Source organism: Pseudomonas sp. 30_B (assembly GCF_017491605.1).
In the GTDB taxonomy this organism is placed as follows: Bacteria; Pseudomonadota; Gammaproteobacteria; order Pseudomonadales; family Pseudomonadaceae; genus Pseudomonas.
The window spans coordinates 1-57,671 of sequence record NZ_JAFGYY010000009.1 but is presented as its reverse complement, the minus strand read 5'-3'; the positions used below and the strand labels follow the sequence as shown (position 1 = coordinate 57,671).

Sequence of the window (57,671 nt, the reverse complement as noted above, 5' to 3'; positions counted from 1 at the left end):
TGAGCTGGATCATTTCGCCGATCTGGCCAGCCTGCAGTCGGCATCGACCTACGATGTGCTGCTCCTCGACATGCCTGGCGCCCAGGCCGGACAGATGCTCCGCAGCCTGCGCCAGGATCCGCGCTATCGCTTCGTCCTGATCTATTGCTGCCAGGATCTTGACCCCTGGTGCGTTGCGCTGAGCGATGGTGCGCCGCCCGCCGACACCGGCGCCATCACGCCGCTCTGGCGCCTGTGGCGCGAGCGTTTCAGCCTGTTCAACCAGGGACAGGCGCCCGCGCGCTTCGAGGAGCGCGTGCTGGCCTGGCTCTGGCTGCGCTCGCGCGGCGACGTGCACGCCGTGCGCGATACCTCCGTACCCCAGCATTACCGCTACCCGATCCTCGAAGCCCTGAGCGACAGCGAGGAGGTCAATCCCTTCTCCTGGCTGCAGCTGATGGGCCAGCAGGGCTGGCTGGAGGAAGGCGAACTGCTGGACCGCCTGCGCCTGTGCACCAGTTGTGGTTCGGGCCGCCTGAACTACGTGGACGTGTGCCCGGAATGCCACGCCCTGGATATCGGCCGCCAGCCGTCGCTGCATTGCTTCACCTGCGGTCACGTCGGCCCTCAGGAGCACTTCCTCAAGGACGGCTTGCTGATGTGCCCGAACTGCCTGACCCGTCTGCGCCACATCGGCAGCGACTACGACCGCCCGCTGGAGAACTACCGCTGCCGCAGCTGCCAGGCGTTCTTCGTCGACGCCGCCGTGGACGCGCGCTGCCTGGATTGCGGGCAGCACCATGAGCCGGACAAGTTGCGGGTGCGCGAGGTGCGTCATTTCCGCATTGCCGAAGCCGGGCGTCTGCGCTGCCGCGAGGGCTTCGCCGCCACCTCGGCGAACATGGAGCGATTCGGCAGCCTCAGCCTGTTGCCGCGGCAGGCCTTCCTGGAGCTGCTCACCTGGCAATTGCAACTGACCGCGCGCCACCGCAACCCGCCGTTCTCGCTGCTCGGGCTGCGCTTCGTCAACCTGCTGGAAACCCTCGCGGAACTGGGCGAGATGCGTGGCCACGCCCTGGTGGACGGATTGGTGGAGCGCCTGCAGGAAGCCGTGCGCGAGACCGACCGCTGCTCACGCATGAGCGAAGAAGTGCTCTGGGTGCTCATGCCTCAAACCGACGCCGCCGGCCTGGAGGTCGTGCGCCAGCGCCTGGCCAAGGGTGCCGAGCGCCTGACCCTGGAGAGAGCGACGCGCATCGAGGTGCGCCTGGCGGGCTTCACCGCGCCGGACGACCAGCTGGAGCAGGAAGACGCTGCCTTGCTGCTGGCCCGACTGGGGGGACAACTGGGCTGAAGCATGGAAGCGTTCATCGAACAATGGTTGTTGCTGCTCGGGGAGTTCGCCCGTAGCGACGGGTTCTTCCAGGCCGCCTTCATGTTGCTGCCGGCCCTCCTGTTGCTGGAAGTGCCGCTCAACCTGATGGTGCTGATCGGCGTGCTGCGCTGGTTCATGCGCAAGCCGTTCGAGCTGCCCAAGGACAACGGCTTCCGCCCTCGGGTGTCGTGCATCATCACCTGCTACAGCGAAGGACTCGACGTCCAGAAGACCCTGCTGAGCCTGTGCGAGCAGACCTATCCGGGCTACATCGAGATGATCCCGGTGGTCGACGGCGCGGCGGTCAACAAGCCGACCATGCAGGCGGTACGGGACTTCCGCGTCGACCCGACGCTGCACCCGCGACGCCTGCTGCGGCCGATCGCCAAGTGGCAGCGCGGCGGCCGGGTGTCGTCGCTCAACGCTGGCCTGGCGCACTGCACGGGCGAGGTGATCATGGCGCTGGACGGCGACACTTCGTTCGACAACGACATGGTCAGCCGCATGGTCCGCCATTTCGCCGACCCGGATGTGCCGGCGGTGGCGGGCAGCCTGCGGGTGCGCAATGCCTGGGCGTCGCTGACCACGGCGATGCAGGCGCTGGAGTACCAGCTGTCGATCCACATGGCCAAGATCGGCCTGAGCGAATGGAACCTGGTGAACAACGTGTCCGGTGCCTTCGGCGCGTTCCGCCGCAGCTTCCTCGACAAGATCGGCGGCTGGGACACCCACACGGCCGAAGACCTGGACATCACCCTGCGGATCAAGAACTACTTCGGCCGCCGGCCCCTGCGCATCCCGTTCGAGCCCGGCGCCATCGGCCATACCGACGCGCCGGTGAAGTTCCTGCAGTTCCTCCAGCAGCGGCTGCGCTGGGATGGCGACCTGTACTTCCTGTACATCCGCAAGCATCGCCACAGCTTCAACCCGCGCCTGCTGGGCTGGCCGAACTTCCTGATGACGCTGGTCACCGGCTTCTTCTTCCAGCTGGTGCTGCCGTTCATCATCTTCGGCTACTGCGTGATCGGCCCCCTGGTCGTGCCCCTGCCGCGCTTCCTGGCGCTGGCGTCGCTGATCTACCTGGTCTACCTGGGCATGACCCTGCTCCTGTACCTGGCCATGCTGGTGCTGGTTTCCGAGCGTCCGCGCCAGGACCTGAAACTGTTCCCGGTGGTCTTCGTCTTCCCCCTGTTCATGCTGGTCATGCGCCTGTGGAGCGCCGTGGCCATGCTCAACGAGGCCCTGCGCCGCGGCCATGAAGAAACCAGCATGGCGCCCTGGTGGGTGCTGCGTAAGGCAAAGAGGTTCTGATTTGATGATGCGATCCCTGCTACTGGGTTCCCTGCTGCTGGCTGCCGGCCTGTCCCGGGCCGACGTGCTGCCGTTGTCGCGGGTGCTCGACAGCGCCGACGACAGTGCCGTGCTGCAAGCCAATGCCGCCGACCTGCGGGCCCTGGACGCGCTCAAGGAGCAGCGCGAGGCCGAGGCGGGCTGGCAGTGGTACGGCGCGGGCAGCGCCGGGCACTACCGCGAGCTGGTGACCGAAGACGTGATCGACACCTACTACGGCCGCAGCCTCGCGCTGGGCCTGCGCCACCCCTTGCTGGGCAGCCTGCGGCGGCAGATGCAGGCGGTGTCCGCGGTCGAGCTAGACCAGCAGCGGCAGCGCTCCCGCCGCCTGCTGCAGAAGGCCGAGCAGCGGCTGGCGCTGCGCAGCGCCTATGCCGACTGGTGGCGCGCGGAAGAGGAAAATCGCTGGTGCCAGGCCCTGTTGCCCGACGCGGCGAGCGCCCGCGAGCGCCTGGCCCTGCGTCAGCGCCAGGGCTGGCTGTTGCCGTCCCAGGCGCAACTGCTCGACGGCCGCTGGCAGTCCCTGCAGCGTCGTTGTGCCTCCAACTCGCGGATGATGGATGACACCCGCGCCAGCCTGGCCGAACTCTCCGGCCTGGATATCACCCCCAGTCAGCAGGCCCAGGCGGAAGCGCTGGCGGAACAGGTGCAGCCCCTGACCAGCTGGCGCCAGGCACTGGAAGGCCATCCGCGCCTGCAGGAGCGCAAGGATGAATTGCGCCAGGCCGAGCAGAACCGCAAGTCGCCCTGGTACGACAGCATCGATTCCAGCTTCAGCGTCGGGCAGAGCTTCGAGGACCGCAGCGGAGCCACCAGTACCGGTAATGGGCTGGTCGCCAGCCTCAACTTCTCCACGCCCTTCGACCTGATGTCCTACGGCCAGGCCCGTGGGCGGGAAGGGGAGGCACGCCATCAGGCCGCCCTGGCCCGGTTGGGCGCCGAGCGCCAGCAGTTGCTGCAAGCCCTGGGCAAGGCCCTGCAGGACCAGCGGCGGGCGGTGGAGGACCTGGAGCGCGAGCGCGAGCAACTGGCCGTCTCGTCGGTGGCCCTGCGCGAGCAGCGCCTGCGTGCGGATCGTTCGGCCGAAGGCTCGCTGGCCGAGGTGCAGGCGGTGGAGCTGGAGCGCTACGACAACGGCATGCGCCTGATTGCCGCGTGGCATGCCGCCTGGTTGCGCGAAGCCGCCCTGCGCATGTTCGTCGACGATGACCAGGCCCTGAGCCCGCTGCTCGGCGTGCAGACGCTCGGCTGGCAGCCGCCGGCAGGCGCCCAGGCGAAGACCGGAGGCAACGCCCCGAGCAAGGCTAACCCGTCGCGGGACGCGGCCTGGAACCAGGGCGTGTACCTGTGGAAGAGCCAGGCCCTGTTGCAGCCCGATACCCGCCGTGCCGAGCTGAAGGCGCTGCGCGGCGCCGGTATGCAGCGCCTGTATGTCGGGCTCGACGCGCGTCAGGTGGCGGATATCCCGGCCCTGCGCAAGCAGCTCGACGGCACCCTTGCCGATGCCCGTGCCCAGGGCATGCAGGTCGTCCTGCTGCTGGGCGACCCGGCGTGGCTGTCGGCCGATGGGCGCAAGGACCTGCTGGCGCTGCTCGGCCAGCTTCGCGATGTGCGATTCGACGCCGTGCACCTGGACCTGGAGGTCGAGCAGCTCGGCTGGCCGGTACCCGACAGCCGTCTGCAGGACTGGCTGGATACCACGGGCGCCGTCGCTCAGCTCAATTACTGGCCGCTGGAACTGTCCAGCCACCCGCGCTGGTTCGCCGAGTCCCATGGTGGCCCGTGCGTGCCCTGTGCCTTGCCCGGACGCGGCGTGAAACAGGTCAGCCTGATGATCTACACCCGTAACCCCGAACGCAGCGCGGACCTTGCGGCGTCCATCGCCCGGCGTTGGCCGGCGCTGCGATTCCGGCTGGCGCAGAGCGTCGAGCCGCAACTGTCGGCCGAGGAGTCCTGGGCCGGGGCGTCGGGCGTCCAGCTGCAGCAGCAGGTGGAGCGCTGGCGCACGCGCCTGCAGGCGGCCGGAGTCTCCGGCATCGATTGGCAAGATTGGTCCCATTACCCGCATTGAGCATCCCATGAAGATTCGATTCTCCAGCCCCAAGGAACAACAGCCCACCCAGGACCAGGGCCTCAAGGTGCTTTACGCGCCGGGCAAACGCATGGCGTTCAAGCTGCGCTGGTATCTGATCCTGTTCGTGGTGACCAGCCCGCTGCTGTTCCTGGTGGGGCGCGAAATGCTCGGCCTCTGGCTGATCGAGGCCCCCGCGCAGCTGCACCTGCCGTCCAGCGAATTGCGCGCACGGGAGGCGGGGCAGGTGGCGAAGATACTGGTTCGCCCCGGCGACAAGGTGCAGGCCGGCCAGTTGCTGATGCAGATGGACAACCCCGAATGGCGCTCGCGCCTGGCCCTGCTGGCCGACCCTGCCAAGGCGACACCTGCGGCACCGGGGCGTCGGACCCTCAGCGAACGCGAGCGCGAGCCGCTGGTACGCCTGCTCAATAGCGCTGACAGCCGCCTGCAGCAACTGCGCGGCCTGCTCGCCGCCGGCGCGGCGACCCGGGGCGAAGTGCAACAGGCCCAGGACGAGCGTGACCGCCGCCAGCGCGACCTGGTGGAGTTCGACCGGCGCGAGTCGCAGCCGGGGGACGACACCCTGGATCGCCAGCGCCGGCTGGAAAGTGACTGGCTGCAGGCGCGCCTGCAAGGGCTGGAGCTCAAGGCCAGCGACTCCGGGGTCATCAGCGAAGTCATGGTGGGCGAGGGCGAGAACGTCGGTCCCGGCACTTTGCTGATGCGCCTGCAGCGCCTGGGCGACGCCGAAATCTGGATCTACCTCGATCCGCGCTTCGCCGAATACGCGTCGCCCGGCCAGCCGTTCCGCGTGCGCCTGCCTGACGGCAAATGGCTGCAGGCGGAGGTGGTGCGCATGGTGGAGGATGCGGCCCCGGTGCCGGTGGAACTGCGCGAGGCCTTCAGCGCCCCCAACCGCAACCTGCGCCTGCTGGCACGGGTCAAGGGCGATGAGTGGCCGGCCTTCTGGCGCGTCGACCGCCTGGGCCTGAAGGCACGCTTCCCGCACCGCTGGAGCTGGCTCAACCGCTGGGCGGTCCAGGAGTAAAACCGGCCGGGCGTCGGCTTCTCTGCTCCCTCCGGCGACGCATGCCGGCCCGCAACGGGTCGGCAGTGCGAGCCTGCGGCGACGTCGCGAAAGACTTGAGGCAACAATCCGGGGGAGCTATTCCTGATAGCGGTAATGTCAGGGAGGCGTGCCATGAAAGGATTCTTCTTGTTGGTGTTAGGCGGTGCCGCAGTCGTTGGACTGCCCGTACTGGCCGTGCTCGCGCTGCTGACGGACTACCGCATCGCTCGCCAGATGAAGATCGATCTGACCCAGGACTTCCAGGACACCCTCGATGCATTCCGGATTGGCACCTATGAGGTGTTGGTCGAGCGAACATCTCATGGTCATGCCAATAGGGTTTCCGAGGTCTACCGGATTTTCTTCGACAACAAGGGACAGTACTACCTCTATCAGTACGTATCAGGTCATCGCGGGATTCTGAAACCATTGAGCCGCGAGCGCGCACTTCTCGCTGCCGGAACCCAGGGGTCGTTCAAGGTTTGAGACGGCTCCTGACTCGTTGATCCCGCTGCCTTTCCATATCTGCACGGCGCCGCACATTCCCTGTGCAAACGTCCGCCCTTGGCCGAAAGCGAACCTCAACCGCGATTTGTCAGCCATGCCCGCCAGCCGCCGAAGTGGCTGATGTCTTCGGCGCCGTCAAGGCCCCACGCATCGCAGATGAAGCCGGTCTCCCAACTGCCATCTTCCAGTTGCACCTTGCCCAGCCCCAACGGCGCCGGGATGCCGGTGAGGAAGGAGCCCAGTGCGGCGCTGGGCAGTTCCCAGACTTCCACCTCGATGGCCACGCCACCGTCGGCCACGCGCAACATGCCAGGACGCAGCGGCGGGCCGCCGGCCAGGGCGTAGAGCTGGTAGGCCGGCGCGCTGCGGGTGGCGCGCAGCAGGCGGGCGCCGCGCTGGCGCAGTTGCCCGTTCAGCGCCAGGCCGTCGAGGTGCGCGCCGCACACCACCAGGCGCGCGCGGTCGTTGCGTGCAGGGTTGGCCGAGGGCGCCGACGCGATGGCATTGCCGCCGCTGAGCGGCAGGTTGTGCCGGCGCTGCAGGGCGTCGGCCACGCCGAGCAGGTACTGGTCGGTGAAGACGCGGCCGAACAGGGTCACGCCCCAGGGCAGGCCGTTGTCCATGATCGCGCTGGGCACGGCCACGGCGGCGTAGTCCAGCAGGTTCATGAAGTTGGTGTAGTAGCCCAGCTCGGAGTTGCGCTTCACCGGCTCGGCGTGCAGCTCGTCCAGCGTCACCGGGCGGCCGATGGTGGGCGTCAGCACGCAGTCGAGATCGGCGAGGATCGCGTCGCACCGTGCCTTGAGTTCCTGCAGCCGGTACTGCGCGCGGAACGCCTGTACGGCGGTGGCGCCCGGCGCTTTCGCCAGCACGTCGCGGATCACCGGCAGCACGGCCTGCGGATCGCGTTCGATCAGCGCACCCGCCACGCTGTAGCGCTCGGCCACCCAGGGGCCTTCGTAGAGCAGACGCGCGGCTTCGAGGAAGGGCGCGAAGTCGATTTCCCGCGCCTCGCCGCCCAGCGCTCTGAGCTGGTCGATTGCGTCGGTGAACAGCACCGGGCCTTCATGGCAGCCGAAGAACTCCAGCTGCCCGGCGCGGGGCACGCCGAAGCGGAAGGGCCTGGGCGCACCGAAGGCGCTGGCGTCGTTCCAGGCCGGGTTGGCGCGGCTGTAGCCGTCCTGCGGGTCGAGGCGGGCGGTGAGGGCGAGCAGCTCGCTGGCCTCGGCGGCGCTGGCGGTGAAGTAGGTGATGCAGTCCAGGGTACGGCAGGCCGGCACCAGGCCGGTATTGGACAGCAGCCCCTTGCTCGGCTTGAGCCCCAGCAGGCCGTTGAGCGCCGCCGGCACGCGTCCGGAGCCGGCGGTGTCGGTGCCCAGGGCGAAGCTCGCCACGCCCAGCGCCACGGCCAGCGAGGAACCGGCGCTGGAGCCGCCCGACGGGTACTCCGGCAGCACGCTGTTGCGGCATTCGCCGTAGGGCGAGCGGGTGCCGTTGAGGCCGGTGGCGAACTGGTCGAGGTTGGTCTTGCCCAGGGGGATGGCGCCCAGGTCGATCAGCTGTTGCACCAGCGTCGCGGATGTCTCCGGCGTGTAGGCGTAGGCCGGGCAGGCGGCGGTGGTGGGGATGCCGGCGAGGTCGATGTTGTCCTTGATGGCGAAGGGGATGCCGAAGAGCGGGAATTTATCCGGCGACTGGTCGTCCAGCGCGGCGAGGTAGGGCTCCAGCTCGTCCAGCGTCAGCAGGTGGATGAACAGGTGGTAGTCGGGGTTCAGCGCGGCGGCCTTGTTGCGCAACTCGGCGATCAGCTGGCGCGGGGTGGTGCGGCCTTCGCGGTAGGCGGCGCGCAGGGTGGCGAGGCGGAGGTCGAAGGTGGTGGGCATGGTTGGGATTCCTTGGGGCCTGTCAGTTATTCGCTCGGATTGCCCTCACCCCGGCCCTCCCCCGGAGGGAGAGGGGGATGAGCAGGCCGGCGCGGTATCTGTTTCCAAGCACGACTCACACAGTGGTGCGTGTCGTGGTTTCAGGTTGAGGCCGGTGCCTGGCCCCGCTCCGAACGGTCCCTCTCCCACTTTAGGAGCGGGGCGCGCAGCCAGGGTTAGGGTGAGGGGGCCTGCGCAACGGCGGTTATGTCGGTTCAGGCTTCTTCCATCACCACCACCCGTTGCCCTGCACGCACCGGCGAGCCGGGCTGCACGCGGACCTCGCGCACCACGCCGTCGCGCGGGGCGGTGAGGGGGATTTCCATCTTCATCGACTCGAGGATCACCAGGATGTCGCCGGCCTTCACGCTGGCGCCGGCTTCCACCTGTACCTGCCAGAGGTTGCCGGCGATGTGGCTCTCGACGGCGTGCTGGCCGGCGCCGAGCGGGGCCTCCTCGCCGCTCTCGACGGCGGCTTCGTCGCTCTCGAAGTGCGCCTGGCCGGAGACGATCCAGCGTTCGCGCTCGGCATCGAAAGCGGCGCGCTGGTGGCTACGGAAGGCGGCGATGCTCTCGGCTTCCTCGGCGAGGAACTGCTGGTAGTCGGCCAGGCGCAGTTCGCTGTGCTCGATGCGCAGCGGGTAGCGGCCGAGCGGGAAGTCGCGGCGGATGCGCAGCAGCTCTTCGGCCGACACCGGGTAGAACCGCACCTGGTCGAAGAAGCGCAGCAGCCAGGGCTTGCCGTCGAACGCTGCGACTTCGCGGTAGCGGTTCCACATCTGCAGGGTGCGGCCGACGAACTGGTAGCCGCCGGGGCCTTCCATGCCGTAGACGCACATGTAAGCGCCGCCGATGCCCACGGAGTTTTCCGCGGTCCAGGTGCGCGCCGGGTTGTACTTGGTGGTCACCAGGCGGTGGCGCGGGTCCAGCGGCGTGGCCACCGGCGCGCCGAGGTAGACGTCGCCCAGGCCCATCACCAGGTAGCTGGCTTCGAACACGGTGCGGTACACCGCCTCCAGGTCCGGCAGCTCGTTGATGCGACGGATGAACTCCAGGTTGCTCGGGCACCAGGGCGCATCCTTGCGCACGGTGGTCATGTACTTCTCGATGGCCAACTGACAGGCCGGGTCGTCCCAGGACAGTGGCAGGTGCACGATGCGCGACGGCACCTTGAGGTCCCGCGCGGCGCAGACGGCATCCCACAGGCCGCCGACGGTCTCCAGCAGGCTTTGCAGCGGCAGGGTTTCCGGCTGGTAGTGCACCTGCAGCGAGCGGATGCCGGGGGTGAGGTCGATCACGCCGGCCAGGGCTTTCGCTTCCAGTGCCTGCATCAGGGCGTGGGCGCGGAAGCGCAAGACCAGGTCCAGCTCGGGCTGGCCGATTTCCAGCAGCAGGTGGGTGTCGCCGGAGAGGCGGGCGACCAGGCGCGTGTCGTCCTGGCCGAGGTCGAGGACGATGGGGGAGGTGAGGCCAGCGGAGGAGTGAGGCTGTGCGACTGTAGGAGCGAGCTTACTCGCGAACGGAGTTTCCCTTGGCACTCCGGTGACATGCGGTTCGCGAGCAAGCTCGCTCCTACAAAGAGCGGCTGTTTCGCGGGCTTCGGAGAGGGATACAGGCAGGAACCGCACCTTGTCCCCCGCCTTGAGCTGCCCGAGCTGCCAGAGATCGGCCTCGATCACCGTCACCGGGCATACGAAGCCACCCAGGCTCGGGCCGTCCGGGCCGAGGATCACCGGCATGTCGCCGGTGAAGTCCACCGCGCCGATGGCGTAGGGGTTGTCGTGGATGTTCGACGGGTGCAGGCCGGCCTCACCGCCGCTCTCGCGCACCCATTCCGGCTTCGGGCCGATCAGGCGCACGCCGGTGCGGCTGGAGTTGAAGTGCACTTCCCAGTCCGTGGTGAAGAAGGTGTCGATGTAGGCCGGGGTAAAGTATTCCGGCGCACCGTGGGGGCCGTTGATCACCCGGATCTGCCGCACGGCCGGCAGGTCGGTGCGCAGTTCGGGTGGCAGGCTTTCGCCGTGGCGGTTGTCGGTGAGTTCCGCCAGGTGCAGCACGTCGCCGGCCCGTAGGGCGCGGCCGCCGTGGCCGCCGAACTGGCCGAGGGTGAACGTGCTCTTGCTGCCGAGATAGTCCGGCACCTGTAGGCCGCCGCGCAGGCACAGGTAGCTGCGTGCACCGGCGCCGCCTACCGTGCCGAGGCTGAGGGTGGAACCGGCAGGAACGAACAACGAGGTGTCCATCGGCTGCTCGACGCCATCCAGGCTGATCGACAGCACTGCGCCGGTGACCGCCACCACCGCGTCGGTGTTGAAGCGCAGGGTCGGGCCGCCCATGGTGATTTCCAGCGCGGCGGCGCCTTCGGGGTTGCCCAGCAGGACGTTGCCCAGGCGCAGCGCGCGGTCATCCATCGGGCCGGACGGCGGAACGCCCACGGCCCAGTAGCCGAGGCGGCCGGGGTAGTCCTGCACGCTGGTCTGAGTGCCGGCGCTGAGCACTTCGAAGGTCTGCGCGCGATAGCGCAGGCCTTCCAGGCAGCGGGTCCAGGGCGCGCCGCTGGCGAAAGGCGCATCCGCGAGGATCTGCCGCAGGTAGTCGCGGTTGCATTCCACGCCATAGAGCTGGCTGTCAGCGAGCGCACGGTCGAGGCCGGCGCTGGCCTGTTCGCGGGTCGGCGCCCAGGCGATGAGCTTGGCGATCATCGGGTCGAAGAACGGCGGAATCTCGCAGCCGGCTTCGACCCAGGTGTCGATGCGCAGCGCCTTGCCGTCCGCCGGCGGGAACTGCACGGCAGTGAGCAGGCCGGGGCAGGGCTGGAAGTCGCGGCCGGGGTCTTCGGCGTAGAGGCGCGCCTGGATGGCGTGGCCGCTGGGTTGCAGTGTGGCGACTAGTTCGGCCAGGGGCGGCAGGTCGCCGGCGGCCAGTTCGATCATCCAGCGCACCAGGTCGACGCCCCAGACCTGTTCGGTGACGCCGTGCTCCACCTGCAGGCGGGTGTTCACTTCGAGGAAGTAGAAGCGCTGCGCTTCGCTGTCGTAGACGAATTCCACGGTGCCTGCGCTGCGGTAGCTGACCGCTTTCGCCAACTGGATCGCCGCCGCGCACAGGGCCTCGGCCATGCCGGCGGGCAGGTTGGGCGCCGGGGTTTCCTCCAGCACCTTCTGGTTGCGCCGCTGTACCGAGCAGTCGCGCACGCCGAGGGCGATCACCTCGCCCTGGCCGTCGCCGAACACCTGCACTTCCAGGTGGCGGGCGCGCTGGATGTACTTCTCGATGAACACGCCGGAGTCGCTGAAGTTGTTCTGCCCCAGGCGCTTCACCGCGTCGAACGCGTCGCGCAGTTCGTCCGCCGAGCGGCACACGCGCATGCCGATGCCGCCGCCACCGGCGGTGCTTTTCAGCATCACCGGGTAGCCGACCTGCTCGCCGGCCCGCAGGGCGGCGTCGAGGTCTTCCAGCAGGTCGGTGCCTTCGAGCATCGGCACGCCCTGTTCGCGGGCCAGCGCGCGGGCGGTGTGCTTGAGGCCGAACAGGCGCAGCTGCTCCGGCGTCGGGCCGACGAAGGCGATGCCGGCGGCTTCGCAGGCTTCGGCGAAGGCGGCATTCTCGGAGAGAAAGCCGTAGCCGGGGTGGATCGCCTGGGCGCCGCTGTCGCGGGCCGCCGCGAGGATTTTCTCCACCACCAGGTAGGTGCTGGACGCCGGGCCCTCACCGAGGCTGATGGCCTGGTCGGCTTGCTGGAGGTGCAGGCTGGCGGCGTCGGCTTCGGAGTAGACGGCCACGCCCTCTACGTGCAGCTCACGCAGGGTGCGCAGGATGCGGCAGGCGATGGCGCCGCGGTTGGCGATCAGGAGCTTGTCGAACATGAGGAAGTCCCCATGGGGTGGCGGGCCGTCCCGCCGTCATTCGGTGTGCGCCACGGTCGTCCGTGGCGTGACGTGCTCTTCGTAGGAGCGAGCTTGCTCGCGAACCCGGCCTAGCTCCGGTGCTCGGACGAGGTCTGTTCGCGAGCAAGCTCGCTCCTACAGGTTCTCAGCGTCGGGCTGCACTGGGCACTTCGGCTCTGGCTGAGGATGAAGAGCCAGTGCCGCAACGCTTGCAGCTTTCCGCTTGCCGCTTGTGGCTGCTTCATTCCCATACCAAAAGCTCCGCCGGGGTCGGGTTCCAGCCGTTGCAGGGGTTGTTGAGCTGCGGGCAGTTGGAGATCAGCACGATGACGTCCATGTGCGCGAGCAGCTCGACGTACTTGCCGGCGCCGGAGATGCCGTCCTCGAAGGTCAGGCCGCCGTCGGCGGTGACCGGCACGTTCATGAAGAAGTTGATGTTGTGGCTGATGTCCGCCTTGGTCAGGCGGCCGTCATGCAGGCTGGCGCGCAGGAAGTTGTCGCGGCAGCTGTGCATGTAGCGCTTGTCCAGGGCGTAGCGCACGGTGTTGCTCTCCTGGGCGCAGGCGCCGCCGAGGGTGTCGTGGCGGCCGCAGGTGTCGGCGGTGATGGTCAGCATCGGTTTGCCGAGGTTGGACCAGAGCACGCTGCCGGCGCTGAGGTAGACCTGCCCCTGCTTGCGCAGGGTGCGCTGCACGTCGTAGCGCTCGCGCGGGTTGGCGGCGCTGAAGAACAGCGTGTCCACCGCCTGGTTGCCTTCCAGGTCGAGGATGCGCAGGGTCTGCCCGGCTTTCAGTTCGGTGAGGCTGGGTTCGCCGGCCGGAATGAAGGTGCGCGAGACGGCGGCTTCGGGGTGTTTGTCGCTGGGGACGATGGGCATGCTCGCGCTCCTTACAGGTACTGGCGTTCGGTGTTGTGGAAGCCCCGGCCGTTCTCCGCGCGCGAGGTGCGGCAGAGCACGCTGATGCCGTCCGACGCGACCTGCTGCCAGGTCAGGCCGATGGGCTTGGGCGCGTAGTGCGGGTTCGGGTCCAGCGGGTGCTGCAGGGCGGTGAGCACGACGAGGGTGTCCATCGGCGCGTAGAGCTCGACATGGTCGCCGGCTTTCGAGTTGCCCTGGGCGAAGCGGAAGCAGCCGTCGGCGTCGACGTCCACGCGGCTGAACAGGTTCAGGCACATCAGCAGGTCCTGCAGGCGCATGTCCCACTTGCCCATTTCCACCAGCAGGTTGTCCACGCCGTTGCGGTGGAAACCGTTGCGCAGTTCCTGGTAGCGGCCCGCGCCGTATTTCTCCTGCACCTCGGCGGCGTTCAGCACGCCGCCGAAGCTGTCGTGCCAGCCGCAGCTGTCGGCGGTGATGGCGGCCAGCACGCGGCCCATGTCCGAATACAGGCAGTGGCCGGCGGTGAGCTTGGCGGTGTGCTGGCACTTGAGGCTGTCGGGCAGGTTCAGCCGCTCGCTTTTCTCGGCGGCATTGAACAGCAGCAGGCTGACGTTGCCGCCGCCTTCGATGTCGGTCAGGCGCAGCAGCTGGCCGCGCTTGAGGACGAAGGAGGTGTGGCCGCCGCCGGGGACGGTTTCTTCGTAAAGGGTGGTGCGCAGGTCGTTCATGTCGGGTTCCTCAGTAGGCCGGCGTGAGCAGCGGCGCGGCCGTTTCCAGGCGCGCGGCGAGCGGTTCGGGCAGGGCGGCGCGGGCGGCCTTGCGGTCGGCGTTGAGCGGGATGTCGTAGGTGATGCGGGCGCCATAGGCGCTGGGCGCCTGCGGGTCGTGGCGGACCTTGTCGAAGACCAGCAGGCGGGTCCCCAGGCTGAAGCCTTCGGCGAGGTCGTGGGTGACCATGAATACGGTGAGCCGGGTTTCCTGCCACAGCTCCAGCAGCAGGGCGTGCATGTCCTTGCGGATGCCCGGGTCCAGCGCGCCGAAGGGTTCGTCGAGCAGCAGCACGCGGGGCTTCATCACCAGCGCCTGGGCGATCGCCAGGCGTTGCTGCATGCCGCCGGAGAGAGCGCTCGGGTACTGCTGCAGCGCATGGCCGAGGCCGACGCGCTGTAGCAGTTCGGCGGCCTGTTCGCGGGCTTCGCGCTTGGCGCTGCCGAACAGCCGGCCGAGCAGCGGCGAGCGCGGCAGTTCCATGCCGAGGACGACGTTGTCGAGTACGGACAGGTGCGGGAACACCGAGTAGCGCTGGAACACCACGCCACGACTCGGATCGGGCTCGGCGGCCAGCGGCCGGCCTTCGAGCAGCAGCTCGCCGCGGCTGGGGCGCTCCTGGCCGAGCAGCAGGCGCAGGAAGGTGGACTTGCCGCAGCCGGAGGCGCCGACCAGGGTGCAGAATTCGCCTTCGTTCACCTCGAGGTTCAGGCGTTCGAGCACCACGTTGCCGTCGTATTCCTGCCAGACGTTCTTTACCTGGATGAAGCTCATGCCTTGGCTCCTTCATACCAGGGGAAGGCACGCCGGGTGAGGGCGCGCAGGGCCCAGTCCATCAGCCAGGCCAGCGCGGTGATCCACACCACGTAGGGCAGGATCACGTCCATGGCCAGGTAGCGGCGCACCAGGAAGATGCGGTAGCCCAGGCCGTCGGTGGAGGCGATGGCCTCGGCGGCGATGAGGAACAGCCAGGCCGAGCCGAGCATCAGGCGCAGGGAGATCAGCAGGCGCGGCAGCAGTTGCGGCAGCACCACGCGCAGGATCAGCGTCCAGGTGCTGGCGCCCAGGGTCTGCGCCTTGATCAGCAGCTCGCGGGGGATTTCCCGGGCGCGCTGTTCGATGTCGCGGGCGATGCAGGGGGCGACGCCGATGACGATCAGCACCACCTTGGACAGCTCGCCGAGGCCGAAGACGATGAACAGCACCGGCAGGATCGCCAGCGGCGGGATCATCGACAGCACGGTGAGCAAGGGCGAGAGCGGCGCGCCGAACAGCGGCACGCTGCCGGCCGCGATGCCCAGCACCAGGCCGAGCAGGGCGGCGATGGACAGGCCCACGCCCAGGCGCTGCAGGCTGGCGCCGGTGTCCTGCCAGAACAGCACTTCGCCGGTGCGCTTGTCTTCGCTGAAGGCCAGGCGGTTCACCGCGTCGGCCATCTGCACGGCGCTGGGCAGCAGCTTGTCGTTGGGGTTCTCCGCCAGCCGCGACGCCGACCCGGTGAGGTAGGCAAACAACAGCAGGGCGAAGGGCAGCAGCACCAGGAACAGGCGGCCGCTGCGGTCGGGGGTTCGGTTGATCAGGCGCATGGGGTGTACCTGTTTATCGTGGGCCTTGAGGGCCGCTAACTTCGTCACGTGAGTCCGTGCCGATGCTTCCCCTCACCCCAACCCTCTCCCTGGGGGAGAGGGGGCTGTCCGTGCCGGCTGAGGCCATGCTTGCAACCTGCACCGAACGGTTCCCTCTCCCTCAGGAGCGGGGCGCGCAGCCAGGGCTAGGGTGAGGGGCTCTGGCGGGAGCCGGCTGGTCAGAGCTTCCCTTCCGCCGCCATCTGCACGTAGGTCGGGTCGAAGCGCAGCTTGAGGTTCTGCGCATCGCCGGTGGCGATGCCCTTGGCGAAGCTCATGCCGACGGCTTCGGCGCTTTTCGCACCCTCGCCGAGCAGGCCATGGGCGAAGGAGAAAGCCGCGACCTTGTCCATGGTCGCCGGCAGTTTCGGGCTGGTGGCGAAGGCCAGCGCCTCTTGCGGGGTGGCAAAGAGCTTGGTGGTGGCGAGCTGGCTCTGGTAGCCGGCGAGGTCGGTGCCCGAGGCCTTGGCCATGTGCTCCAGCGCGGCGCGGGTTTCGGCGCTGTCGCCCTGCATCAGAGCCACGGTTTCGAACCAGGCGCCGGTGAGGGCTTTGCCCAGGGCGGGGTTGTCTTTGAGTACCGCGCTGTTGACCACCATCATGTCCATGATCTCGCCGGGAACCTGGCTGGAGTTGAACACCTCGGTGGTGCCCGGCTTGGCGCGGGCCTCGGAGAGCATCGGGTTCCAGGTGGTCACCGCCTGCACCTCGTCGGTGTTGAAGGCGGCGGCGATGTCGGCGTCGGAGGTGTTCACCGTCTTCACGTCCTTCTCGGTCAGGCGGGCGTTTTCCAGCGCGCGGGCGAGCAGGTAATGGGAGACCGAGAGTTCCACCAGGTTGACGTTCATGCCCTTGAGGTCGGCCAGGGTCTTGCCTTCGCCCTTGAGGACGATGCCGTCGTTGCCGTTGGAGAAGTCGCTGACGATCAGCGCGGTGGAGTCCACGCCGCCGGCGGCGGGGATGGTCAGGGCGTCCATGTTGGTCATGGTGCAGCCGTCGAACTGCCCGGCGGTGTACTGGTTGATCGACTCGATGTAGTCGTTGAGCTGGGTGACCTTGATCTCGATGCCGTACTTCTTCGCCCACTTGTCGACGATGCCGTGGCTGGCCGCGTACTCCCAGGGCATCCAGCCGGCGTAGATGGTCCAGCAGAGGTTGAAGCTGTTCTTCGCGGCGGCGGAGGCGCCGAGGCTGAAGGCGACGAGACCGGTGGCGAGCAGGGCGGTCAGAAGGGGCTTGCGCATGGACAATCTCCAGGTCGGTTGTCGGGCGGGCAGGAGTCGGGCGGCACTGATGGCGCTCGCATCTCCCGGGCTTTTGTCCCGCCGTGTAACCTCGCTGGAGGTCGATGACTCTCGGACCAGTCACTCGCCGCGCGAGCCGGAACCCTAGTCATCCATTGTCAGATTGTGGTGCCGTTGTCCGGTGGTCCGGATGACTCCTGCACGCATCGGTAAAAGCGAATGCCGTGCCAACTCCGGAGAGCCGCCATTTTCCGCGCCGTGGCAACGAACTCAGGTGGTTCATGGGCCTTTTTTGCCCGATCTGCGCTCAAAAATGAGGCGGGACGCTGCTTTCTGGTGCGTATCTGTTGTGGAGCCCGGTTGTTGCCTCCGGGCGCGGCCTTCGATCTTCTGTGATGCGCAGGCTTCGGATGAGCGGTGTTGACAGATAATATTATGAGCATAATATCTAGCTTCAGATGACGGCTGTAATTCAATTGGGCCGGACATTCCCCATGGCCCACGGGCCCTGACCAGCCTTGCATGCGGGCGCTTCGCCCCACTGGAGAAGAACCATGAATGCCAAATCCGAACTGGGCCGCGCACTGATCACCGGTGCTTCTTCCGGCATCGGCGCCACCTACGCCCAGCGCCTCGCCGCCCAGGGCTACGACCTGCTGCTGGTGGCCCGTGACCAGCAACGCCTGGACGCCCTGGCCGCACGCCTGGGCGAGCAGTACGGCGTCTCGGTGCAGGTACTGAAGGCCGACCTGACCCGCAGGGAAGACCGCGCCCGCGTCGAGGCCCGCCTGGGTGAGGACGAGAGCATCAGCCTGCTGCTGAACAACGCCGGCGTGGCGCTCAACGGCACCCTGCTGGACACCGACCTGGACCGCCTGGAAAGCATGATCGAACTGAACGTCACCGCCACCGCGCGCCTGGCCGGCGCTGCCGCCAAGGCATTCGCCGGGCGCGGACGCGGCACCATCATCAACGTCGCGTCGGTGCTGGCCCTGGCGCCGGAGTTGTTCAACGGCAGCTACAGCGCCACCAAGGCGTTCGTGCTGAACCTGACCCTGTCCATGCAGCAGGAACTGGCGCCGTTGGGCCTGCGTATCCAGGCCGTGCTGCCGGGCGCCACCCGCACCGAAATCTGGGACCGCGCCGGCACCGACATCTCCGCGCTGCCGGCGGAAATGCTGATGGACGTGAACCACATGGTGGATGCCGCACTGGCGGGCCTGGCCCAGGGCGAAGTGGTGACCCTGCCGGCGCTGCCGGATGCCGGCGAGTTCGAAGCCTTCACCGCCGCGCGGCTGAAGATGGCGCCGAACCTGTCGCGCAACGCCCCGGCGGAGCGCTACGGCATTGCGGTTGACTGAATGATTCGTTGAGTGGCGAAAAGCGCTTGCCCCGGCCTGGTGCCGGGGCTTTTTTATGGGCGCTGCGTATTGGCCGGTAATCAACCGTAGGAGCGGACCTTGTCCGCGAAGTCCTGTGCGGCGGCTTGTGAAGCGTCAGGTGAATGCCGATGGATTGCGCAAACAGGTGGGACGCCGGCCCTGCCGGCGGATCGCGGGCGTGGCCCGCTCCTACAGGTGTCTGCCGCTGCGGTCGCGCGGCTCACTCCGCCGCCCCGATCTCCCGCTTGAGATGCCGGCGGGTGCTGTCCAGGATACGGTCGGACAGCTCCGGATCGGCCACGCTCCTCGACAGCACCAGCGCACCGACCAGGGTGGCGAGCAGGGCGACGCTTTCGTCGTCGGCATGCTCGCTCGGCAGCGCCTTCTCGATGGCATCGATGCGCGCCTGGACGATGGCGTCGGTGGTGGAGCTGGCATGGCCGCGCGCGCCCAGCTCGGCCGAGATGGTCGGCAGCGGGCAGCCCTTGCCCGGTGCGGCGCGGTGCCTGGCGGAGAGGTATTGGTCGATGAAGCCGGGCAGCGGGTCCTGCTTCTCGAACTGCTGGTCAACGACCGGGCGCAGTTGCTCGGCGGCCTGCTGCAGGGCGATCTCCACCAGCTCGTCCTTGGACTTGAAGTGCGCGTAGAAACCGCCGTGGGTCAGACCCAGTGCCTTCATCAGCGTCTGCAGGCCGGTGGCGTCGACGCCTTCGCTGCGGAAACGCTGCGCCGCCTCGTTGATGATGCGTTCGCGGGTCTGGGCCTTGTGGTCTTCGGAGTAACGCATGACCGATGTCTCCTGCGGATCATGGAATGCTGGGTGTCATTCTAACGCAGGGCGGGCGAGGGGAGGTGATTCGGGACAGGCCCGGGCGTGGTTTGACAGAGGATCGCGGACGAAGTCCGCGATGTTTTTCCCAGCGTCGGGATGTCTCTGGCACCGTAGGGCGTACAACCGTTCGCGGTTGTACGCCGATACACCAGGCTTCATCGGCGGCTCCGGGGTTGATCCGGGGTGCGTTGGGACCAAGGTCAATCGGCGTATAACGCGGAGCGTTATACGCCCTACGTTCGTGGTGATCAGCGAACGGCTTCGAGCAAGGTTGCCACGCCTTGCCCGCCGCCGATGCACTGGGTCGCCACCGCATAGCGCCCACCGCTTTCCTTCAGCAGCGCCGCTGCCTTGCCGGTGATCCGCGCGCCGGTAGCGCCCAGCGGATGTCCGATGGCCATGGCGCCGCCGTGCAGGTTGACCCGGTCGATGTCCAGTTCCAGCCCGCGCAGGCAGGCCAGGGCCTGGCTGGCGAAGGCCTCGTTGATTTCCACCAGATCGATGTCGGCCATGCGCAGGCCGGCGCGGTCGAGCAGTTTGCGGGTGGCGTAGAGCGGGCCCATGCCCATGATTTCCGGCGGGCAACCGACCACGGAAACCGCCTTGATCCGCGCCAGGATATTCAAGCCGTGTTCACGGGCGAACGCCTCGCTGCACACCAGCACTGCCGCTGCACCGTCGGTGAGTGGCGAGGCGGTGCCGGCGGTGACGCTGCCGCCGAAGGCCGGCTTGAGCTGTGCCAGGGCTTCGAGGCTGGTACCGGGACGGATGCAACCATCTTCGCCGACCACGCCGTTGGGCGTGTCGATCCGCACGATCTCCGCGGCCAGCTTCCCCTGTTCGCGGGCACGCGCGGCCTTGGCGTGGGAGTCCACCGCCATGGCCTCCTGATCATCGCGGGAGATGCCGAAGCGTTCGGCGACGATCTCGGCGGTCTGCCCCATGGGCATGTAGGCCTGCGGGAACTCCTCCAGCAGGCGCGGGTTGGGCGAGACGTTGAAACCGCCCATGGGCACGCGGGTCATGGACTCCACGCCCGCGCAGATGAATGCATCGCCCGCGCCGAGCTGGATCTGCCCGGCGGCGAAGTGGATGGCGGTCATGGACGAGCCGCAGAAGCGGTTCACCGTTGCGCCCGCCACCGTCTCCGGCAGCCCGGCGAGGAAGCCGGTGATGCGCGCCAGGTTCATGCCCTGTTCGGCCTCGGGATAGGCGCAGCCCATGATCAGGTCCTCGATCAGCCGGGCATCCAGGCCGCTGCGCGCGACCAGGCCCTTCACCGTCTGCGCGGCGAGGTCATCCGGGCGCACGTCGATCAACGCGCCCTTCTTGGCGAAGTGGAAGGGGGAGCGGGCATAACCCGCAATGACGACGGAAGTCATGGTCGATCTCCTGCAACGAATGGCCTGTCAGCGCCCGAGGATCAGGCAGGTGGTGGAACCGGTGGCGTAGAGGCGGCCGTCCACGTCGTAGAGGCGGCCCTCGGCCAGGGCGGTGGAGCGGCCCAGATGGATCAGCGTGCCTTCGGCGCGGATCGGCCCGGTGTCACGGGTCAGCGCGCGGATGTAGCTGATGCGCAGGTCGGTGGTGGTGTAGCCCAGGCCCGGTTCGAGCATGGTGTGCACCGCGCACCCCATGGCCGAATCCAGCAAAGTCGCCGCGTAGCCGCCGTGCACGGTGCCCAGCGGGTTGTAGTGGCGCAGGTCCGGGGTGCCCTGGAAGATGAAGCGGCCCTGGCCCCATTCCAGCGGGACGAAGCCGATCAGGGCATTGATCGGCGGGGCGGGCAGTTCGCCAGCGCCAATACCGTCGAAGAATTCCTGGGGCGTCTTGCCACGCAACTCCTGCAGCGAAACCACGCCGGGCTCGGCCAGGCACTGGCGCCTCTGCGTGGCCGCCGCTTCCCAGGCGGCAATCTTCTGTTCACGGGTGAGTGTCAGTTCGGTCATCGCAAGGCTCCGGCAATCAAATATTACGATCGTCATACTAGCATTGAATGACGATCAGCATATAAGTGACGGAAGCGCCATCCAGCAGGGCTGAAGCGACAGAGCGAGAAGCGGAAGGAGAGGGGAGGCAGGAGAGGGCGACTGGCGGAGCGGACTCCGCCAGTCGAAGGGGCTTACTCGGCGGTAGCGGTGACGCTGGCCGCGCGAGCCTGGCTGCGCTGGGCCTTGTACTGCAGGGCGACGGCGGGCACCGGCGAAGCCTTGCCGGTTTCCACCCAGCGGCGGATGCGGCCGGCGTCGGCCACATGGGTGTGCTTGCCGAAGGCGTCCAGCAGCGCCAGCGCGACCGGGCGGCCGTTCATCACGGTGACCATCACCAGGCAGTGGCCGGCGTCATTGGTGAAGCCGGTCTTGGTCAGGCGGATGTCCCACTTGCCGCCGCGCACCAGCGGGTTCGTGTTGAAGAAGCTCAGCGAGTAGCCGGGCTTGCTGAAGCGCGCGTCGCTGGTCGCGGTGGTGCTCATCTGGCGAATCTGCGGGTAGGTGTAGGCGGCCTTGGCCAGGCGGATCAGGTCCTCGGCGTTGGAGGTGTTGTGGATCGACAGGCCGGTGGGTTCCACATAGTGGGTATGGTTCATGCCCAGGGACTTGGCCTTGGCGTTCATCGCCGCGACGAAGGCCTTGGAGCCGCCCGGATAGCTGTGCGCAAGGCTGGCGGCGGCGCGGTTCTCGGAGGACATCAGGGCCAGCAGCAGCATCTTCTCGCGGCTGATCTGGCTGCCCAGGTGCACGCGGGAGAACACGCCCTTCATTTCTGCGGTCTCGGAGATGTCGACGGTGACTATCTCGTTCATCGGCAGCTTGGCGTCCAGCGTCACCATGGCGGTCATCAGCTTGGTCACCGAGGCGATGGGCACGACCAGGTTGGGGTTGCTGGAATAGATGACCTTGTCGGTCTGCAGGTCGACCACCAGCGCGCTGCCGGAGGCCAGGACCAGTTGATTGGGCTGTGTCGCCTTGGCGGGCGAGGCGGCGAGAGAGTTCGATGTACAGACAACAGCGGCGCAGGCAAGAAGCAGGCTCAGTATCGAACGGCGACTAGTCATGAATGTGATTCGCAGGCGTGAGTGGGAAATTCTCTACATCCCTGTAGGTAATTTCGCGGGATTTTAATTCATGCCCCGGTCCAGCGCACCTGGCGGCGTGAAGAAGCGGCTGTATCACTTTGCGACGGCTTGAGACAGCGGATTCGACAATCGGTCAGGTACGCGGGCGGTGCAGTGCCAGCGCAGGGGCGGGCAAGGTTCCAGCTGTTGCGAAATGCAACCGGCCAAGGATAGGCCCCGGTAGTTGAAAAACGTGTCAAACCCTCGCCAGCTATGGGCTTTCCATCTGATGGCACGTTTTGTGACTGGCTATCCTCCCATGTACGGATTGGCTGTACGGCATCGATGACGATGTTCCGGGGTTGCGTTTACCTTTACGTTAACGTAAACATGGTCCGCAGCCCGCGACCGGCCAGTCGGACCGGCCGGCGGCCTGCACGCAAGCCCGGCCACAGACGCCGACGTCGCTGCCGCAGTCGAACGTTCGGCGTTGATCCCAGAACAAGCACAACAAGGGAAAGCCATGAACCACCTGAGTTACACCCGCGGCCGCCAGGACAAGCCCCTGCTGGCCATGACCGTCGGCGCTGCCTTCGACGCCACGGTCGAGCGATTCCCGCAGCGCGAGGCCCTAGTCGTTCGCCACCAGAACCTGCGCTACACCTGGGCCGAACTGGCCGAGGTGGTCGATGGCATTGCCCGCGCCTTCCTTGCCCTGGGCCTGCGCCCCGGCGACCGCCTGGGCATCTGGGCGCCCAACTGCGCGCAGTGGTGCGTGACCCAGTTCGCCAGCGCCAAGGTCGGCGCCGTGCTGGTCAACATCAACCCGGCCTACCGCAGCAACGAACTGGAGTACGCGCTCAAGCAGTCCGGCTGCCGCTGGCTGGTGTGCGCCGATGCGTTCAAGACCTCCGACTACCACGGCATGCTCGCCGGCCTGTTGCCGGAGCTGGGGCAGGGCCGTCCGGGCGAACTCTCCAGCGAGCGTTTGCCGGAGCTGCGCGGGGTGATCAGCCTGTCCGACACCGCGCCCGCCGGCTTCCTGCGCTGGAGCCAATTGGCGCCGTTGGGCGCCGCGATTTCCGCCGCCGAACTCGCCGAGCGCCAGGCGCTGCTGCAGTTCGACGAGCCGATCAACATCCAGTACACCTCCGGCACCACCGGCTTCCCCAAGGGCGCCACGCTCAGCCACTACAACATCCTCAACAACGGCCTGATGGTCGGCGACAGCCTCGGCCTCACCGAGCACGACCGCCTGGTGATCCCGGTGCCGCTGTACCACTGCTTCGGCATGGTGATGGGCAACCTCGGCTGCCTGACCCACGGCTCCACCATGATCTACCCCGCGCCCAGCTTCGAACCCGAGGCGACCCTGGCGGCAGTGGCGGAAGAGAAGGCCACCGCGCTGTACGGCGTGCCCACCATGTTCATCGCCGAACTGGATCACCCGACCCGCCGCGACTTCGACCTCTCCAGCCTGCGCACCGGGATCATGGCCGGTGCCACCTGCCCGATCGAAGTGATGCGCCGGGTTATCGACGAGATGCACATGGCCGAGGTGCAGATCGCCTACGGCATGACCGAGACCAGCCCGGTGTCGCTGCAGACCGGCCCGGAAGACGACCTGGAAACCCGCGTCACCACTGTTGGCCGCACCCAGCCGCACCTGGAAAGCAAGATTATCGACGCCGACGGCCGCATCGTCCCGCGCGGCACCATCGGCGAACTGTGCACCCGCGGCTACAGCGTGATGCTCGGCTACTGGAACAACCCGCAGGCGACTGCCGAAGCCATCAGCCCGGCGCGCTGGATGCTCACCGGCGACCTGGCGGAAATGGACGAGGCGGGCAACGTGCGCATCGTCGGCCGCAGCAAGGACATGATCATTCGCGGCGGCGAGAACATCTATCCGCGCGAGATCGAGGAGTTCCTCTACACCCACCACGCCGTGGCCGATGCCCAGGTGATCGGCATCCCCGACGAGAAATACGGCGAGGAGCTGGTCGCCTGGGTCAAGTTCCACCCCGGCCACAGCGTCGGGGAGGACGAGCTGCGCGCCTTCTGCAAGGCCGCCATCGCCCACTTCAAGGTGCCGCGCCACTTCCGCTTCTGCGACGAGTTCCCGATGACGGTGACCGGCAAGATCCAGAAGTTCCGCATGCGCGAGATCAGCATCGAAGAGGTGCGCAGCAAGCGTGGCTGATCGATTGACCCGCCCTCACGCCCATGACCGCGAGGCGGCATGGGCGTAGAGAAGGGCACCATCTCCATCCGCCTGGTGGCCGAGGCGCTGGCCGAGTTTCGTCGTTCCGGAGGGGACGAGGGTCCGCTGCTGGTCGCCGCCGGCATTCCCGCCGAGCTGTTCGGCAAGCCCTATGCGCGGGTCTCCAGCCAGGCCTACGCGCGGCTCTGGCGGCGCCTGGCGCGTGCGATGGATGACGAGTTCTTCGGTATGAATGCCCGGCGGATGAAATCGGGCAGCTTCAACTTCATGGCCGCCGCGGCGATCCGCGAGCCGACCCTGGAAGCGGCGCTGAATGCCGCGCTGCGTTTCATGGGCCTGATCTTCGATGACTTCACGCCACGGCTGACTCGCCAGGACGGCCTCGCCGCTATCGTCCTCGACGAGCCCGAGGGTCCGGCGCCGCGGGCTTTCTGCTACTTCACCCTGTGGCTGATGCTGCACGGCCTGGCCTGCTGGCTGGTGGGCCGGCGCATCCCGATCCTCGCCGCCGAACTGCGCTGCCCGCAGCCGGACTTCATCGCGGATTACCGGGTGATGTTCAGCGAGAACCTGCTCTTCGCCCGCCGCCAGTCGCGCCTGCTGTTCAACGCCGAGGCGCTGGAGCTGCCGGTACGCCGGGACGAGCGCGAGCTGCGGCGTTTCCTCAATGGCGCGCCGGCCAACATCCTGGTGCGTTACCGCGACCCGCAGAGCCTGGCGGCGCGCACCAAGGCCTACCTGCGCAGCCTGAAGTTCGAGCGCTGGCCGGACCTGGATGCGCTGGCCGGGCACTTCTACATGGCGCCCTCGACCCTGCGTCGCAAGCTGGCCGCCGAAGGGCAGTCCTACCAGGCACTCAAGGACCAGTTGCGCCGCGACCTGGCCATAGCCCGGCTGGACAGCGGCGACGGCAACTTCGCCGACCTGGCCGAGGAACTGGGCTTCGCCGACACCAGTGCCTTCTACAAGGCCTTTCGCAAGTGGACCGGCTCCACGCCGGGGCAATACCGCGCGCTGATGCGCCAGGAACCCTGAAATTCCGGGGCTTTCGGCTCAAGAAAGCGCGTTTCGCGCCGTTAACTCTTCACAGAACCGAACCTTGCTCAAGGACGCCACGCCATGCCTCTGTCCCGCCTTTCGATCCAGTGGAAAATCACGCTGCTGACCGGCCTGTGCCTGCTCTGCATCGTCAGCCTGCTGGTCGGCCTTTCGCTGCTGCGGATGAACCACGATGCGCAATTGATCAAGGCGGCCAATGCCGACATGCTCAAGGACGCGGCCAAGGCGCGGATGCAGGCGCGCAGCGAGCAGCAGGCGGAGATCATCCAGCGCTTCTTCACCGACGTGTACCACTTCGGCAACCAGTTCTCCCGTCAGGTCAGCCAGCTGCGCGAACAGTCGACCAAGCACGGCGTGGACGCCGCCAGCGTGCGCAAGGACCTCAACCAACTGGTGCGCGACGGTCTGAAGAGCAACCCCAACCTGCTCAGCCTCTATGTGGTCTTCGAACCTGACGCGCTGGACGGCCAGGACGCGCAGTTCCACGACCAGCCCGATGCCGGCAGCAACGAGAAGGGCCGCTTCGGCGCCTACTGGGCGCAGAAGGCCTCCGGCGAGATGACGGGGCTGGCGGTGACCGAGGACATGATCGCCGACACCACGCCGATGCTCGACGGCAGCCCGTTCAACACCTGGCAGCAGTGCCCGCTGCAGACCCGCAAGGCCTGCGTGCTGAACCCCTATTTCGACAGCGCGTCGGGCGCCAAGGTGCTGATGACCACCGTGACCTTCCCGTTGATCGACCAGGGCAAGGTCATTGCCGTGGTCGGCATCGACATCAGCCTCAGCCGCCTGCAGCAGCTCAGCAGCGATGGCAACCGCCAGCTCTATGACGGCGCCGGCAGCGTCAGCATCGTCAGCCCGGCGGGCCTGCTGGCGGGCTATAGCCGCGATGAAGCGCTGCTTGGCAATCCGCTGGAAAAGGCCTTCCCCGGCCAGGCGAGCGAACTGCTCGCGGTGCAGACCGCCGGCCGCCCGCAAGTGCTGGAGAAGGACGGCCAACTGCGCGTGGTCGAGCCGCTGCTGCCGATCCCGGAAGCGAGTAAACCCTGGGCCGTCGTGCTGGACGTGCCCCAGGACGTCCTGCTCGCGCCCGCGCTGCAATTGCAGAAGCAGCTGGATGAACGCAGCTCCAGCGGCGCGCTGTGGCAGAGTCTGATCGGCCTGATCGCCGCCGTGGTCGGCCTGCTGCTGGTGTGGCTCACCGCCCGCGGCGTGACCCGGCCGATCCTGGGCGTCGCCGCCATGCTGCGCAACATCGCCAGCGGCGAAGGTGATCTGACCCGGCGCCTGGATTACTCGGGCAAGGACGAGCTGGGCGAGCTGGCCGGCTGGTTCAACCGTTTCCTCGACAAGCTGCAGCCGATCATCCGCGACGTGAAATCCTCGGTGCAGGACGCCCGCGCCACCGCCGACCAGTCCTCGGAAATCGCCAGCCAGACCAGCGCGGGCATGCAGCAGCAGTTCCGTGAAGTCGACCAGGTCGCCACCGCCTCGCAAGAGATGAGCGCCACCGCCCACGACGTTGCCAACAGCGCCGCCATGGCCGCCGAAGCCGCCCGGGGTGCCGACGGCGCGACCCGTGACGGCCTCGACGTGATCGACAACACCACCCGCCTGATCGACGAACTGGCCAGCGACATGAGTAGCGCCATGAGCCAGGTGGAAGGCCTCGCGGCGAGCAGCGAGCAGATCGGCTCGGTGCTGGAAGTGATCCGCGGCATCGCCGAGCAGACCAACCTGCTGGCGCTCAACGCGGCCATCGAAGCGGCGCGTGCCGGAGAGGCGGGGCGCGGCTTCGCGGTGGTCGCCGACGAGGTGCGCAACCTGGCGCGGCGTACCCAGGATTCGGTGGAGGAAATCCGCCAGGTCATCGAAGGTTTGCAGAACGGCACCCGCGACGTGGTCGGCGCCATGAGCAACAGCCATCGCCAGGCGCAGGACAGTGTAAGCCAGGTGGAGCAGGCCGTGGCCGCGCTCAAGCGCATCGGTGACGCGGTCAGCGTGATCACCGACATGAACCTGCAGATCGCCAGCGCCGCCGAGGAGCAGAGCGCGGTGGCCGAGGAGATCAACCGCAACGTGGCGGGGATTCGTGACGTGACCGAATCGCTGTCGAGCCAGGCGCAGGAGTCGGCGCAGGTCAGCCAGTCGCTGAACAAGCTGGCGAATCACCAGCAGGGGTTGATGGATCAGTTCCGCGTCTGATCCCCGCACACGACGCTCTCGTAGGAGCGGAGCTTCTCCGCGAAATCCCGGCGAAGCCGGGACCCTCGTTGGCCGGCCTGGCGGCCGGATCGCGGACGGAGTCCGCTCCTACAGGTGAACGCCGAGCGAGACCGGACCTTGTAGGAGCGGGCCATGCCCGCGATCCGCACTGCACGATGCTCATCGCGGACGAAGTCCGCTCCTACGCAACGCCCATCATCTCCACACGCCCGGGCTGTCCAATCCGCTCATCCAGATTGGCGGCTTTCGACATTGCCCGCTCCGCTCTGCGGCGGGAACATCAGGAGACTCCACACAAGAACAACCCAGGAGTCCTGCGATGCGTTCCCATACCGCCGCCACGGCCGAGTTCGACTACCGCGCCACCGCCGATGCCACCCTGGCCGGCACCCTCGACGCGCTCAACGCCTGCGTCGAATGCTGCGACCGCCACGCCATCCCCGGCCGTGTCGCGCTGTTCTGGGAGGGCAAGGATGGCGACAGCGCCTCCTACACCTTCACCCAGCTCAAGGAACTTTCCGGCCGTTTCGCCAGCTTCCTGCACGGCCTCGGCGTGCGCCCCGGCGACGTGGTTTCCGGCATGCTGCCGCGCACCCCGGAACTGCTGATCACCGTGCTCGGCACCTGGCGCCTGGGCGCGGTCTACCAGCCGCTGTTCACCGCCTTCGGCCCCAAGGCCATCGAGCACCGGGTCAAGCTGGCCGGTAGCAAGGTGGTGGTCACCGACGGCGCCAACCGCGCCAAGCTCGACGAAGTGCCCGACGCCCCCACGCTAGTGACCGTCAGTGGCCAGAAGGGGCAGGGCATCCGCCATGGCGACTACAGTTTCTGGGCCGAACTGGAGCGCCACTCGCCGGACTTCGAACCGGTCCTGCGCAGCGGCGAAGACACCTTCCTGCTGATGTTCACCTCCGGCACCACCGGGTTGGCCAAGCCGCTGGCCGTGCCGCTGAAGGCCATCGTCGCCTTCGTCGGCTACATGCGCGACGCGGTGGGCCTGCGCGAGGAGGATTCGTTCTGGAACCTCGCCGACCCCGGCTGGGCCTACGGGCTCTACTACGGCGTCACCGGGCCGCTGGCCATGGGGCATCCGATCACCTTCTACGAAGGCGCGTTCTCGGTGGAGAGCACCTGCCGCATCGTGCGCAAGTACGGCATCACCAACCTGGCCGGCTCGCCCACCGCGTACCGCCTGCTGATCGCCGCCGGTGAGGCGGTGTCCAAACCGCTCAAGGGCCGTCTGCGCGCCGTGAGCAGTGCCGGCGAGGCGCTCACCCCAGAAGTGATCCGCTGGTTCGCCAGCGAGCTGGGCGTGACCATCCACGACCACTACGGGCAGACCGAGCTGGGCATGGTCCTGGCCAACCACCACGCACTGGAACACCCGGTGCACCTGGGCGCCGCCGGCTACTCCATCCCCGGCCACCGCGTGGTGGTGCTGGACGAGCAGGGCAACGAGCTGCCCGTCGGCCAGCCCGGCATCCTCGCCATGGACCGCCGCCAGTCGCCGCTGATGTGGTTCGCGGGCTACCAGGGCATGGAGACCAAGGCCTTCGTCGGCGACTACTACCTGAGCGGCGACACCGTGGAGCTGAATGAGGACGGCAGCATCAGCTTCGTCGGCCGCTCCGACGACCTGATCACCACCTCCGGCTATCGCGTCGGCCCGTTCGACGTGGAAAGCGCGCTGATCGAGCACCCGGCGGTGATCGAGGCGGCGGTGATCGGCAAGCCCGACCCGGAGCGCACCGAGCTGGTCAAAGCCTTCGTGGTGCTCTGTTCGTCCTATCGCCCGAGCACGGAGCTGGCCGAGGAACTACAACAGTACGTGCGCAAGCGACTGTCGGCGCACAGCTACCCGCGGGAAGTGGAGTTCGTCGAGGAACTGCCCAAGACCCCCAGCGGCAAGATCCAGCGCTTCCTCCTGCGTAACCAGGAGATCGCCAAGCAACGCGAAGCAGCCGAGAAAGCGGCTGCTCACTAAGTACAGCGGAGAGACTTCATGCAGATCCAGAACAAGGTATTCCTGATCACCGGCGGTGGCTCCGGCCTCGGCGCGGCCACCGCCAAGGCCCTGGTGGACGCCGGCGCCAAGGTGGTGCTGGCGGACATCAATGCCGAAGCCGGCGCCGCGCAGGTCGCCGAGCTGGGCGAGGCCAATGCGCGCTTCATCCGCACCGACGTGTGCAGCGAGGCGGACGCCAAAGCCGCAGTACAGACCGCGCTGGACACCTTCGGCGCGCTGCACGGCCTGGCCAACTGCGCGGGCGTGGCCCCGGCGGAAAAGATCATCGGCCGCAACGGCGTGCACGCCCTGGAAAGCTTCACCCGCACCATCAACATCAACCTGATCGGCACCTTCAACATGCTGCGCCTGGCCGCCGAAGCCATGGCGCGGAACGAGCCGGACGCCGGTGGCGAGCGCGGCATCATCATCAACACCGCCTCGGTGGCCGCCTTCGACGGGCAGATCGGCCAGGCCGCGTACTCCGCCTCCAAGAGCGCCGTGGTCGGCATGACCCTGCCCATCGCCCGCGAACTGGCGCGCTCGGGCATCCGCGTGATGACCATCGCCCCCGGCATCTTCGAAACCCCGATGATGGCCGGCATGCCCCAGGAAGTCCGCGACTCCCTCGGCGCCAGCGTGCCGTTCCCGCCGCGTCTCGGGCGCCCGGACGAATACGCCGCACTGGCCCGCCACATCATCGAGAACAGCATGCTCAACGGCGAGGTGATCCGCCTCGACGGCGCCATCCGCATGGCCGCGAAGTAAGCAGGAGGACTATTCCATGAACGATCCCATCGTTATCGTCAGCGCCGTCCGCACCCCCATGGGCGGTTTCCTCGGCGACTTCAAGGACACCAACGCCGCCACCCTCGGCGCGGCCGCCGTTCGCGCCGCCGTCGAACGTGCCCGCCTGGGCGCGGAAGAGGTAGACGAAGCCGTGCTCGGCTGCGTGCTCGCAGCCGGCCAGGGTCAGGCCCCGGCCCGCCAGGCGGTGCTGGGTGCGGGCCTTGCGCGCGGCACGCCGTGCTCCACCGTGAACAAGATGTGCGGCTCGGGCATGAAGGCCACGATGATGGTGCACGACGCGCTGCTCGCCGGCAGCGCCCGCGTGGCCCTGGCCGGCGGCATGGAGAGCATGTCCAACGCGCCGTACCTGCTGGAGCGCGCCCGCAGCGGCTACCGCATGGGCCACGGCAAGGTGCTCGACCATATGTTCCTCGACGGCCTCGAGGACGCCTACGACAAGGGCCGCCTGATGGGCACCTTCGCCGAGGACTGCGCCGAGAAGTACGGTTTCACCCGCGAGCAGCAGGATGACTACGCCATCGCCTCGCTGACCCGCGCGCAGAAGGCCATGAGCGAAGGCCGCTTCGCCGACGAGATCGTTCCAGTCACCGTCAAGGCCGGCAAGGAAACCCGCGAAGTCAGCCAGGACGAACAGCCGCCGAAGGCCCGGCTGGACAAGATCCCGACCCTGAAGCCGGCGTTCCGCGACGGCGGCACCGTGACCGCGGCCAACTCCAGTTCCATCTCCGATGGCGCCGCCGCGCTGGTGCTGATGCGCCTGTCCGAGGCCGAGAAGCGCGGCCTGACTCCGCTGGCGGCCATCCGTGGCCATGCATCCTTCGCCGATGCGCCGAACCTGTTCCCGACCGCCCCGGTGGGCGCGGTGAACCGCCTGCTGCGCCGCACGGGCTGGGCGATGCACGATGTCGACCTGTTCGAAGTCAACGAAGCCTTCGCCGTGGTCGCCATGGCCGCCATGCGCGAGCTGGACATCCCCCACGACAAGATCAACGTCCACGGCGGCGCCTGCGCCCTGGGCCACCCGATCGGCGCCTCCGGCGCGCGGATCATCGTGACCCTGCTGTCGGCGCTCAAGCAGTACGACCTCAAGCGCGGCGTGGCTGCGGTGTGTATCGGCGGCGGCGAAGCCACGGCCATTGCGGTCGAGCGTCTGGCCTAAGGAACAAGCGATGATTCCCAGCGAAGAAGACATCCAGATCCGCGACGTTGCCCGGCAGTTCGCCCAGGAGCGGTTGAAGCCCTTCGCCGCCGAGTGGGACCGCGAGCACCGCTTCCCCGCCGAAGCGCTGAAGGAAATGGCCGACCTCGGCTTCCTCGGCATGCTGGTGGCGGAGGAGTGGGGCGGCGCGCAGACCGGCCACCTGGCCTACGCCATGGCGCTGGAGGAAATCGCCGCCGGCGACGGCGCCTGCTCCACCATCATGAGCGTGCACAACTCGGTGGGCTGCATGCCCATTGCCAAGTTCGGCAACGACGAGCAGAAGCGCCAGTTCCTGATGCCCCTGGCCCGTGGCGAGATGATCGGCGCCTTCGCCCTGACCGAACCACAGGCCGGCTCCGACGCCAGCTTCCTCAAGACCCGCGCCCGCCGCGACGGCGACCATTACGTGCTGAACGGCAGCAAGCAGTTCATCACCTCCGGCAAACACGCCGGCCTGGTCATCGTCTTCGCGGTGACCGATGCGGCAGCGGGCAAGAAGGGCATCAGCGCCTTCATCGTGCCCACCGATACTCCGGGCTACCGCGTGGTGCGCGTCGAGGACAAGCTCGGCCAGCATGCTTCCGATACCTGCCAGATTGCCTTCGACGACGTGCGCATCCCGGCCAGCTACCGGCTGGGCGAGGAAGGGCAGGGCTACGCCATCGCCCTGGCGAACCTCGAAGGCGGCCGCATCGGCATCGCCTCCCAGGCGGTCGGCATGGCTCGCGCCGCGTTCGAATACGCCCGCGACTACGCCCACGAGCGCGAGACTTTCGGCAAGCCGATCATCCAGCACCAGGCCGTGGCTTTCCGTCTGAGCGACATGGCTACCGAGATCGCCGTGGCCCGGCAGATGGTCCACCACGCCGCCAGCCTGCGCGAAGCGGGTATGCCGTGCCTGACCGAAGCTTCCATGGCCAAGCTGTTCGCCTCGGAAATGGCCGAGCGCGTGTGCTCCGCGGCGATTCAGACCCTCGGTGGTTATGGCTATCTGCAGGACTACCCGGTGGAGCGCATCTACCGCGACGTGCGCGTGTGCCAGATCTACGAAGGCACCAGCGACGTGCAGCGGCTGGTGATTGCGCGCAGCCTGTAAAGGGTTCGGCGTAGGGCGTACAACCGTTTGCGGTTGTACGCCGTTACTCCAGGCTATGCCGCCAGCTCCAGGGCCAAGTTCGAAGCGCTCTGAATCAAGGTCAATCGGCGTATAACGCGGAGCGTTATACGCCCTACGGGTTCGCCGGCAGACCCCGGCCTGTTCGTTGGACAGGCACTTCGGCAGGGCGGGGCTGCGGGCGGCTTATTGTTTCGAACGTTATGAACCCTGCAAAACGCGCAGGTGACGTTGGCGTTTCCCTGTAGGAGCGGGCCATGCCCGCGATCGCGCGCATGGCGCGCTCCTACAGAGAGATATCGGTGCGCGGGGGCTCTTGTAGGAGCGGACCTTGTCCGCGAAGGCCTAGCGTCGCTGAAGAGCATCGCGGAGAAGCTCCGCTCCTACGAGAGCGGGTACGGCGCGTGGGTTGAATGTCGCGCAGGGTTCAACCTGTAGGAGCGGACTCCGTCCGCGATCAACCTCGCTGCCAGGCCAATCGCGGACGGAGTCGCTCCTACGAATAGCAATCATGCTTGTTGCGCCGCCTCACGCTCCCGCGCCGTCACTTGCTGGCACAGCTCGATGATCTGCTCGCGCATCCAGCGGTTGGCCGGGTCCTGGTCGGTGCTTTCGTGCCAGTACAGGTGGGTTTCCAGCCTGGGCACGTCGTTCACCGGCAGGTTGACGAAATGCAATCCGTGGTGACGGGCGAAACGCTCGGGCACGGTCACCACCATGTCGGTCTGTTGCACCACGGTGGAGGCCATCAGATAGTGCTGCGAGCGCAGGGCAATCTTGCGCTGCAGGCCCATCTTGCCCAGCGACAGATCCACATAGCCCAGGCCGCTGCGACGGCTGGAAATCTGGATGTGCGCCACCGACAGGTATTCCTCCAGCGTCAGCTTGTCCTTGGCCAGCGGGTGGCCCTGGCGCATGGCGCAGACGTAGCGGTCCTCCATCAGCTTGACGTGGCGCACCTGCGGGTCGGTGTTCAGCGGCGCGTCCACGGCGAAGTCCAGGCGGCCGGCGGCCAGTTCCTTGGTGGTCTCGCGGCGCTTGGAGAGGAAGCTCTCGATGTGCACGTTCGGCGCCTGGCGGCGCAGGCGCTGGAACAGCGGCGGCAGGATCACGGCCTCGGTGAGGTCGGTCATGCTGATGCGGTAGGTCTTGTTCGCCTGTGTAGGCGTGAAGGTGCGGCTTTCCTGCACCGAGATGCGCAACAGCTGCAGCGCATTGCGCACCGGCCCGATGATGTTCTGCGCCATGGGCGTGGGCACCATGCCCTGTGCAGTACGCACGAACAGCGGGTCGTTGAAGGTTTCGCGCAGGCGGGCGAGGGCGTTGGAGACGGCGGGCTGGGTAATGCCGACGATCTGTCCGGCGCGCGTCAGGTTGGCTTCGGTGTAGATCGCATCGAAGACAATGAACAGGTTCAGATCGACCTTGCTGAGGTTCATTCCAGGGCTCCGCTTTTTAGTTGTTCTGCGCTCGATCATACCCGAACCTGCGCCCAGGTCCATATGGGTTATGAATGTTCATTGATTCGGATAATAGGCTGGGTAAATCCTCGTTGCTGTTCTAGCATCATCACCACGACAAACAACCCGCCGCCAGAAGGTAGCCCCCATGGATTTCGCTTATTCCGCCAAGGTTCAGGATCTGCGTGAGCGCGTCACCGCGTTCATGGAAGCCTACGTCTATCCCGCCGAGAAGGTGTTCGACGAGCAAGTGGCCCAGGGCGACCGCTGGCAGCCCACCGCGATCATGGAAGAGCTCAAGGCCCGCGCCAAGGCCGAGGGCCTGTGGAACCTGTTCCTGCCCGAGTCCGAACTGGGCGCCGGCCTGACCAACATGGAATACGCGCCGCTGGCCGAGATCATGGGCCGCTCGCTGATCGGCTCCGAGCCGTTCAACTGCTCCGCGCCGGACACCGGCAACATGGAAGTGCTGGTGCGCTACGGCACCGAGGAGCACAAACGCACCTGGCTGGAACCGCTGCTGCGTGGCGAGATCCGCTCCGCCTTCGCCATGACCGAGCCGGGTGTGGCCTCGTCCGACGCCACCAACATGCAGGCCAACGCGGTGCGCGACGGTGACGAGTGGGTGATCAACGGCCGCAAGTGGTGGACCTCCGGTGCCTGCGACCCGCGCTGCAAGATCATGATCTTCATGGGCCTGACCAATCCCGACGCGCCGCGCCACCAGCAGCACTCGATGATCCTGGTGCCCACCGACGCGCCCGGCGTGAAGATCCTCCGCCCGCTGCCGGTGTTTGGCTACGACGACGCCCCGCACGGCCATGCCGAAGTGCTGTTCGAAAACGTGCGCGTCCCCTATGAGAACGTGCTGCTCGGCGAAGGCCGTGGCTTCGAGATCGCCCAGGGGCGCCTCGGCCCGGGTCGTATCCACCACTGCATGCGTTCCATCGGCATGGCCGAACGCGCGCTGGAACTGATGTGCAAGCGCGCCGTCAGCCGCACCGCCTTCGGCAAGCCGCTGGCGCGCCTGGGCGGCAACATCGACCACATCGCCAACTCGCGCATCGAGATCAACCAGGCCCGCCTGCTGACCCTCAATGCCGCGTACATGATGGACACCGTCGGCAACAAGATCGCCCAGAGCGAGATCGCCCAGATCAAAGTCGTGGCGCCCAACGTCGCCCTGCAGGTGATCGACCGCGCCATCCAGATGCACGGCGGCGCCGGTGTTTCCAACGACACCCCGCTGGCGTACTTCTATGCGATGCAGCGCACCCTGCGCCTGGCTGATGGCCCGGACGAAGTGCACCGCGCGGCCATCGGCAAGTTCGAGATCGGCAAGTACGTGCCCAAGGAAATGCTGCGCAGCGGTCGCTGATCGCAAGCTCAATGAAAAAGGCCCGCTGATGCGGGCCTTTTTCATTGGCGGGGAGTCATGCTGTGCGTAGGAGCAACTGTCTTTTGGGCTATTCGCTACGCTCACCCTTCGGGCCGCACTGAAGTGCGTTCAGCGCAAGCGCTGTCCCGCGTTCGCGGGAGTGACGATGTCGTGCACCGCGCTCCGCAATCGTCATCCCCGCGAACGCGGGGATCCAGAAGACGGTAGGAGCGGACTCCGTCCGCGATGTGCAACTGGCCAGCGGGTAGGGCGCATAACGCCTACGGCGTTATCCGCCATCGATGCCATCGGCGGATAACCCGTTCCGGGTTATGCGCCCTACGGAGCTGATGCGGGCCTTTTTCTTATTCAGCGGCGCCCTCTGGGCGCAATCGCGGGCATGGCCCGCTCCTACAGGGGAACGCTGGGTTCACAGGCTGTTGTAGGAGCTGGCCATGCCTGCGACAGCCCTTGCGCTGAAGCAGCATCGAGGACAAATCTTCTCCTACAAGCGAGGTTACGGCTCTGAGGGCTCCGACGTGTCGGCCCTGGCCTGCTCCAGCCACCACTCCCGTCGCGTATGCAACTGGGCGGCAAAGGCCCGCGCAGCGGCCTCGTGAGGGAAGCGCAGCGCACGACGACCGAGGCGGACCTGCCAGTAGGACTGGCCGCGAAACTCAACGGTTTCGATCCTCACCTCCAGTGCTTGCATGCACACTCTCCTGGCTCACGATTTCCAGCGGCTCCTGGCTGGCGTTACGGGTCTTGATCAACGATAGCAGGATGCCACCGGCGAGCAGGCCGAAGGTTACGCCAAGCGACAGGGCGGCGGGAACCTTGCCGATGAAACCGTGGAGGAAAATCTTCGTGCCGATGAACACCAGCACCAGGGCCAGGGCGTACTTCAGGTAGACGAAGCGGTGGATCATCGCCGCCAGCGAGAAGTACAGGGCGCGCAGGCCGAGGATGGCGAAGATGTTCGAGGTGTAGACGATGAACGGGTCCTGGGTGATGGCGAAGATCGCCGGCACGCTGTCCACGGCGAACACCAGGTCCGCCAGCTCGATCAGGACCAGCGCCAGGAACAGCGGGGTGGCGAAACGCACCAGCTTGCCCGAGGCATCCGGCATCTTCACGAAGAAGTGGTGCTCGTGGATCGTGTCGGTCATGCGGATGTGCTTGCGCAGAAATCTCAGTACCGGGTTGTTCGCCAGGTCCGGTTCGTCGTCGTGCTTGCTGAACAGCATCTTCACGCCGCTGAACAGCAGGAAGGCGCCGAACACGTACATGATCCATTCGAACTCCTTCACCAGCGCGGCGCCCAGGCCGATCATCAGCGCGCGCATGACGATGGCGCCGAGGATGCCCCAGAACAGCACCTGGTGCTGGTAGCGGCGGGGGATGCCGAAGAAGCCGAAGATCATCGCCATGACGAACACATTGTCCATCGACAGCGACTGTTCGACGAGGAAACCGGTGTAGTACTCCACCGCGCGGGTGGCGCCGAACTCGAACCAGACCCAGCCGCCGAAGGCCAGGCCGCAGGCGAAGTAGCCGGCGGAGAGCATCAGGCTTTCGCGCACCCCGATCTCATGGTGATCGCGTTGCAGAACGCCGAGGTCAAGTACGAGCAGGAGAATCACGATGGCCAGGAAGGCCAGCCAGAACCAGGTGGCGGTTCCGAGGAATGGTTCGGTCAAAAAGGCGTGCAGAGCTGTCATGTGGCCCCTCCCTTGGTGTCGTTGTCGAAAAGTGACTCCGACATGGCGGTTGGCAACCGTCAGAGGGGCCCGGCGTCACTCGCGGAAAAATAGCAGAGCACCCGGCGCAGGCAAGCGATGGAACGTAACAAGTTCCTACATCGGTTCAGGCGGGGCGATCGGCACTTGCACGAAAGTCTGGACGCCGATCGCCGGCAGGATCAGTAGACCCAGACCTCGACGCGACGGTTCTTCACCCGTCCGTCATTGTCGTTGTTGGCCGCAACCGGCAAGGCATCGCCCAGGCCACTGATCTCACGGAACATCACGCCGTCCTTGGCCAGCTCGCGGCGCACCGCCATGGCGCGGAGCTTGGAGAGCAGCTCGGCGCGTGCGGGGTCCTGTTTCGGATCGCCGAAGCCGACCAGCACTGCCTGCTTGGTCATCTTGCCGTTCTGCTGCAGGTATGCCAGCAGGCGGTCGACATCGCGCTGGGCCTTGTTGTCGAGGGTGGCACTGCCCTCGCGGAAGCGGAAGTTCACCGACAGGCGCCGGGCATCACGCGCCAGGGTCTGGTACGCCTCCGGCATGCCGGCCCGTGGCGCCATTTTCACCGCCTGGACGCGTTGGCCGACGAAACCGCTCGTACTGACCAGCGCCTGCCCCTGGTCACCCTGGGCGAACTGCAACAGCGCATGGGCCCAGCGGTTGCTCTCCTCGGGCTTCATATAGAGGTACAGGCGGCGCGACAGCGGATAGTCCTCGGTGGCGATCAGTGTGGTGGAGGGCGGCATCGCGAGGGAGTTGCCGTCGGCGATACGCAGCGCCTTGGCCTTCTGGATCGACGACAGGCCGACGAAACCGATTCCTTGCGGGTCGGCGCTGACCTGCGCGGACAACTGGTCGCTCGACTCGAATCGTTGCGCGCCGTTGGCCAGGGTCTTGCCGTGGCTGGCCAGCACCAGTTCCTTGAAGGTGTCGAAGGTCCCGGAGTTGTCATCGCGGGCGTAAAGTCGGATCGCGCCGCCGCGCCCGCCGAGTTCCTCCCAGGTCTTCACTTCGCCGGAGAAGACGCGCGCGAGATTGTCGGTGGTCAGCTCTTCCAGGGCGTTTGCCGGGTTGACGATGATCGCCAGGCCGTCGATGCCGATCACCTGTTCGGCCTTGGCGCTGCGCAGGTTGCCCGATGCCGACAGGCCCGCTGCTTCGGCGTCCTTGATCGGGCGCGAGGCGGCGGCCAGCTCGGCGCTGTTGTCCTTGAGCGCGACGAAGCCGGTGCTGGAGCCGTGGGCGGCCAGGTCGACGATGGCCTCCCTGCCGTCCTGGCTGCGGCCAATGATGCGTTGTTCGTTTTCCGCCGTGCCCGGTTGAGCACTGACGTTGCTGTAGCCCTCGCTTACCAGCAGGCCCTTCACCAGCTCCGGCAACAGGTGTGCACCGATGGTGTTGGAGCCCTGGATGCGCAGCACCGGTTCACTGCCCTGGGACGAGGGCAGGGCGGCAAAGGCCTGCCAGGGGAACGCGTAGCAGATGAATCCGATGATCAACCAGGCGATGGTGACGGGCCAGGCCTGAGCATCGGCGGCGCTCGGCTTGTACGACATTGAGCAACTTCCATTTGAGGCATCGATGGCGCGGCAGATTAAGTCGGAATCATTGCATCGGTATGACGCTTTGCTGCATTGCAGAGCTGTTTTCGCAGCCTTCGGACATGACTGACGGCTTGCAGGAAGTTTCCGATTTCCGCTCCTTTTCAGCGCCGGTATACAAGCGCTCGTATTGAGAGTTCTGGAGATCGAGATGGACGAGATCGTCGACTTTGCGTCGGTGCTGATGAAGCTGGTGATCATCCTGGCAATCGTGCTGATGGCCGGTTCGTTGGTCGTGATGCCGGACAGCGCAGGTGGGTTCGTGCCGTCGATGCTCATGCTCATCGTGCCGTTGTTCGTGCTGACGACGCTGTTGGATCTGGTGCACATCCTGCGCGACCGTTCAGTGGGCGGCTTTTCGTCGAAGCTGTCGCGTCGTGGGTGAGCTCTCTGCGGCGTGGTGCTCGATGTGCTTGAGGTGATCGGAATATTCCCGGGGCAGATCAGGAAAGCCTGATAACGCCACCTTATCGGTCAAGCGACACTTGCGCCGTTTCCACGCCCTGCTGGAAGGTAACCATGACCCAGCTTCAAACTGCTACCGGGCCACTCCCGGCTGGCCCCGAACATCGCGCCAAGCTGATTTCGCTGGCCGTGCACAATGCCTCCGCCATCTGCTGGGGGCGCCCCTGGCGCAGGCGTGCCCTGAGTTTGCCGGCCACGCGTGAATTGACGTTCCAAGGCATCAGGCTGCCGCCCCTGGCTCCGCGGTCGTGGTTGCACCTGCTGGCGAGAGCCGGTCTGCTGGCCAGGCGCCCGGCGCCAGCAAGCGTCCTGACAAGTCCGATGGACCCGGACGAGATCCCGACGATTTCCGGCCTCGGCTTCGAGTTGTGCACGGACATTATTCTCGACTTCGCCCAGGTGGCCCGTTTGACCAGGCTGCAGAACGAGGAAGCGCAAACAGCCCATTCCGCTGAAGAACCGGATGCTTCAGGGCCGGAGCAGGCGCCTTCGTCTCACTACACTGTTGCGGGGCAGGGAGAGGACGCGCTGCAAGTGTTTGGACCCGCGGAAAGGGTGTCGCCGGATGCCATTGACCTGGAGTTTCTGAGCGACTCGCTTGCGGCATCGCGTGACGCTCTGGCCGAGCCCACTGACCCTCCTCTATTCGAACCGGCCGATTCGTCTGCCGTTGACCTTGCATCGCCTGAGCCGCAGGAGGCGACGGTCTCGCCGTCTGCCGAGTCGCCAGTTGAAACCGATGTCGAGCCCCCCGTGCTGGAGACGATGACGTTCACCGAGCCGCGAGTGGCGGAAGAGCCGGGCGTTGCCGCGATGGCGGAGTCGGCAGTAGCTGATGCTGCCGAACAACCAGCTGCAGAGGTGGTTGCATTCTCTGCACCGCAAGCGGTGGAAGCCCCGGCTGTTGTTGCGCTGGATGAGCCTGCGGTTGCGGATGTTGCAGAGGAGCCCACTCCGGACGTGGAGTCGTCCTTCGAACCGCAAGCGGAGGAGGTGCCGGTTGTTGTTGCGCAGGATGAGCCTGCGGTTGCGGATGTCGCCGAGCAGCCTGCGCCGGAGATCGTGTCTTCCCATGAAGCGCACGAGCCGGAAGCCCCGGCCGTTGTTGCGCTGGCCGAGCCCGAGCAATTTCCGGAGACGGTCTCCGCCGCTGAAGAACGCCGCGAGCACGAGTTCTCCGGCGCGATGGTGTCGAGCCTGGAGGAGGCGGGCCATGCAACGGCAGTCGGTACGCCAGCGGTGGCGACATCGGACGAGCCGGCAGCACACGCGGCGGACGCAAGCTTGGTGGCAAACAGCAGCCTTGAAGCAGCAGTGCTTCAGGGAATCTTGATCCAGAAGGAATCTGTAATGACTGAAATGCACGATGTGATACCCGAAGCAGAGACCCCGGGCGTTTCCGCTCCGATCTGCTCGGCGGAATTGCGGGAAGTAGCTGCCGCACTGAGCGTTCCTCAGCTCGATGCCGATCCGGATGATGTGCTCTGCGATGTCCAGAGCACGCTGAACTCGCTCGCCGGCATGGCCCAGGGTCTGAGTCAGCAGAAGCAGGCTGCAGGGCGCCTGCAGGAGGAACTGGAGGAGTGGAACAACCAGTTGCAGGAGCGCGAACGCCTGGCCAGCGACAAGGAGGAGCGTCTGCTGCAATTGGAGAACCATCTCAAGGAAGCCAAGGCCAATCTGGATCGCATGGCGACCGAGAACAATCGCTTGCTGGCGGAGCGCAGCGAGGCACTCAAGGAGCTGGCCCAGACGGTCGATCTGCGTGACAAGGCCACGCTCAAGCGAGCCGAATCGATCCAGGCCGAGCAACAACGTATCGACGAGCAGTTGGCCGCCTTGCGCGCGCGCGCCAGCGAGCTGGATGAGCGCGAAAGCTCCCTCAAGCGCAAGAGCGAGGATCTGGGGATGCGGCTCAAGCAACTGCAGAGTGCCAAGGATAAGTTCAGTGCCATCGTCAAGAGCTTCAACGAGACCGTGCAGTTCAACAGCACTCTGTCCGCCATTTCCAAAACCGTAGTCGAGTGAGTTTGCAGGCCAATGTGTACGGGGGGACGCATTGACCGTTCTTATTGGCTGGCGTGCTTGCGCTGATGTGATGGATGTTGCCAGGGACAAGGGATTGTCCTGCGCCAACAGGTCGTCCGATTGCGGTCGCCGACGCTTGCAGAATGTTCAACGCAACCCTGCGGGTTTGGCGCGCGCAGTAACTGCTTTTGCTGCGTCACGTCGGGCCCGGCCCGCGGTCGGCGAAACGAGGCCTTCGCAACAAGGAGTAACATGGCCCGAATCGTAATCATCGAACCTTCAAGGCGCGATTTCATCACCATCCGCAGGTTCTTGCAGGCCAGCGGCCATCAGTGCGAGCTGCATTTCAAGCTGGCGCGGCAGGCGCTGAACCATCTGAAAACCGGAGATTGCGACCTGCTGGAGGTGACGCTGGAGCTGCCGGATATTCATGGTATGGAACTGGTCGCGATGCTCCGGCGTGCGGGTCAGCTCGAAGAAACTACGCCGGTGCTGGTGTGTTCCAGCCTCGGTACTTCCCTGAATATCCAGCGCGCCATTCGCACTGGCGTGTCCGGCTTCCTGTTGATGGATGATCGCCCGGCCCTGATCGGGCGCGCCATCGAGACCGTTCTGGCGGGGGGAACGATTTTCCCCGAACATGCGCGGCTGCCATTGGGGGAAGATCCCAGGTGGAAATCCGCCCTGGTATTTCCTTCCCATCTGATTGCCGTGCTGCACGGTCTGCATCGAGGCGATTCGCTGTCTTCCCTGGCCGAGCTTCTTGATTTGTCCGGGACGAGCGTCGGGCAGCACAAAAGGCAACTAATGCGCAAACTTTCCGCCAGCTCCCTGGACGAGCTGTTCAGCATCTGCGAAGAGATTGGATTGCTGTAGCGGTTTAGCTCCCCCATCGGGACCTGTTCATGCGGGTCCTCTTTCTACGAAGTGGCCCGGTGATTCTGAGCCCGCCTGCCATCGGGAGCAGGCTCTTCGCTGTCATCCGATGAAGCAGCTCGGCCGTCTTGCATATTTTTCCTTCGACGATGCAGGAATCTACTGACATCCCTCTCGCGGCGCAGTTGTAAGAATTTGTCCTGCAACCTGTCCTGCACTGTCGAACCGACGGATAAGCGGGACAGCCCATCGGCTCATAGCATCGGCCTGATTGCCCTTCGACTGGGGACCAGCATCGAAGGCATCTCCACCCAGCCGCCGGCACTGATCGGAACATCGATCCGGGCGAGTACTGGAGTGTGGTCGATCACCCTGAGGGTAGGACGTTCCATGACTTCACATGTGAAGCGGCTTGAAGGACAGGAGGAGTATGGCTTCCCCGCCATGACCATCTCCCAGCAGTCCGTGCAGACCGCCATGTCTCAATCATCCGATGCGGGCGGGGAGCCGGGCAGAACTCAACCCTTTTCCGCGCCTTCGCTGTCCCTGCGTGCCAAGGATGCGCCGCGCTCTTCGCTATCGGCGGGTCATATCGCCATTCGTGCGAAGGAGTCGGTTGCCTCGGGTGACGCACTGGGCGCCGACGAGCATGGGGCTCCCACTGCGCAGGTCATCGATGCATTCGAAATGCTCGAGAAGGACCTGGCTGAGCTCGAGTCCGCCTGCTCGGGTCTTGGGGCTTCGGATCAGCAGTCCCACGAGGCTTCTGCTGCAGCGATCGATGCCGCCCGCCAGGCTCAGCCCGATCCGCAGATATCCGAATCCGTGGTGCCCGAGTCGGACATTGCCATTTCGCAGGTATCCGAAAGCCATTCGGCGAGCCCAGTAACGACCGCTTGTTCCAGCCAGGGTCTTTCCCTCTTCTCCCAAAAGGAATTTTCCACCATGAACGCCCACGCTCAACTTCAGCAGGAACACGTCAGCACGGATGCCGCCATTGGCCAGGCGTCGATGGAACCCGTGCCCACTGCATTCCAGTCCCCGGATGTGGAAACTGACGGTGTCCTGCACGATGTACAGTCCACCCTCGATTCGCTGGCCGGCATGGCGCATGGCTTGTCACAGCAGAAGCTGGAGCTGGTGAATATGCGCGAGTCGCTCGAGGAGCGGCGTATGCAAGTCCTGGAGCGCGAACGTCAGCTGGCCGAGCGGGAGGAGCGGCTGTCTCAACAGGAACAACGCCTGCACGAGGAAAAGCAGAGCATCGAGCGTGTAGCGGAACAGAATGCCGCGATCCTCGCCGAGCGCAGCAGTGCGCTGCAGGCCCTGGCGGAGTCCGTGGAGAGTCGCGACCGTGCAACGATCAAGCGCGCCGAGGCCTTGCAACAGGAGCAGCAGCATATCGAGCGTCAGCTGAACCAGGTGCGTGCCCGGGCCCAGGAACTGGATGAGCGTGAAGTCAGCCTGCAGCGTCAGGGCGCTGATCTGGCTGCACGCTTCAAGCAACTGCTCGATGCGAAGGAGCGTTTCGGTGCCATCGTCAAAGGTTTCAACGAGACCGTGCGTTTCAATACCACCTACAGCGCTATCAGCAAGAGCGTCGGCACCGTTGCGAACGAATCCTGAGCAGGGTTGGACCGAAGAACGACAAAGCCCGGCGATGCCGGGCTTTGTCGTTTGCGCGGGTTATTTCAGCTGCAGCCAGATCGGCGCGTGGTCCGAGGGCTTTTCCATGCCGCGGATGTCATAGTCGACGCCGGTGTCGGCGATGCGATTGCGCAGCGCCTCGGAGGCGAGGATGACGTCGATGCGCAGGCCGCGCTTGGGCTCGTCCTCGAAGCCACGGCTGCGGTAGTCGAACCAGCTGAAGCGGTCGCTCACTGCCGGGTTCTGCAGACGGAAACTATCCACCAGGCCCCAGCCTTTCAGGCGTGCCAGCCATTCGCGCTCTTCGGGCAGGAAGCTGCACTTGCCGGTCTTCAGCCAGCGCTTGCGGTTCTCCTCGCCGATGCCGATGTCGCAGTCTTCCGGCGAGATGTTGATGTCGCCCATCACCACCAGTTGCTGGGTGGGCTGGAAGCGGGTTTCCAGCAGGTCCTGCAGGTCGGCGTAGAAGCGCTGCTTGGCGGGAAACTTCACCGGGTGCTCACGGTTCTCGCCTTGCGGGAAGTAGCCGTTCATTACAGTGATCAGCTCGCCCTGGGCATCCTTGAAGGTGCCCCAGATGAAACGGCGCTGCGAATCCTCACCATCGTTGGGGAAGCCGCGTTGCAGTTCCAGCGGCTCCTGGCGGGAGAGCAGGGCGACGCCGTAATGGCCTTTCTGCCCGTGGTAGTGGACGTGGTAGCCGAGGGCCTCGACTTCCGCACGGGGGAACTGGTCGTCCGCGACCTTGGTTTCCTGCAGGCCGATCACGTCCGGCTGATGGCGCTCGACGATGGCCTGCAATTGATGGGGACGTGCGCGCAAACCGTTGATATTGAAGGAGACGATTTTCATCCTGGACGTCCTGGCAAAAGAACGATGCTAGCCCATGGTGGCCGATTCTGGCGACCCTGGCGCGCCGCTGCTAGTGTTTCGTGGCTGGAGCGCTCCCCATCAGAAGACACCACAACAAGAGGCGTCCGCATGCCTGATTCGACCGCCGAAGTGCGCCTGCTCGACAGCGGCTACAGCCGCGAAGTCCGCTCGCTGCTGTATCACGCCTATCGCCACGAACCCACCTTCGCCTACCTGTTCGAAGCCGACCGACCCGGTTTCGACCAGCGCGTGCGCGCCACGGTGCGCGAGCTGACCAATCAGCACTTCCTCGAAGAACTGCCGGCCATCGGCCTGCTGCGCGAGGACCGCCTGGTGGGCGTGGCCCTGATCGCGCCACCCCAACAGCGCCTGGATATCACCGAGAGCTGGGCGTGGCGCATGCGCATGCTGCTCACCACCGGTTTTCGCTGCACCCGCCGCTACCTGGACTACCACGCCGCCGTGCTCGGTTGCCTGCCGCCGGGGCCGTACCACATCCTGCCGCTGATCGGCATCCATCCCGAGTTCCAGGGTAAGCACCTGGGCGAGCAACTGCTCGATGCGCTGCATGCCTGGTGCGCGGAGGAGGGCAGTTCCCAGGGACTGGTGCTCGACACGGGAAATGCGCGCTACCTGGAGTTCTATCGCCGCCACGGCTACGAGGAACTGGGCGAGGTGGCCCTCGGGCCGATCCGGGAACATGTGCTGTTCCATCCGAACCCGAGGCCGGAAAGCCAGCTGGCCAGCCAGGGATAGCGTTTTTGAGGATTCCAGCGTTCCGGGAAAGGGCTTGATCGCCATTTCCCGTGCTAGCATTCCGCGCCATGAGAGTTGTCCAAGGATTGCTTGGGCTGCTGCTGTTGATGGCGTTCTGCTTGCAGGGAGCGCTGGCAGCCGAAGCCCATCTCGACGTTCGCATCACACCCGCCACCCCTGCGCTCAAGGCCAACATCGAGGCCTATGTAGGCAGCCTTGGCGAGCGTGATCAGGCGGCATTGCGGCGCATGCGGCGCACTACCGAAGAGCAGGCACAGAAGGCCGCGCAGGCGCTGGGCTACTACCAGGCGCGCGTCCGCAGCCGGGTGCGCGACGGGCAACCGCCGACCCTGCTCCTGAACGTGACGCCCGGTGAGCCGGTGCACCTGCGCAACGTCACCATCCGCGTCGAAGGCCCGGCGGCCGAGCTCAAGAGCTTCCGCGTGCCCGGCGGCGATGCCCTGAAGCCCGGCGCGCAGCTCAACCATGGGGCCTACGAGGATGCCAAGCGGCTGATCCAGAACCAGGCGTCGCGCTTCGGTTTCTTCCGTGGCCAGTTCAGCCAGCAGCAGTTGCGGATCGATCCGGTGGCCGGTGTCGCGGACATCGAGCTGGTGTATGTCAGTGGTCCGCGCTCGACCCTCGGCAAGGTCGATTTCAGCGGCGACTACCCGTTCGACGACGAGCTGCTGCAACGCATGGTGCCGTTCAAGGAGGGTACCCCCTACGACTCCGAGCTGATCGCCGACCTCAACCAGGCGCTGCAGTCTTCCGGCTACTTCGACGGCGTGCGCGTGGACGCGGCGCCGCAGGCCAAGGCCGCCTCCGACGTGATTCCAGTCGATGTCCACCTGCAGGTGCGCAAGCCCAGGACCATGGGCCTGGGCCTGGGCTTTTCCACCGATGTCGGGCCACGGGCCAAGGCCAACTGGACGCGCCATTGGGTCAATCCCCAGGGGCACAGCCTGGGCTGGGAGGCGGAAGTCTCCGCGCCCCGGCAGAACGTCGGTGCCTGGTACGAGATTCCGCTGGACCCGCCGCTGACCGATAAATTGCGCTTCCTCAGCGGCTACCAGAACGAAGACCTGGTGGACACCCAGAGCAAGCTGCTCACCCTCGGCAGCGAATGGCACCACAAGCTCGACAGCGGCTGGCAGCGCGTGGTGTCGCTGAACTGGCAGCGCGAAGAGTACAAGCTGGGCGACGATTCGGGCTTGAGCAGCTTCCTCATGCCGGGGATTGGCTATTCGATCCTCGAAGCCGACAACAAGGTCGATCCCAGCCGCGGCTATCGCCTGCAGTTCGATGTGAAGGGCGCCAAGCAGGGATTCCTGGCCGACGCCGACGTGGCCCATGTCAATGCGCTGGCCAAGGGACTGACCAGCTTCTGGGGCGGCCAGCGCTTGCTCGGGCGCATCCAGCTCGGCGGCATTGCCACCAACGACTACTCCTCGATCCCGCCGTCGCTGCGTTTCTTCGCCGGCGGTGACCAGAGCGTGCGCGGTTACGACTACCAGACACTGTCGCCGAAAAACTCCGAGGGCGACCGCATCGGTGGGCGCTACATGGTTGCCGGCAGCGTCGAATACCAGTACCCGATTGCCGAGCGCTGGCGGCTGGCGGCCTTCGTCGACCAGGGCAATGCGTTCAATTCGCTGGACTTCCCGTCGATCAAGACCGGCGTGGGTATCGGTATCCGCTGGGTCTCCCCGGTCGGCCCGTTGCGCCTGGACCTCGCCGATGGTCTCGACGAGGACGGCGGCATCCGTATCCACTTCTCCATGGGGCCTGAACTGTGAGCCGGGCGGGCTGGATGCGCGCGATGCGCTGGCTGCTGGGCGGGCTGCTCGGCCTGATCCTGCTGGTGGCGGCGGGCCTGGCGGCCTTGCTTGGGACCGAAGCGGGCAGCCGGATGGTGCTGCAGCGGGTGCCAGGATTGACCGTGGATGGCTTCAGCGGCCGCCTGGCCGGCGCCTTCACCGCAAAGCATCTGGAGTGGAGCGACGGCGCCACCCGCCTGGTACTGGACGAGCCGGACATTGCCTGGGGGCCGGGATGCCTGCTGCGCATGACACTGTGCCTGAACCGCGTGGCGGCCACGGAGATCCGGCTGACCCTGCCGCCGAGCGAGGCGAGCGAATCATCCGGCCCCGTGCAGTTGCCGAGCCTCGACCTGCCGCTGACCCTGGAGCTGGGCGATGTACGTATCGGCCGCTTCCTGCTCGACGACCTGGAACAACTGCGTGACGCCAACCTGGTGGCGAACTGGGATCGGCAGGGCCTGCACATCGAGTCGGCGACGCTGGCCCGGGGTGACCTGCGGCTGTCGCTCTCCGGTCTGCTCAAGCCCACCCAGGGCTGGCCGTTGCAGGCGCACGGCAGCCTCGACCTGCCGGCCGTAGGCGGCAAGCCCTGGTCGCTGCAGCTCAAGGCCGACGGCGAACTGCAAGGCCACCTGAAACTGCAGGCGCAAAGCAGCGGTTACCTGAATGGCACGCTGGAAGGCGACCTGCAACCGCTGGCGGAAAACCTGCCGGCACAGGCGCTGGTGCTGGCCGACGGCTTCAAGGCCGATGCCTCGTTGCCCGATACGTTGACGCTGAATCAGGTCCGCCTGAATGCCAGTGGCGACCTGAAGAACGGCTACCAGATCGCCGGCGCGGCCCTGTTGCCGGCCGACGACAGTCCGGTGGTGCTGACCCTGCGCGGCCGCGTCGACGCCAAGGGCGCGGATATCGCCGCGCTCGACCTGACTGCCGCCCAGGCGCAACGGTTGGGCGTGCAGGGCCGGCTCGACTGGCAGGACGGCTTTGCCGCCGACGCCACGCTCGACTGGCTGGACTTCCCCTGGCGGCGCCTGTACCCGGCTATCGAAGAGCCACCAGTGAGCGTGCACAGTCTCAAGGCCGAGGTGCAGTACCGCGACGGCGCCTACCTGGGCAACTTCGATGCGGCACTGAATGGTCCGGCGGGGGCGTTCACCCTGGCCAGCCCGGTTTCCGGCAACCTGTCGGAAGTCTTCCTGCCGTCGCTGCAACTGGTGGCGGGGCAGGGCAAGGCCGAAGGGCATGTGAAGGTAGGTTTTGCCGACACCGTCAGTTGGGACGCCGCCTTCGACCTGCGCGACCTCGATCCCGCCTATTGGTTGAAGGAGATGCCGGGCCGCCTGGGCGGACCGCTGCGCAGCCAGGGCTCGCTCAAGGGCGGCAGTCTCAACCTGTCCGCGAACCTCGACCTGCAAGGCCGCCTGCGCGGCCAGCCGGCAGTGATCAAGGCCCGCGCCGAAGGTGCCGGGCAGGCCTGGAAGGCGGATGACCTGATCCTGCAACTGGGCGACAACCGCATCACCGGCCAGGCGGCGCTGGAGCAGCGGCTTTCCGGAAAGCTGGACCTCGCCCTGAATCAATTGGGCCAGCTGTGGCCGCAGCTCGCCGGCCAAGTGAGTGGCCGCCTCGACCTGGCCGGCACCCTGCAAGCACCGCAGGGCCAATTGGCGCTCAATGGCCAGCGTGTCGCCTACGCCGGCCAGAGCCTGCGCACCCTGGCGCTGGATGCGAAACTGGATGCCGCCCAGCGTGGCCGCCTGGACCTGCAGGTGCAGGGCCTGCGCAGCGGCGACACGCGCCTGGGCACGCTCAAGCTGGAGGGCAGCGGTGACAAGCAGCGCCAGCAGCTCACGCTGAACCTGCAAGGCAAGCCGGTGGTCCTCGCGCTGGGCCTGGACGGCACCTGGAATGGCCGCGACTGGCGTGGCCGCCTGGCGCAGGGCGATATCCAGAGCGGCGGGCAGGATTGGCGCCTGCAACAGCCGGCGAAGCTGGAGCGGCTGGCCGATGGCCGGCTGACCCTCGGCGCGCACTGCTGGGCCTCGGGCCCGGCCAGCCTGTGCGCGGAAGACCAGCGCCTGATGCCCGACCCGCGCATGCGCCTGCACTTGCGCCAGTTCCCGCTGGACAGCCTGGCCCGCTGGCTGCCGGAAGACTTCGCCTGGCGCGGCCAACTGGACGGCGACGTGCAGCTGGACCTGCCGGCCAGCGGTCCGAATGGTTCGATCCTGCTCAACGCCGGCAGCGGCACGCTGCGCCTGAAGGAGCAGGACGACTGGGTCGATTTCCCCTACCAGAGCCTGCAACTGGAAAGCCGCCTGACGCCCCGTCGCATCGACACCCGCCTGCAGTTCAACGGCGAAAAGCTGGGCACGCTGGATGCCCAGGTGCAGCTCGATCCCCGGCCGAAATCCAAGCCGGTGAGCGGCAGCTTCAGCCTCAACGGGCTGGACCTGTCCATCGCCCGGCCTTTCGTACCGGCAGTGGAGACCCTCAAAGGGCGGCTCCACGGCAACGGGCAGATATCCGGCGGGCTCCTGGCACCGCGGGTGGACGGCAACCTGCGGCTGGTCGATGGCGAAGTGTCCGGCGGCGACCTGCCGACTCGCCTGGAGCACCTGCAGGTGGACGCGCGCATCGCTGGCGAGCAGGTGGACCTGAGCGGCAACTGGACGGCCGGGGAACACGGCAACGGTAACCTCTCCGGGCGGATCGCCTGGAACGAGGCGCTGAATGTCGACCTGAACGTGCGCGGCAACCGCCTGCCCGTGACCGTCGACCCCTACGCGGAACTGGAGGTCGAACCGGACCTGGCGATACGCATGGCAGGCGAGGGCCTGGCAGTTTCCGGCAAGGTGCAGGTGCCCCGTGGCGCCATCACCATTCGCCAGTTGCCGCCTTCGACGGTCAAGGTGTCCGACGACACCGTGATCGTCGGCCAGAAGCAGGAACAGAAGGCCGCCAGTGCATTGCACATGGACGTCGATGTGACCGTCGGCGAGGACAAGCTGACCTTCTCGGGCTTCGGCCTGAACGCCGAGCTGGCTGGCCAGGTGCACGTCGGCGACAACCTCGATACCCGTGGCGAACTGCGCCTGAACAATGGCCGCTACCGTGCCTACGGGCAGAAGCTGACCATCCGCCGCGCGCGCCTGCTGTTCGCCGGCCCCATTGACCAGCCGTACCTCGACATTGAGGCGATCCGCAAGGTCGACGACGTGATCGCCGGCCTGCGCCTGACCGGCAATGCCGAGCAGCCGCGCAGCGAGGTGTTCTCGGAACCGGCGATGAGCCAGCAGCAGGCGTTGTCCTACCTGGTACTGGGCCGGCCGATGAGCACCGGCGAGGACAGCAACATGATGGGCGAGGCGGCGCTGGCCCTGGGTCTGGCCGGCAGTGCGCCGCTCACCGGCGAGGTCGCGCAGAAGCTGGGCATCAAGGACTTCCAGCTGGACACCGAAGGCGCCGGCAACAGCACCAGCGTGGTCGCCAGTGGCCAGCTCTCCGACAAGCTCAGCCTGCGCTACGGCGTGGGCGTGTTCGAGCCGGCCAATACCATCGCCTTGCGCTACCTGCTGAGCAAGAAGGTCTACCTGGAGGCGGCCAGCGGCCTGGCCAGTTCACTGGACATCTTCTACAAGCGCGATTTCTGACGCCAGGACGCGGCCCCGTGGCGGCCCGCTCCCAGCCTTCATGGCGTCTTAAGAAAGGCCCTACAGACTTCCCGATGCCGCCAATTATCCGGTGGTAACAGGGAGTCGACATGCGCCTGGATCACCTCAGGACCCACCTGCTGGAATTCATCAACAAGGGCTTTCCCGCTCGTCAGTTGCGCCGCCTTGCTGCGCGCGACCTGCTGCGGGGCGCCGCGGCGGGGCGACATGCGCCCGCACCCCTGGCAGGTGCCTTGCTGGAGTGGTCGGTGCTGGAGCCCCAGGCAGCGCTCGATCGGCTGGGCAGTCGCCGCGAGGGACTCAGCGAATCGGAAGCCGAAGAACGGCGCCTGCGCTCGGGCCCGAACGAAGTGGAGCAGGACCGCCCGATCGGTGCCTGGCTGCACCTCTGGTACTGCTACTGCAACCCCTTCAACCTGTTGCTGAGCCTGTTGGCGGCGATCTCCTGGGTGACCGAGGACGCCGAAGCCGCTGTGGTGATCGGCAGCATGGTGCTGATTTCCACGCTGATGCGCTTCGTCCAGGAGAAGCGCTCGAACCGCGCCGCCGAACAGCTCAAGGCGATGGTCAGCAATACCGCCACGGTGTTCCGCAGCCCCGATGGCGAAGGTCCGCTGCGCAGGCAGGAAGTGCCGATCCGCCAGCTGGTGCCCGGCGATGTGCTGTGGCTGTCGGCCGGCGACATGGTGCCGGCGGATGTGCGGCTGCTCAGCGCCAAGGACCTGTTCGTCGGCCAGGCGGCGCTGACCGGCGAATCACTGCCGGTGGAGAAATTCGCCCAGCTGCGCGATGCCCGCCAGTGCAATCCGCTGGAGCGCGACAACCTATGCTTCATGGGCACCAACGTCATCAGCGGTTCGGCGCAGGCCGTGGTGGTCGGCACCGGAGCGCGCACCTACTTCGGCTCGCTGGCCGAACGGGTGATCGCGGCGGACCCGGCGCCCACCGCCTTCCAGGCCGGGGTGAACAAGGTCAGCTGGCTGCTGATCCGCTTCATGCTGGTAATGGCGCCGCTGGTGCTGCTGATCAACGGCTTCACCAAGGGCGACTGGTTGCAGGCGGCGCTGTTCGCGTTGTCCATCGCCGTCGGTCTGACCCCGGAAATGCTCCCGATGATCGTCACCTCGACCCTGGCCAAGGGCGCGGTGGCGCTGAGCCGGCGCAAGGTCATCGTCAAGCGCCTGGACGCCATCCAGAACTTCGGCGCGATGGACATCCTCTGCACCGACAAGACCGGCACCCTGACCCAGGACCGCATCGTGCTGGAGCGTCACACCGATGCCTTCGGCCAGGTCCAGGACCGCGTCCTGCAGCTGGCTTTCCTCAACAGCCACCACCAGACCGGGTTGAAGAACCTGCTGGACGTGGCCGTGCTGGAACACGTCGAGCTGCGCCACGCGCTGCGGGTGGACAGCCGCTACCGCAAGGTCGACGAGATTCCCTTCGACTTCGCCCGCCGGCGCATGTCGGTGGTGGTTCGCGAGCCGGATGGTCATCACCTGCTGATCTGCAAGGGCGCGCTGGAGGAGGTGCTGGACGTCTGCATCGCGGTGGAGGCCGGCGATGCCGTGGTGCCGCTGGACGGCGAGCGCCTGGCGAGCATCCGCGCGGTCGCCGAGGACCTCAACCGGGAAGGCCTGCGGGTGGTCGCGGTGGCGACCCGCGAATTGCCGGCGGAACGCGAGGGCTATGGCGTGGCCGACGAGACCGGGCTGTGCCTGGCCGGCTACATCGCCTTCCTCGATCCGCCGAAGGAAACCACCGCCCCGGCGTTGCGCGCCCTGGCGGAAAACGGGGTGGCGGTGAAGGTGCTGACCGGTGACAACGAGCGGGTCACCCTGAAGGTCTGCCGCGACGTCGGCCTGCCGGTGCAGGGCGTGCTCCTCGGCCCGCAGCTGGACAGCCTCGACGATGCGGCACTGGGCGAGCTGGCCGAGCACACCACGCTGTTCGCCAAGCTCACCCCCGGTCACAAGGAACGGCTGGTGCGCGTGCTGCGCGAGCGCGGGCACGTGGTGGGTTTCCTCGGCGACGGCATCAACGACGCCCCGGCGCTGCGCACGGCGGATATCGGCATCTCGGTGGACTCGGCGGTGGACATCGCCAAGGAAGCCGCCGACCTGATCCTGCTGGAAAAGAGCCTGCTGGTGCTGGAGGAGGGCGTGATCGAAGGCCGCCGCACCTTCGCCAACATGCTCAAGTACATCCGCATGACCGCCAGTTCCAACTTCGGCAACGTGTTCAGCGTACTGGTGGCCAGCGCCTTCATTCCATTCCTGCCGATGCTGCCGTTGCAGTTGCTGGTGCAGAACCTGCTGTACGACCTGTCGCAGATCGCCATTCCCTTCGACCATGTCGACGACGAGCAGCTGCGCCGCCCGCAGCAGTGGAACCCGGGCGGACTGGGACGCTTCATGGTGTTCTTCGGGCCGGTCAGCTCGCTGTTCGACATCGCCACCTTCCTGGTCCTGTGGTTCGCCCTGGGCGCCAATGCGCCCGAGCACCAGGCGCTGTTCCAGTCCGGCTGGTTCGTTGAAGGGTTGATCTCGCAACTGCTGGTGGTGCACATGATCCGCACGCGGCGCATCCCCTTCCTGCAGAGCCGCGCGGCCTGGCCGCTGCTGGGGATGACCCTGGCGATCATCGCGGTGGCGGTGTTCCTGCCCATGGGACCGCTGGCCCACTCGTTCCGCATGCAGGCCTTGCCGCTGGCCTACTGGCCGTGGCTGGCGGGCATCCTGGCAGGCTACATGGTGCTGACCCAGGCGGTGAAAGGCTGGTTCGCGCGACGCTATGGCTGGGATCGCAGCGCGCCGGTACGCCCACGGGCAGCGCTGGCGCTGGGCGAGCGCGCGGACGCCTGAGCCCAGCGCCGGCAGTTTCAGGCAAGGCTGCGCAGGACCAGGCAAACCGCTCGGCGCTTTCTTCGCGTATCGTCGCGGCGCGTGCCGGGCATAGCGCCTAGGCTGAACCGATGCGTGCCGGAGCCAGGGGGCTGCGGCCATCCCATCACCCGAGGAAGAGGTGAACTCGCCGATGATTACCCTGAACCTGAACGGCAAGGACCATGAATTCGACGCGCCCGGCGAGATGCCGCTGCTCTGGGCCCTGCGCGACGTCGCCGGGCTGACCGGCACCAAGTACGGCTGCGGCATGGCGCTGTGCGGCGCCTGCACGGTGCACATCGACGGCCAGCCGACGCGCTCCTGCGTCACGCCGCTTTCGGCGGTGGCGGGCAAGAAGGTCACCACCATCGAGGCCGTGAGCGAACAGCCCGCCGGCAAGGCCGTGCAGGACGCCTGGCGGCGGCTGGACGTGGTGCAGTGCGGTTACTGCCAGTCCGGGCAGATCATGTCCGCCACCGCGCTGCTGGCCTCCAACAAGGCGCCCAGCGATGCCGACATCGACACGGCCATGAGCGGCAACATCTGCCGCTGCGCCACCTACGCGCGAATTCGCGCCGCCATCCACGACGCTGCCAAGACCCTGGCCTGAGGAGCTCCGACATGCGTGATACCCGCATCGATCAGGAAGAGGCGCAGCAGCGCGGCATCTTCAACCTCAGCCGCCGGCATTTCCTCCGGGGCGCCGGTGGCCTGGCCCTGGGCATCTACTTCGCGCCGCTGCTCGCGCGCATGGGCGATGCCGAGGCGGCCGGCGAGTTCGAGCCCAACGCCTTCGTGCGCATCGCCCCCGACGGCACGGTGACGGTGATCGCCAAGCACGTGGAAATGGGGCAGGGCAGCTACACCGGCCTCGCCACCCTGGTGGCCGAGGAGCTGGATGCCGACTGGGCTCACGTGCGTGTGGAAGGAGCGCCGGCCGACGCCAAGCGCTACGCCAACCTGGCTTTCGGCAACCTGCAGGGCACCGGCGGCAGCACGGCCACTTCCAACTCCTTCGAACAGATGCGCAAGGCCGGCGCCAGCGCCCGCGCCATGCTGGTGGGCGCCGCCGCCGAACAGTGGAAGGTACCCGCCGCGCAGATCCAGGTACATGACGGCGTGGTGACCCACGCCGCCTCCGGGCGCAAGGCCGGCTTCGGCGAACTGGCCGAAGCGGCGGCCAAACAGCCGGTGCCTGCCGAGGTGAAGCTCAAGGACCCGAAGGACTTCAAGCTGATCGGCCAGGAAAGGCTCGCGCGCATCGACAGCAGCGGCAAGACCGATGGCTCGGCGGTGTTCACCCAGGACATCCAACTGCCGGACATGCTGGTGGCCGTCGTCGCCCACCCGCCGCGTTTCGGCGGGGTGCCGGCCAAGGTCGACGCGACCAAGGCCAAGGCGGTGCCGGGCGTGGTCGCGGTGGTCGAGTTCCCCGGCAGTCCGACGCGCTTCGCCGGTGTGGCCGTGCTGGCGAAGAACACCTGGGCCGCGCGCCAGGGCCGTGACTCCTTGCAGGTCGAGTGGGACGAGAGCAAGGCATTCAGGATGGGCAGCAAGGAAATCTTCGCCCAGTACCGCGAGATGGCCGGCAAGCCCGGGTTGGTGGCGCGCAATGTGGGCGACGTCGACAAGGCCCTGAAGCAGCCGGCCAAGATCATCGAGGCGGAGTATGAGTTCCCGTTCCTGGCCCACGCGGCGATGGAGCCGCTGAACTGCGTGGTCCAGCTCAAGGACGGCGGCGGTTGCCAGATATGGAACGGCGAGCAGTGGCAGACCGCCGACCAGGCGGCGGTGGCGCAATTGCTTGGCGTCGCGCCGGAACAGGTAACGATCACCCAGCTGTATGCCGGTGGCAGTTTCGGCCGGCGCGCCAATCCGCAGTCGGACTATGTGCTGGAGGCGGCGGCGATTGCCAAGGCGGCCCATGAGCAGGGCATCAAGGCACCGGTGAAGATGGTCTGGACCCGCGAGGACGACACCCGTGGCGGCTACTACCGCCCGGCGTTCCTGCATCGTGCGCGGCTGGCCGTGGACGGATCGGGCAACCTGGTGGGCTGGGAGCAGCGGCTGGTGGGCCAGTCATTCCTCATTGGCACGCCGTTCGAGAAGATATTGGTGAAGGACGGCATCGACAAGGTCGTCGTGGAGGGCGCGGAGGACCTGCCGTACGCCGTGCCCAACCTGCGCATCGAGCAAGCCCTGGCGGAGAACGTCACGGTGCCGACCCAATGGTGGCGCTCCGTGGGGCACACCCACACGGCGTTCTCCACCGAGACGCTGGTCGACGAGGCCGCCATCGCCGCCGGCAAGGACCCGTACGAATTCCGCCGCGCACTATTGAAGGACCATCCCCGCCATCGCGGCGTGCTGGAGCTGGCCGCACAACGGGCCAACTGGCAGGCGCCGCTGGCCAAGGGCACCGAGGGCGAGCAGCGCGGCCGCGGCATCGCCGTGCACGAATCCTTCGGCAGCTTCGTGGCCCAGGTGGTGGAAGTGACGGTCAAGGCGGACCACAGCTTCAAGGTGGATCGCGTGGTCTGCGCGGTGGACTGCGGCCTGGCGATCAACCCGGACGTGATCAAGGCGCAGATGGAGGGTGGAATCGGCTTCGCCCTGTCGGCCGCGATGCACAGCGCCATCACCCTGACCGACGGGAAGGTGGATCAGTCCAACTTCCACGACTTCCAGGTGTTGCGCATCAACGAGATGCCCGTGGTGGAGGTGCATATCGTGCCCTCGGCGGTGCCGCCAAGCGGTGTCGGCGAACCCGGCGTGCCGCCCTTGGCGCCGGCGCTGGCCAACGCGCTGTTCGCCGCCAGCGGCAAACGTATCCGCATCCTGCCGATCGGTAATCAGTTGCAGGCCTGAGCAGGGCTCGCCCCTCTCCCCGCGAGAGGGGCGGCCTCGCCCTTATTGCGTCTCGCGCTTCCCGCCATCGGCGCGGAAGCGCTCCGGCGTCGTCCCCGTATAACGCTGGAACGCCCGGTGGAAGCTGGTCACATGCTCGTAGCCGAGCAGGAAGGCGATCTCCTGCAAGGCCATGCGGCTGGCCAGCAGGTAGCGCTGGGCCAGCGCCATGCGCACCTCCAGCACGATGCCCTTGAAGGTCAGGCCGTATTCGCGCAAGCGCCGTTGCAGGGTGTAGGGCGGCATGCGCAGCCAGGCGGCGGTCTGCTCCAGGTCGGGCAGGGGGATGCGGGCGTTCTGCAGCAGATAGAAGCGCACGTCGTCGGGCAGCGTCTGGCCGCGCTCGAAGCTGGCCAGGGTCGCCGCGCCCTGGGCCTGGCACAGGCGCGTTACGGTCGGGTTGGCGGTGGAGAAGGGGCGGTCGTGGAATTCCCGGGGAATCCACAGTTGCGCCTGCGCGCTATTGAACCGGCATTGTCCGGGGAACAGCTCCTGATAGACCTTCGCATGGGTCGGCGGCGGGTAGGGGAGGTGAATCTGCATGCCGGTGCAGCCTTCCAGCTCAGGCAACCGCTGGCATAGCCAGCGCCAGGTGCTGCTTAGCCATTCCTCGCACAGCGCATTGCGCTCCACCTCGCTGAACGGCGGCAGCTGCAGGGTCAGGCGGATGTGGCTGGCGTCCTCGTCGAGCTGGGTGTGGATGGGGTGCGGCATCAGGCTCGACGGCTGGCCGAGGGAGATATCCCAGGAGCGCCGCAGGTTGGCCGCGCTGATCAGGGCGTAGCCGATCACGCCCAGGTCGTAGAGGTTGTAGCGCTGGCCCAGGTGCAGGAAGAAGTCGCTGCTGCCCAGCAACCCGGCGGCCTGCTGCAGCAGTCGGTAGTAGCGCGCGAAGTTCATCCCGGCGGCGGCCGCGTCACCGGTTGGCGCCAGCCCCAGGCCGCCAAGCAGGGGGG

40 protein-coding genes, 1 pseudogene and 1 riboswitch (1 of these 42 running past the window's edge) are annotated in these 57,671 nt (G+C 66.7%); of the genes and pseudogenes, 24 read left to right on the top strand and 17 right to left on the bottom strand.

What is annotated here, in order from left to right:
• The 5 genes from J5M67_RS11970 to J5M67_RS11950 form a co-directional block, all read left to right on the top strand.
• On the top strand, nucleotides 1-1,333 hold the 3' portion of the coding sequence (locus tag J5M67_RS11970; RefSeq protein ID WP_207885534.1) for a diguanylate cyclase. Its footprint begins 62 nt before the window's first position; the window shows 1,333 of its 1,395 coding nt (coding positions 63-1,395); its start codon lies off the left edge, out of view; the stop codon is at nucleotides 1,331-1,333.
• A 3-nt stretch (nucleotides 1,334-1,336) separates the two neighbouring features.
• A complete protein-coding gene (locus tag J5M67_RS11965; RefSeq protein ID WP_207885533.1) occupies nucleotides 1,337-2,665 on the top strand; it encodes a glycosyltransferase in 1,329 nt (442 codons plus the stop codon).
• A 4-nt stretch (nucleotides 2,666-2,669) separates the two neighbouring features.
• Nucleotides 2,670-4,775 carry a TolC family protein gene (locus J5M67_RS11960; RefSeq protein ID WP_207885532.1) on the top strand — a complete coding sequence of 702 codons (2,106 nt, stop codon included), beginning with the start codon at nucleotides 2,670-2,672 and terminating at the stop codon, nucleotides 4,773-4,775.
• 7 nt (nucleotides 4,776-4,782) lie between these two features.
• Nucleotides 4,783-5,826, top strand: a complete 1,044-nt coding sequence (locus J5M67_RS11955) for an HlyD family secretion protein (protein ID WP_207885531.1) — start codon at nucleotides 4,783-4,785, stop codon at nucleotides 5,824-5,826.
• A gap of 153 nt (nucleotides 5,827-5,979) precedes the next feature.
• Complete coding sequence (locus J5M67_RS11950) at nucleotides 5,980-6,333, top strand: hypothetical protein (protein WP_207885530.1); 354 nt, start codon at nucleotides 5,980-5,982, stop codon at nucleotides 6,331-6,333.
• 95 nt (nucleotides 6,334-6,428) lie between these two features.
• Here J5M67_RS11950 and atzF read toward each other — a convergent pair whose 3' ends face one another.
• From atzF to J5M67_RS11915, 7 genes are all read right to left on the bottom strand, one after another.
• Nucleotides 6,429-8,237: an allophanate hydrolase gene (gene atzF / locus J5M67_RS11945; protein ID WP_207885529.1), complete on the bottom strand. Its 1,809-nt coding sequence runs from the start codon at nucleotides 8,235-8,237 to the stop codon at nucleotides 6,429-6,431.
• Nucleotides 8,238-8,491: 254 nt separating this feature from the next.
• Complete coding sequence (gene uca / locus J5M67_RS11940) at nucleotides 8,492-12,142, bottom strand: urea carboxylase (protein WP_207885528.1); 3,651 nt, start codon at nucleotides 12,140-12,142, stop codon at nucleotides 8,492-8,494.
• A gap of 262 nt (nucleotides 12,143-12,404) precedes the next feature.
• Nucleotides 12,405-13,040 (bottom strand): urea amidolyase associated protein UAAP2, encoded by a 636-nt coding sequence (locus tag J5M67_RS11935; RefSeq protein WP_207885527.1) that lies wholly within the window; start codon nucleotides 13,038-13,040, stop codon nucleotides 12,405-12,407.
• Between the two features lie 11 nt (nucleotides 13,041-13,051).
• The gene (locus J5M67_RS11930; RefSeq protein ID WP_207885526.1) at nucleotides 13,052-13,771 is read right to left on the bottom strand and encodes an urea amidolyase associated protein UAAP1; all 720 of its coding nucleotides are present in this window, start codon (nucleotides 13,769-13,771) and stop codon (nucleotides 13,052-13,054) included.
• Between the two features lie 10 nt (nucleotides 13,772-13,781).
• A complete protein-coding gene (locus J5M67_RS11925; RefSeq protein ID WP_207885525.1) occupies nucleotides 13,782-14,585 on the bottom strand; it encodes an ABC transporter ATP-binding protein in 804 nt (267 codons plus the stop codon).
• Entirely contained in the window at nucleotides 14,582-15,397 is an 816-nt protein-coding gene (locus J5M67_RS11920) for an ABC transporter permease (protein WP_207885524.1), read from the bottom strand. The genes J5M67_RS11925 and J5M67_RS11920 overlap by 4 nt, the downstream gene beginning before the upstream one ends.
• A 218-nt stretch (nucleotides 15,398-15,615) precedes the next feature.
• Nucleotides 15,616-16,680 carry a putative urea ABC transporter substrate-binding protein gene (locus tag J5M67_RS11915; RefSeq protein WP_207885523.1) on the bottom strand — a complete coding sequence of 355 codons (1,065 nt, stop codon included), beginning with the start codon at nucleotides 16,678-16,680 and terminating at the stop codon, nucleotides 15,616-15,618.
• A gap of 60 nt (nucleotides 16,681-16,740) precedes the next feature.
• Nucleotides 16,741-16,839: riboswitch (guanidine-I (ykkC/yxkD leader) on the bottom strand.
• A 395-nt stretch (nucleotides 16,840-17,234) separates the two neighbouring features.
• Between J5M67_RS11915 and J5M67_RS11910 the strand changes: the two genes are divergently transcribed.
• Nucleotides 17,235-18,041: an SDR family oxidoreductase gene (locus J5M67_RS11910; RefSeq protein WP_207885522.1), complete on the top strand. Its 807-nt coding sequence runs from the start codon at nucleotides 17,235-17,237 to the stop codon at nucleotides 18,039-18,041.
• A gap of 241 nt (nucleotides 18,042-18,282) precedes the next feature.
• Here J5M67_RS11910 and J5M67_RS11905 read toward each other — a convergent pair whose 3' ends face one another.
• From J5M67_RS11905 to pbpG, 4 genes are all read right to left on the bottom strand, one after another.
• Nucleotides 18,283-18,849: a TetR/AcrR family transcriptional regulator gene (locus J5M67_RS11905; RefSeq protein ID WP_207885521.1), complete on the bottom strand. Its 567-nt coding sequence runs from the start codon at nucleotides 18,847-18,849 to the stop codon at nucleotides 18,283-18,285.
• Nucleotides 18,850-19,142: 293 nt separating this feature from the next.
• Entirely contained in the window at nucleotides 19,143-20,276 is a 1,134-nt protein-coding gene (locus J5M67_RS11900) for a thiolase family protein (protein WP_207885520.1), read from the bottom strand.
• A 27-nt stretch (nucleotides 20,277-20,303) separates the two neighbouring features.
• Entirely contained in the window at nucleotides 20,304-20,843 is a 540-nt protein-coding gene (locus J5M67_RS11895; RefSeq protein WP_207885519.1) for a PaaI family thioesterase, read from the bottom strand.
• A 173-nt stretch (nucleotides 20,844-21,016) separates the two neighbouring features.
• Nucleotides 21,017-21,949 carry a D-alanyl-D-alanine endopeptidase gene (gene pbpG / locus J5M67_RS11890; protein ID WP_207885518.1) on the bottom strand — a complete coding sequence of 311 codons (933 nt, stop codon included), beginning with the start codon at nucleotides 21,947-21,949 and terminating at the stop codon, nucleotides 21,017-21,019.
• A 523-nt stretch (nucleotides 21,950-22,472) separates the two neighbouring features.
• Here pbpG and J5M67_RS11885 point away from each other — a divergent pair.
• From J5M67_RS11885 to J5M67_RS11855, 7 genes are all read left to right on the top strand, one after another.
• Nucleotides 22,473-24,152 carry an AMP-binding protein gene (locus J5M67_RS11885; protein ID WP_207885517.1) on the top strand — a complete coding sequence of 560 codons (1,680 nt, stop codon included), beginning with the start codon at nucleotides 22,473-22,475 and terminating at the stop codon, nucleotides 24,150-24,152.
• Between the two features lie 39 nt (nucleotides 24,153-24,191).
• A complete protein-coding gene (locus J5M67_RS11880) occupies nucleotides 24,192-25,208 on the top strand; it encodes an AraC family transcriptional regulator (protein ID WP_207885516.1) in 1,017 nt (338 codons plus the stop codon).
• An 84-nt stretch (nucleotides 25,209-25,292) separates the two neighbouring features.
• Nucleotides 25,293-27,440, top strand: a complete 2,148-nt coding sequence (locus J5M67_RS11875) for a methyl-accepting chemotaxis protein (RefSeq protein ID WP_207885515.1) — start codon at nucleotides 25,293-25,295, stop codon at nucleotides 27,438-27,440.
• Between the two features lie 340 nt (nucleotides 27,441-27,780).
• Nucleotides 27,781-29,445, top strand: coding sequence for an acyl-CoA synthetase (locus tag J5M67_RS11870; protein ID WP_207885514.1), 1,665 nt, complete (start codon nucleotides 27,781-27,783; stop codon nucleotides 29,443-29,445).
• Between the two features lie 18 nt (nucleotides 29,446-29,463).
• Nucleotides 29,464-30,234 carry a 3-hydroxyacyl-CoA dehydrogenase gene (locus J5M67_RS11865; RefSeq protein WP_207885513.1) on the top strand — a complete coding sequence of 257 codons (771 nt, stop codon included), beginning with the start codon at nucleotides 29,464-29,466 and terminating at the stop codon, nucleotides 30,232-30,234.
• A gap of 16 nt (nucleotides 30,235-30,250) precedes the next feature.
• Entirely contained in the window at nucleotides 30,251-31,435 is a 1,185-nt protein-coding gene (locus tag J5M67_RS11860) for an acetyl-CoA C-acyltransferase (protein WP_207885512.1), read from the top strand.
• 10 nt (nucleotides 31,436-31,445) lie between these two features.
• Complete coding sequence (locus J5M67_RS11855) at nucleotides 31,446-32,573, top strand: acyl-CoA dehydrogenase family protein (RefSeq protein WP_207885511.1); 1,128 nt, start codon at nucleotides 31,446-31,448, stop codon at nucleotides 32,571-32,573.
• A 527-nt stretch (nucleotides 32,574-33,100) separates the two neighbouring features.
• Here J5M67_RS11855 and J5M67_RS11850 read toward each other — a convergent pair.
• The gene (locus J5M67_RS11850) at nucleotides 33,101-34,030 is read right to left on the bottom strand and encodes a LysR family transcriptional regulator (RefSeq protein ID WP_207885510.1); all 930 of its coding nucleotides are present in this window, start codon (nucleotides 34,028-34,030) and stop codon (nucleotides 33,101-33,103) included.
• Nucleotides 34,031-34,199: 169 nt separating this feature from the next.
• Here J5M67_RS11850 and J5M67_RS11845 point away from each other — a divergent pair, with 169 nt between their 5' ends.
• Entirely contained in the window at nucleotides 34,200-35,429 is a 1,230-nt protein-coding gene (locus J5M67_RS11845; RefSeq protein ID WP_207885509.1) for an acyl-CoA dehydrogenase, read from the top strand.
• A 517-nt stretch (nucleotides 35,430-35,946) separates the two neighbouring features.
• Here J5M67_RS11845 and J5M67_RS11840 read toward each other — a convergent pair.
• The 3 genes from J5M67_RS11840 to J5M67_RS11830 form a co-directional block, all read right to left on the bottom strand.
• The gene (locus J5M67_RS11840; protein WP_207885508.1) at nucleotides 35,947-36,141 is read right to left on the bottom strand and encodes a hypothetical protein; all 195 of its coding nucleotides are present in this window, start codon (nucleotides 36,139-36,141) and stop codon (nucleotides 35,947-35,949) included.
• The gene (locus J5M67_RS11835; protein ID WP_207885507.1) at nucleotides 36,107-37,150 is read right to left on the bottom strand and encodes a TerC family protein; all 1,044 of its coding nucleotides are present in this window, start codon (nucleotides 37,148-37,150) and stop codon (nucleotides 36,107-36,109) included. Before J5M67_RS11835 ends, J5M67_RS11840 begins: the two co-directional genes overlap by 35 nt.
• 200 nt (nucleotides 37,151-37,350) lie before the next feature.
• On the bottom strand, nucleotides 37,351-38,733 hold the full coding sequence (locus J5M67_RS11830; RefSeq protein WP_207885506.1) for a phosphate ABC transporter substrate-binding/OmpA family protein: 1,383 nt from the start codon (nucleotides 38,731-38,733) through the stop codon (nucleotides 37,351-37,353).
• A 196-nt stretch (nucleotides 38,734-38,929) separates the two neighbouring features.
• On the opposite strand from J5M67_RS11830, the gene J5M67_RS11825 reads away from it, so the two are divergent.
• From J5M67_RS11825 to J5M67_RS11810, 4 genes are all read left to right on the top strand, one after another.
• Nucleotides 38,930-39,163 carry a hypothetical protein gene (locus J5M67_RS11825; protein ID WP_207885505.1) on the top strand — a complete coding sequence of 78 codons (234 nt, stop codon included), beginning with the start codon at nucleotides 38,930-38,932 and terminating at the stop codon, nucleotides 39,161-39,163.
• A gap of 134 nt (nucleotides 39,164-39,297) precedes the next feature.
• Nucleotides 39,298-41,271 carry a hypothetical protein gene (locus J5M67_RS11820; protein WP_207885504.1) on the top strand — a complete coding sequence of 658 codons (1,974 nt, stop codon included), beginning with the start codon at nucleotides 39,298-39,300 and terminating at the stop codon, nucleotides 41,269-41,271.
• 252 nt (nucleotides 41,272-41,523) lie between these two features.
• Nucleotides 41,524-42,147: a response regulator transcription factor gene (locus J5M67_RS11815; protein ID WP_207885503.1), complete on the top strand. Its 624-nt coding sequence runs from the start codon at nucleotides 41,524-41,526 to the stop codon at nucleotides 42,145-42,147.
• Between the two features lie 390 nt (nucleotides 42,148-42,537).
• Entirely contained in the window at nucleotides 42,538-43,773 is a 1,236-nt protein-coding gene (locus J5M67_RS11810) for a hypothetical protein (RefSeq protein ID WP_207885502.1), read from the top strand.
• Nucleotides 43,774-43,833: 60 nt separating this feature from the next.
• Here J5M67_RS11810 and xthA read toward each other — a convergent pair whose 3' ends face one another.
• Nucleotides 43,834-44,646: an exodeoxyribonuclease III gene (xthA, locus tag J5M67_RS11805; protein WP_207885501.1), complete on the bottom strand. Its 813-nt coding sequence runs from the start codon at nucleotides 44,644-44,646 to the stop codon at nucleotides 43,834-43,836.
• Between the two features lie 129 nt (nucleotides 44,647-44,775).
• On the opposite strand from xthA, the gene J5M67_RS11800 reads away from it, so the two are divergent.
• The 6 genes and pseudogenes from J5M67_RS11800 to J5M67_RS11775 all read left to right on the top strand — a co-directional run bounded on the left by J5M67_RS11800 (nucleotide 44,776) and on the right by J5M67_RS11775 (nucleotide 56,676).
• The gene (locus J5M67_RS11800; RefSeq protein ID WP_207885500.1) at nucleotides 44,776-45,423 is read left to right on the top strand and encodes an N-acetyltransferase; all 648 of its coding nucleotides are present in this window, start codon (nucleotides 44,776-44,778) and stop codon (nucleotides 45,421-45,423) included.
• Nucleotides 45,424-45,491: 68 nt separating this feature from the next.
• The gene (locus J5M67_RS11795; protein ID WP_207885499.1) at nucleotides 45,492-47,222 is read left to right on the top strand and encodes an autotransporter assembly complex family protein; all 1,731 of its coding nucleotides are present in this window, start codon (nucleotides 45,492-45,494) and stop codon (nucleotides 47,220-47,222) included.
• Nucleotides 47,223-47,236: 14 nt separating this feature from the next.
• A complete protein-coding gene (locus J5M67_RS11790; RefSeq protein ID WP_207885498.1) occupies nucleotides 47,237-50,902 on the top strand; it encodes a translocation/assembly module TamB domain-containing protein in 3,666 nt (1,221 codons plus the stop codon).
• 110 nt (nucleotides 50,903-51,012) lie between these two features.
• Nucleotides 51,013-53,724 (top strand): annotated as a pseudogene (mgtA, locus tag J5M67_RS11785) (magnesium-translocating P-type ATPase); the annotation flags it as partial.
• Nucleotides 53,725-53,959: 235 nt separating this feature from the next.
• Nucleotides 53,960-54,418, top strand: coding sequence for a (2Fe-2S)-binding protein (locus J5M67_RS11780; RefSeq protein WP_207885496.1), 459 nt, complete (start codon nucleotides 53,960-53,962; stop codon nucleotides 54,416-54,418).
• 11 nt (nucleotides 54,419-54,429) lie between these two features.
• Nucleotides 54,430-56,676 carry a xanthine dehydrogenase family protein molybdopterin-binding subunit gene (locus tag J5M67_RS11775; RefSeq protein WP_306432261.1) on the top strand — a complete coding sequence of 749 codons (2,247 nt, stop codon included), beginning with the start codon at nucleotides 54,430-54,432 and terminating at the stop codon, nucleotides 56,674-56,676.
• Between the two features lie 42 nt (nucleotides 56,677-56,718).
• Here the strand turns inward: J5M67_RS11775 and J5M67_RS11770 are convergent.
• The coding region (locus J5M67_RS11770) for an AraC family transcriptional regulator (protein WP_207885495.1) at nucleotides 56,719-57,671 on the bottom strand (953 nt) is incomplete at its 5' end.

Excerpts from the sequence above, each read along its gene's own strand:
- J5M67_RS11965 (WP_207885533.1), top strand. The coding sequence starts at position 1,337 with ATGGAAGCGTTCATCGAACAATGGTTGTTGCTGCTCGGGGAGTTCGCC.
- J5M67_RS11960 (WP_207885532.1), top strand. The coding sequence starts at position 2,670 with ATGATGCGATCCCTGCTACTGGGTTCCCTGCTGCTGGCTGCCGGCCTG.
- J5M67_RS11955 (WP_207885531.1), top strand. The coding sequence starts at position 4,783 with ATGAAGATTCGATTCTCCAGCCCCAAGGAACAACAGCCCACCCAGGAC.
- J5M67_RS11950 (WP_207885530.1), top strand. The coding sequence starts at position 5,980 with ATGAAAGGATTCTTCTTGTTGGTGTTAGGCGGTGCCGCAGTCGTTGGA.
- atzF (WP_207885529.1), bottom strand. The coding sequence starts at position 8,237 with ATGCCCACCACCTTCGACCTCCGCCTCGCCACCCTGCGCGCCGCCTAC.
- uca (WP_207885528.1), bottom strand. The coding sequence starts at position 12,142 with ATGTTCGACAAGCTCCTGATCGCCAACCGCGGCGCCATCGCCTGCCGC.
- J5M67_RS11935 (WP_207885527.1), bottom strand. The coding sequence starts at position 13,040 with ATGCCCATCGTCCCCAGCGACAAACACCCCGAAGCCGCCGTCTCGCGC.
- J5M67_RS11930 (WP_207885526.1), bottom strand. The coding sequence starts at position 13,771 with ATGAACGACCTGCGCACCACCCTTTACGAAGAAACCGTCCCCGGCGGC.
- J5M67_RS11925 (WP_207885525.1), bottom strand. The coding sequence starts at position 14,585 with ATGAGCTTCATCCAGGTAAAGAACGTCTGGCAGGAATACGACGGCAAC.
- J5M67_RS11920 (WP_207885524.1), bottom strand. The coding sequence starts at position 15,397 with ATGCGCCTGATCAACCGAACCCCCGACCGCAGCGGCCGCCTGTTCCTG.
- J5M67_RS11915 (WP_207885523.1), bottom strand. The coding sequence starts at position 16,680 with ATGCGCAAGCCCCTTCTGACCGCCCTGCTCGCCACCGGTCTCGTCGCC.
- J5M67_RS11910 (WP_207885522.1), top strand. The coding sequence starts at position 17,235 with ATGAATGCCAAATCCGAACTGGGCCGCGCACTGATCACCGGTGCTTCT.
- J5M67_RS11905 (WP_207885521.1), bottom strand. The coding sequence starts at position 18,849 with ATGCGTTACTCCGAAGACCACAAGGCCCAGACCCGCGAACGCATCATC.
- J5M67_RS11900 (WP_207885520.1), bottom strand. The coding sequence starts at position 20,276 with ATGACTTCCGTCGTCATTGCGGGTTATGCCCGCTCCCCCTTCCACTTC.
- J5M67_RS11895 (WP_207885519.1), bottom strand. The coding sequence starts at position 20,843 with ATGACCGAACTGACACTCACCCGTGAACAGAAGATTGCCGCCTGGGAA.
- pbpG (WP_207885518.1), bottom strand. The coding sequence starts at position 21,949 with ATGACTAGTCGCCGTTCGATACTGAGCCTGCTTCTTGCCTGCGCCGCT.
- J5M67_RS11885 (WP_207885517.1), top strand. The coding sequence starts at position 22,473 with ATGAACCACCTGAGTTACACCCGCGGCCGCCAGGACAAGCCCCTGCTG.
- J5M67_RS11880 (WP_207885516.1), top strand. The coding sequence starts at position 24,192 with ATGGGCGTAGAGAAGGGCACCATCTCCATCCGCCTGGTGGCCGAGGCG.
- J5M67_RS11875 (WP_207885515.1), top strand. The coding sequence starts at position 25,293 with ATGCCTCTGTCCCGCCTTTCGATCCAGTGGAAAATCACGCTGCTGACC.
- J5M67_RS11870 (WP_207885514.1), top strand. The coding sequence starts at position 27,781 with ATGCGTTCCCATACCGCCGCCACGGCCGAGTTCGACTACCGCGCCACC.
- J5M67_RS11865 (WP_207885513.1), top strand. The coding sequence starts at position 29,464 with ATGCAGATCCAGAACAAGGTATTCCTGATCACCGGCGGTGGCTCCGGC.
- J5M67_RS11860 (WP_207885512.1), top strand. The coding sequence starts at position 30,251 with ATGAACGATCCCATCGTTATCGTCAGCGCCGTCCGCACCCCCATGGGC.
- J5M67_RS11855 (WP_207885511.1), top strand. The coding sequence starts at position 31,446 with ATGATTCCCAGCGAAGAAGACATCCAGATCCGCGACGTTGCCCGGCAG.
- J5M67_RS11850 (WP_207885510.1), bottom strand. The coding sequence starts at position 34,030 with ATGAACCTCAGCAAGGTCGATCTGAACCTGTTCATTGTCTTCGATGCG.
- J5M67_RS11845 (WP_207885509.1), top strand. The coding sequence starts at position 34,200 with ATGGATTTCGCTTATTCCGCCAAGGTTCAGGATCTGCGTGAGCGCGTC.
- J5M67_RS11840 (WP_207885508.1), bottom strand. The coding sequence starts at position 36,141 with ATGCAAGCACTGGAGGTGAGGATCGAAACCGTTGAGTTTCGCGGCCAG.
- J5M67_RS11835 (WP_207885507.1), bottom strand. The coding sequence starts at position 37,150 with ATGACAGCTCTGCACGCCTTTTTGACCGAACCATTCCTCGGAACCGCC.
- J5M67_RS11830 (WP_207885506.1), bottom strand. The coding sequence starts at position 38,733 with ATGTCGTACAAGCCGAGCGCCGCCGATGCTCAGGCCTGGCCCGTCACC.
- J5M67_RS11825 (WP_207885505.1), top strand. The coding sequence starts at position 38,930 with ATGGACGAGATCGTCGACTTTGCGTCGGTGCTGATGAAGCTGGTGATC.
- J5M67_RS11820 (WP_207885504.1), top strand. The coding sequence starts at position 39,298 with ATGACCCAGCTTCAAACTGCTACCGGGCCACTCCCGGCTGGCCCCGAA.
- J5M67_RS11815 (WP_207885503.1), top strand. The coding sequence starts at position 41,524 with ATGGCCCGAATCGTAATCATCGAACCTTCAAGGCGCGATTTCATCACC.
- J5M67_RS11810 (WP_207885502.1), top strand. The coding sequence starts at position 42,538 with ATGACTTCACATGTGAAGCGGCTTGAAGGACAGGAGGAGTATGGCTTC.
- xthA (WP_207885501.1), bottom strand. The coding sequence starts at position 44,646 with ATGAAAATCGTCTCCTTCAATATCAACGGTTTGCGCGCACGTCCCCAT.
- J5M67_RS11800 (WP_207885500.1), top strand. The coding sequence starts at position 44,776 with ATGCCTGATTCGACCGCCGAAGTGCGCCTGCTCGACAGCGGCTACAGC.
- J5M67_RS11795 (WP_207885499.1), top strand. The coding sequence starts at position 45,492 with ATGAGAGTTGTCCAAGGATTGCTTGGGCTGCTGCTGTTGATGGCGTTC.
- J5M67_RS11790 (WP_207885498.1), top strand. The coding sequence starts at position 47,237 with ATGCGCGCGATGCGCTGGCTGCTGGGCGGGCTGCTCGGCCTGATCCTG.
- J5M67_RS11780 (WP_207885496.1), top strand. The coding sequence starts at position 53,960 with ATGATTACCCTGAACCTGAACGGCAAGGACCATGAATTCGACGCGCCC.
- J5M67_RS11775 (WP_306432261.1), top strand. The coding sequence starts at position 54,430 with ATGCGTGATACCCGCATCGATCAGGAAGAGGCGCAGCAGCGCGGCATC.